A 54,763-nucleotide genomic window follows, 5' to 3' on the forward strand; every position below is an offset into this window, starting at 1 on the left:
TCCCATAGAAAAACACCTCCGTTGATTGTTTGGTATGCTTATACCCGTTTTTCAACGAAAGGTGTTTTTATTTGTCTCACTTTTCTAGGTCAGTGCGTATACCCGTTTTTCAACGAAAGGTGTTTTTATTTGTCTCACTTTTCTAGGTCAGTGCGTATAGTACCTGGGCTTTTTTGGTATAACAAAATTATTTACTTTGAGTCTTACTAATAAATAAAATCATTGCATAACACATGACGTTTCCACTCTCTGTCGCTAAGACTTGTTGGACAGCTGTAATTACCATTAAAACCATGGCTAGTTTTTGGATAGCCCTTTAAAAACTTTTTTGCTACCACCGTTCTTTACTACGAAAGCAACCATGATTCCCCAGACAAGATGAGTTTTTCAAACTAAAATATTGAACAAAAACTAAATTTATATGGATAATTATTGTATTAATTCAAAATAACAGTTAATATTACGTTATACGTTATATCGCAAAACGTAATATTTTTAAAGGAGGTATTGTATGAAGAAGGATAGATTTTCAGAGCCTTCATTGTTTATTTTAATTAGCCTAGCTGAAAAAGATTGTCATGGCTATGCAATTATGGAGGATATCGAGAAAAACTATGGTATTAAGTTAGGCGCTGGAACTTTGTATGGAGCAATCTCCCGTTTAGAGAAAGCAGGTTATATTCAAGTACTTGAATCAGATGATCGTAAAAAACCATATAGGCTAACGGATACAGGACGTGAATATTTAAGTAATCAAATTAAAGAAATCCAAGCAATAACTACACTCGGAGCAAAAAGGCTAGGGCTTATATGAAGTGGTTAATATATTTGTACCCAAGAAGTTGGAGAATACGCTATGGTGATGAAATTATTGATCTATTAGAACAAAAAGATTGGTCATTCTTTCTTATTATCGATTTACTATGGGGAATAATTGATGCCTGGCATTCTGAAATAAATGAACGACAAGTTTTTGGTATTCGTTTGAGCTATGTATTATTGCTTTTAGGTTTAATTAATATCCTAGTTATTTTACAATACAGAACAACACAGGGGGTTTTTCTATTGGAACAAATTGCTTTAATATTTGCTATGGCATCGTTTTTAATAGCAGTATCTATTTTCGCTGTAAATCTTTTTAAAGAAGGTTTTCAAAATGCTTTTTCAATCAAAACTAAATTATCAAAAATGGGTCTTGGATTTATGGGCTTGTATGTATTGAATTTTATCGTATTTTTAGTAATAGCTAATTAATTCCACTAAGTAATTAATTAATTAATGTAAAAATCCAGGCTCAATTTTATTGGAGTGCCTGTGCAGAAACATGAAAACTTTCTAATTAATTGAACAATAATGGATGAAATTGTGTAGTTAACACACCACTTTTGTCATAAATATAAACTTCTTTTAATCAAACAGCAGCTCAACATGGTTTAGACGCTGCGTCGTTTTATGCTTACCCACTAATTTGAATAATATTATTGTTAACACATTTTAACGCTTTACTCACCGCTCCTAACATATACAAAAAAACCAGGTACTCATAAATGAGCGCCTGGTTATTTCTTACCCTATAAAGGTATTGAAGTCTGCAAATATTAAAGTTTTACGATGTTTGCAGCTTGTGGTCCACGTTGACCATCTTCAATAGTGAATTCTACTTTTTGGCCTTCTTCAAGTGATTTGAAACCTTCACCTTGGATAGCTGAGAAGTGAGCGAAAACGTCTTGTCCGCCTTCTACTTCGATGAAACCAAAACCTTTTTCTGAGTTAAACCATTTTACTGTACCTTGTGTCATTTGAATGACCTCCATTAATTGTATTAAATAAAACCTTACATCTCTAAAGAAAAATTCACATATTACAAAAAGTATCAAAAAAACACGATTACTCTTTGTAATATGTGAATTCATTGCTTCTTTACGACTGATTTTATTAACTTAATTATATTATACAAAATCATATTTGTCTAGTACAAAGTGAAATTTTTTACTATCAACATTTTTTCTAGTTAACATGTCTTAAATTCCAATTTCATTTTTCTGTTCTTTTTCATTAGTGAAAGCCCGTTTATAGGTTTAAATCTTTGCAGCTGGCCCAGTACTTATATATTCAACACTATGTGATTATTATTAAATTATACAATAAAAAACCAGGCACCAAAGAATTGATTACCTGGTTAAATTTTAAAAATCCAATAACTATAAATAATTTTTTCTTTTCCATCCTATTCATAAAAAAACAACACTAAACCCTTAGCGATCCACGAAAACCTCTAGCAGCATAGTAAGAGTCTGCCCCATTGTGATACACGAAGATTGTGTCGTAGCGACGGTCACAGAAGATGGCACCGCCAAGTTTTCGGATTTTTTCAGGGGTTTGGATCCAGCTTGATGTTTTTAAATCGAAATTCCCTAGTTCCTGCAATTCTCGATATTGTGTTTCCGTTAAAAGCTCAATGCCCATGTTTGTGGCCATGTCCATCGCTGTAGTTTCTGGTTTGTGATTTTTTCTTGCTTCCCATGCTTCTCGGTCGTAACATACACTTCTGCGACCTTTTGGACTTTCCACTGAACAATCATAGAACATATATTCATCTGTCTTTGAATCATAATGAACCACGTCTGGTTCTCCTCCTGTTGTTTCCATTTCATGGAGCGACCACAGTTTTTCCGTATTAGCTTCCAGTTTAGTTTGTACTTTCGTCCACTCAAGGTCTTGGTGGCGATTCATATTTTTCTCAAAGCGAGCTTGCAATGTCTGTAATAGTTCCTCGCGTTGTTCTACGGATAATTCTTTATTTGTCATATATGTTTTCTCCCTCACTATAAAATCTTTTATTCTTTAAATGATAACCCGACTTCTTCCAATGAAGATCTCATACTTGGTATGGAGGCTGGTCCAATTCCATGAATTTTTAATATGTCTTTTTCGGTATAGTTGGCTAGTTCTTGCAAGGTATCAATCCCCTCACGAACTAAGGCATTTCTTGCGGGGGAACTGAGTGTTGAAAGGAAACCACTAGTCGGTTTATTTTCCTTATCACAGATAGGGCAACTTGGACAGTCCGTGCTTTTGTAAAATTTATGTCCTTTTTCACAAAACCTTAAACTTTTTTCTGCTTTCAATATCATCCCTCCAACATAAATGCTAATGTTAATATTTTATCATATTTCATTCCTCACTCTATGTACTTCGATTCATAATTTTTCATAGTGCCTGAAGAATCGATAGACCTAGGCTATTTCCTATTGTAATAAAGTAAAATGCGAATTCCCGTATCACTTCCATAAATCGTTTAAAAATCGAAGATCAGCAAGGATGTAAAAATGATGAAGTAATCATCATTGGTTCTTCTTGAGAAATATTAACACATAGAATATTACCCAATACCTTACATCGTTCACAATCTACATAATAATCTGGACGTAAAACTGTTTCTAAAAACATTGCCCATTTTTTGTCTAAGAATTAATCAGGACCCTGTTTGATCACATCAATCAATTTTCCAAGTACTTCCCCATCGTCGACTCGATTGTCGTTTACTAGTTCTTTCCCAGATGTTTGACTTAAAATTCTTTGCGTGACTTTTCCTGTTTCATAAAAACCCTCTTTTCCCCCTTAGACATTCGACAAATAATGGAATTTCCCTCTATTTATGATATTCTTGAAAATAAATCGACTAGTATAGGGTAAATAACATTTCTCTCTCTGCCATTCCAACATATTATAGGGTGTAGAAAGGAGGGATTTTCAATGGGATACGGATACGGAAATGTAGGAAATGTAGGTAATATGAACAACGGCTGTTATTATGGCGGCGACTATGGCAATAACTATAACGGTTCAACTTTCGTGTTAATCGTTGTTCTTTTCATTCTTTTGATTATCGTTGGCGCTACTTTTATGAGTAGAGGATACTAATTTATCCCATTAGCACCTTGATAAAAAATATCCCTTCAAAATAAAATAATGAAAGGGTCACTTATACCAGCCTGGTGACCCTTTTGCTCTTCTGAAAGGAGCGATTCGGCTTTGCAACGTTTTAAATCCAATTTCTTAATGAGAATTATAAAGGGAGTCATTGGAGCCGCTTTACTAACAATTGGTCTCATATTAATCGTTATTACAGTTGACGACACGCTATTCCTCAAAAATGTTTTATTAAGAATTATAGGTGTCAGCAGCATTTTCATGGGTACCCACTTATTACATAGACAATTTCATCCTCGTTCATACAAAAAACTAGGTACTCATAAATAATGAGTACCTAGTTTATTGATTGTTCATTAACATTCTAGCTACTTTATATTCTCCTGCTATCTCTACAGCCATAACACTATCAATATCATTTGTTATGTCCTTGTTTTTTATTTTGTATATAGACGTTCCCCGTTGAAGTTTATAGCCTTCTTGGTGGTTAGAAGGTAGCTCATTTTTTTGGACCTCAATTTTCCCAATTTCTTCGGCAATGTCAAACGGATTTAACGGTTCATTTGTCACAATATAATTGTATCCTTCCCAGTTCAGCACAGGTTCAGCTATACCATTTTTTTCCTGGTTTTGACAAGCTGCTAATAGAATCAGCACCATTACTATCAACCATTTTTTCAAAGATACCCCTCCTTTTAAAAAGATCCAAGTTTTTATTGTGAAACCATTACGATGGTCTATAAAACTAAGTTACCCTATCATATAAATAGTAATGTTAAGCGAAATTCGTTTAACAAGGCATCTCCTGATTTGTTACTGCGAGGCACTTTCATCGAGTGCCTCTTCCATTTTTCGGACATTGAATCACCCACCCCTATTAATTAGTATAGGAGTATTCAAATAAAAGGTGTGAGTCCATGTTAGACTTTATTTTAGAAATTTTATCAGATGCATTTAATGGTCGAACCACTTTACATACAAGCAAAATCGATCACAATATTGAAAGGTTGCGGCAGTATGACTGGTTTGAACAGATCTACCGACATGATCGGTACCGCAGATTATTTTTTGCAAATCGCCACGTCAGAAAATATCTTCAAAGTGATTGGCGTGTGCATCGAATTATAAAGAAAAAACAAGCGCGAGCAAAGTTTATCGATTTTTTAACTAAACAATTGAAAAATCGTCCTTTGAATTAGTAGAAATAACTTCCGACCGAACATTATTACCATCTGGCGATTAAAAATAAAGGGAATCTCCCTGATTATGAATCGCCATTTGAAAATCAGCCATACGCCACACTAGAACCAGAATTATTATTAGCAGAGCCTTTTAGACAAGAATTTATCGAAACAATTCAATCATTCGCTAATGAGGATTTAACAAATATACAAATTGACCGATCAGATGTAGAATACATAAGGAAATTAGGTGATATGTTGCTGAGGATTGCCTATCATGAGTCAGTTCATACTGGCCAATTACTCGATTATTTACGATCTGCGAAAGTAACGATATCGAATATTTGGGATTAATGTTTGAAGGTGTATCACTTAGGTGATACACCTTTTTTCTAAATGAGGGTCAAAATATCCGTCGGTTCCTGTAATACATAATCCGCCTCTTCAAAGCCCTTAGTCGTTTTGGCACCCCATAGGGCAAGGGCAAATTTCGCTCCTGCTTGTTTTGCACATTGCAGATCATATATAGAATCTCCAATATAAATCGCATCTTCTGGGGCAACCTGCAATAATTCCAGACATGCTAACAGAGGCTCTGGGTGAGGTTTATGTTTCTTAGTATCACTGGCACTAATAATCTGCTTGAAATAATCACTGATCCCAAAAGGATCAAACTCATCTGTTACTTCTTGACTTGTTTTCGATGTGACAATGCCCAGCTTTAATGGTTTTCTTGCTAAAGTTTGAATAACCGCTTCAAGATTGGCAAAGATTGAAACTTCATGTGAAAAATCAAGAACGGCTGCAGACCATTTTTGATGAACAGTCTCAATATCGTCGACGTTTAGTCGTTGTAATGTGTCTTTCCCCGGAATTCCGAGGGCAAATCGCAATTCCTCAAAAGGATAGTCTTTTTGGGTTTCTTCACGTAAAGTTCTTTGCAGTGACTGTAAAATCGCCTGTTCTGTATCTAAAATCGTCCCGTCTACATCAAAAATAATTGCCTGTGGCATGAAAATTCCACCTTTCCTATCTTATTAATGATTACTATTCACAAACTTACATAATTGATGATACAAGTCCTCTTCATAATCTTTCTGACCACGTATAAATTTCTCCTTTAAATTATAAAAACAAATGTCAAGATATTCGCCGTTATGATGATGTTTGAAGGGTGACCTTCCTTGGACTGGCCCTAAATCTTCAAAGTATTTATTCATTTTTTCATATGCTCTAATTTGATAGCCACGCTTCTTCATTTCCCCAATGACCTTTTCCGTATAAATAAACAAGTCGTCTTTAGGATACTCGTATATATAATTAATGAGTATATGCTTATCTTCCTTGGCAAATATGCTGTTTAACTCTCGCCATTGTGAAAGTAGTTGTCCTTTTGGTAAAAACGCTATTAAATCCACATGCCATAATCTCATGGCCTCTCCCCTTTCTATTATTCATCCAATAATGTAAAATATTACATAGCGCTAAAACATACTGGAGGTATACTACTATGGAAATAAAAATCGCCACACTCGATGCCATTCCGCAAATCGAGGTGCTATACCAAGAGCTTTTTTCAGATATGTCCATTCTACAACCTAAATATATCAGACCTGCTAAACAAGATGTAAATTTTATTCGCTATACAATCATTGAAGAGGATTCTGATATTTTAATCGCTGAAATAGATCATAAAATTGTTGGCTTTTTACTTTTAAAGGAAATGGCGACTCCTCCCTATACTTGCTTGGTTGAACACAAATATGCTTTTCTGATTGATGTGATAGTTGGAAAGCGATACCAAAGCCAAGGGATTGGATCTGCCTTACTGTTAGAAGCGAAGAAGTGGGCTGATTATCGCAACTTAGATTACTTGGAGCTAAACGTTTTGTCTGGAAATAAAGGTGCCATCGCTTTATATGAAAAACATGGGTTTAAGGATATGAACCATACCATGCGCTTTGAATTATAGAGAAAAAGAGCTATTCAATTCAGCTCCTCCCAAGCTTTGTTGGGCTAACAATTTTTCACAAAAGCTTGTGCACCATCCTTCAGATGAATATAATCAAAAAGTCGCCTATATGATGAGGCGACTTTTTTGGTGTTTATTTCGTTTTATGGCATCGGTTCATAAATATCTTCGCTGAAAGAACCTATTACCCATTGATTATTTCTCTTCGTTATTAAAATTTGCTGAGAAATGTAATTAGATTGATCAGGTATACGCTCGCTACGATAGATATACATATTTGTCTCTTTTGGATAAGAATAATTATAACTTGTTGTATATTGAGACAAATCCGTATAGGTTACGTTTCTCATAATAATTAAATTAATCATTTCATCAGTAAAGTACGGCTTTAAGTATTGTCTTTTTTGAGCAACATTGGATAAATTTTTTACTTTGTTAATCGCTTCATCTAGTAGCTTATAGCCATCCCGATAAAAAAGAGGTTGTGCATAAACAACGAACCGATTTTGCTCTGAATAGGAACTAGCCATCCGAGCATTTTTATTCCAATAAGTACTATGCCCTAATGCATCACCGATAAATCTAATTGGTAAAAAAATGCTTCCATTTTCTAAAAGTAACGAGACATCCATTTGGATTTGATCATTATTGACCTTTAATACCTTTGAGCCAAGTGTCATTTTCATCACAGTCTTGTCCGTGATGACAGTAGCCGTTTTTGTAGCATTATCCCAATTTACCTGTGCCTTTATCTTGTCACCTACAGCTCGTATAGGTGCATGAAGTCTAGCATTCACGACTTTACCATTGTAGATTTCATAATCTTTTTCACTGGCATAGGCAGTACTATTGACAGAACCTACCTGTTATACTACTACCAGCGCTAGTAAACAAATAACTAGTTTTTTCATATTTCCCACTCTTCCATCTAATAATTTTTTAATTATTCGCGTCCAATATATCATATTTTTACTAAAACTAATAGTTTTATTTAATCCCGTTAATTCTTTCTAGGATTGAGATATATGTGCGTTCATAAAAAATAGACAAAGTCCAATTCAAGACTTTGTCTATTGAGTGAGCTGATTTCAACCATTATCACATGTCTATATTAATTTACTTTCTTTCAGCAAATCGTAAATGACCGTATCTTTTGTTTTGTGAATACCTAATTTACCAATTTGTTTTAAGATAAATGGCGCATCGATATCTGTTAACTTTTTGCCATCTAGTAAGCGTGCAGTTGAAGCCAATAAAGTGCGAACATCAAAGGCAGATGCAAATACTTCTGGTACTCCTCGATCAATATTTAATAATTGATACACGGCCTCCATCGCTGTTCTCACGGAATATTCCGTAGTAAAAACTGTATCTCTTGCTGTTTCACTAAAGTTTCCAATGAAGGCTAAATTAGTAGATCCATCTGGCACAACTAATGGACGATCCCCCATTGCTCTTGGCATGAAGTAAGAAGTGATATAAGGCATATAACATGGAATGGTATTACAAGAATTTTGCGCGATATCTGGAATTTCATCAACCGGTACACCCATATGGTACAACCACTCTTGTGCTATCTCAATACCCGTGCATTCCGTGATACTTTTTTTAATAAAATCACCTGGTTTATTTGATAGTAAGCCATAAATCCAAACAACTAATTGGTCTTTTGGCTGATTTTTAAAGTGAGGTTGTCGATTTAACGTATAGCTTAGCATCCAACTAGAATCTGTAGCTGTGACAATCCCTCCTGTCACGACCTTGCCGGCATATGGATCCCTTTTACTAATTTTTTCAATATAAGGAGCCACACGATCGTCTAATGTCGTAAGAGTTGCTGAAACAAACCAGCTTTCTTCTGGAAGATTATCACAGAATTTTTCTGGTCGTCCAAAGTCAGTATCTTGGGCAGCGATGTTTTTCCACAGTGACCAGCTTCCTCCTAAATCATTGCTAATAGGAGCTGGCGTATTATTATCACCGTATGTTGTACTCTCCGTGATACTACCATTTGTCACAAACACTAATTCATTTTCTGTTAGCTCAATATTCTTTTTCATACCATTTTTTCTTAAAACTAACGTATGAGCTACTTTTTTGTCTCCCACATTATCCACCAAAACATTCTCCACAACCGTATTAAATTGAAAATCAACTTGATGACTTTCTAAATATTTAATCATAGGTAGCACTAACGATTCATACTGGTTATACTTTGTAAATTTCAATGCAGATAGATCTGGTAACCCACCAATATGGTGAATGAAACGCATAATATAACGACGCATTTCCATAGCAGAATGCCATTTTTCAAATGCAAACATAGTGGACCAATAGAGCCAAAAATTCGATTCAAAAAATTCTTCCGAGAAAACATCTGTGATTTTTTTATCCTCTAATTTTTCCTCAGGCGTGAAGAATAATCTAATCATTTCTTCTGATGATTGATCTGATAATGTGAATTGCCCATCATCTTGAAGTCTTTGACCTCTATCTTTTATTAATCGACATTTTGAATAATTAGGGTCCTCTTTATTTAACCAATAAAATTCATCTAAAACAGAAGCATCTTCTATTTCTAATGAAGGAATGGAACGGAATAAATCCCATAAGCATTCAAAATGATCTTCCATTTCTCGACCACCACGAATAATAAATCCTCTTGTCGGATTAAGTATGCCATCAAGACTACCTCCTGAAATATCTAACTCTTCAAGAATATGAATGTTCTCACCTTTCATTTGGCCATCACGAATTAAAAAACATGCCGCTGAAAGCGAGGCTAGACCCGAACCAATAAGATAAGCAGATTTTCCATCTACTCCTTCAGGTTTTTTAGGACGTGCGAAAGCTTCATAGTTACCATTGCTGTAATACATAATACCGCCTCCATATTTATTATTCCAATATATAATAACATGAATTACCACAAGAATGGTAAAACGAGCTAATAATTAACAAAAAATTCAAATTCGAAAATTCGCTTTCAATTTAAAGTCCCTTATAATTGGACATAACAACTGATTGTATTTTTATAAATGGATGTCTAAGTATGAAAAATCCTGATTACCCTCTTCGTTTCTACCTTAAAAAGGAAAAAACAATATAACTTTTCGATACTAGATTTGCATAATTATTATATCGAAAAAATCATTTACATCATTCATTTATCTTAATGCCATGTAATATGTTTACCCAATTTTTCGGTACCTCGTTTAAAATTACCCGTAATTTCCGCTAACAAAACAGGACTTCCATTATCTGATCCATGACTTTAATAACGACAGTCCACTTTTATCTGCTTCTTCGCTTAGTCTATTTCGTTTATCCCTTCCGCTCATTACATCAACTCCCAGCTCCATTAGTTTCAACCTTGATTAGTTATTCTATCCCCAATTATGTTAGGTATTGTTAAATTCAGAACCCTATTAAGAAAACTCGTATTGCATTTAGAAAATCTTTAATCATAACACCCATTATCGTGAAACTTTATTATTTTTTTCCCTCAGGCTAATCAGTATAACTTACAGCGTTTAAAAATAGAGATTATGTAGATATTAATTAATAAAATGAAAGGGAAAGTAATGATTTTACATCTACTTTTTTGGATGATCTGTATCATGCATCTTTACAAAAAAGATAAAATGTTATTTTTTTTGTTCGCTCCTTTTTTTAGCGTCGTTGCCTCTCTCATAAATAAACTCGGATTTTATTTTGACTTTTGGGAGGTGCTACCGTTTCCTACTCAAAGAAGTTTCGCTTCAATACCTTTTGATGTAGGAATTTATCCTGTGCTAGCTTGTTACTGTGTTTTTTTCATAAAAAAAACGAACAAACCTTATTTCGTTCTAGTTTTAATGACCTTGCTCACCACTTTTTTAGAATTAGTATTTGTTTTTTTGAAAGAGTAACGTACCGAAACGGGTGGAATATTTATCTTACCTTTCTCTCCTATTTACTTCCTTATTCATTTTTGTATTGGTATTACAGATTTTTACTGAAAATAAGTATCCTAAAATAACCTTCAACTTTCCTTTATGCTAAAAATAAGATTTTATTAAATAAACCCTAATAAACTCTCATAACGCTTCTGCTCAGGGTCACTTCAACCTCCTTGCTTTTACCATATAGTTTTTTAAAATTTCTAATAATGAAGAGGCAATCAACTAGCTATACTAAGTGAACTCAACATATATATAGTAGTGTTAAGCTAAACTAGTTTAACAACCTCCTGATTTGTTACTTAGGGTCACTCCTCACCAAAGTGACCCTTCATATGTTTTACATGACTTACATAAGTTATTTGGAAGGTTCAGTAAAATAAAATTTACAATATATTGAAACATTCCCCATACTACTTTCGTTCTTAAGTTAAAAAGGGGGAGATGTTCAATGGTTGGTATGCTCAATGTTGGAAGCCTTGTCCTAGGATTATTAGCAATATCATTACCAATTGTTAGTCTTGCAAGTAATTCAAAACAAATCCAAAATCATAGATTAATGATTAGCACGCTAAGTCTAAGTGCTTGTGCTATTTCGATAAGTTTCCAGTTATTTTATAATTTTCATCTCGTTAAGATTGAGGATTGGAGTGCTCTTATGGATATCACAAGTAGTTCCGTACTTGCGGTCCAAATATTATTAGTTAGTACGATTCTATTAAATATCCTCGTTGTTATTTTTAAACGAAAAGAAGTAGTAAAAAATTAAGACAGAATCAATGAGTCAAGAAGTACCTCTGTTATTTTTGGAGCTACTTCGTGTTTCACATTGCTCCCCCTCTCGATAGCAACGCCATAAATTCAAATAGTTTGTTTATATGTAGGATTCCATCTAGCATAGAAATAATGAAGGAGGTATATGCATGTCAAAAATTTCGATATATTTAAAGTTGATGATTGGGATTGGAATGATTATTATCCTTACTTCGCTGTTCTTTTTAAAAGACCATCCCTATTATCTATGGATAAGATGGACGGGCAATATGTTGTTTATCGTGGGAATTGTATGGATTCCATTTGCTAATGAAGCTGATAAAAGACATGTAAATACTCGATAAATTCCCTGGCTCTTTCTCCTTTAGAAAATCGACTTGCAAAAATTCTTTCAATAAAAAAATCCTTTTATTTTTTATTCATTTCCTTTAGTATCAATAAGGGCACCCCAAAAAGAGATAGAGGTGCTTAAATGTTTGGTATTATTAATTATGAAATGTTTTTATTAACTGGGATTTTACTGAATCTAATTCCAGGTGCGGACACCATGTATATTATTGGTAGAAGCATTGCTCAAGGAAAAAGAGCTGGTGTATATTCTGTGTTTGGTATTATCACTGGTTCTTTAGTGCATACGTTATTGGTTTCTTTTGGATTATCACTAATCCTGACAAAATCTATTCTATTATTTACGGCCATTAAGATAATCGGTGTGATTTACCTCGCTTATCTAGGAATAAAGATGATACTTGATCAGTCAAATGTCGATTTAGAGGCATCTTCGGGGCCATTAAACTTAAGAAGAATTTATATACAGGGACTTTTCACAAGTCTGACGAACCCAAAGGTTTCTTTATTTTTTATTGCGTTTCTTCCGCAATTCATAGATGTTCACGTATCAGGACCCATTCCGTTCCTCATTTTAGGCCTTACTTTTACAGCAACAGGACTGGTATGGTGTTTATTTGTTGCTTACTTCTCCTCGTATGTGACGTCAAAATTACGGGGCAATCAAAAGTTTGGACGCCTTCTGAATAAGGTAACAGGAATGTTATTTATTTATATGGGGCTGAAATTGCTTCAAACAAAAGCTCCACATTAATACGAAATTTTACAACAATGCCCCCCACGAGCAGCCCTTTCAATTTTGAAGGGCTGTTTTCTTTCATAATCTGCTATAATCTAGAAAAAAGTATTATTGAAATGAAGTGAAAACATGTTACTGTATATGTCCTGGAGCTATGTCATGAAGATCATAAAATAAGACAAGGAAAGGAGCGTGATAAAAAATAAAGGAGCTATGATAATTATGCAAATGAGACAAGCCACTAGTCATGACTATGAAGATATTTTAAACCTTTGGGAACAATCCGTATTAGCAACACATGATTTTTTAAAGTTAGAAGATTTACAGGCCATAAAAAAGGAAATCCCTGCGTATTTCCCCCATCTGGATGTACAACTTTGGTATTTGGATACAGCTTTTATTGGGTTCTCAGCTTACCATAATCATCACTTAGAAATGTTATTTTTAGATCCTCGTGAAATTGGAAAAGGATACGGCAAGCAAATTATTCAACAACTAATCCAAAATTTTGATATCCAATCTGTTGATGTCAATAAAGACAATGAACAGGCAAAAATATTTTACTTAAAAAATGGATTCTCCATTGTCAGTGAATCTCCAACAGATGGTCAAGGTCGCCTCTATCCCATTCTCCATTTACAACGTTAGTCATCAAGCAGAAGTGAACCTTCTGCTTTTTTGTTGTAAATACGCCTATTATGCGGCAGCTACTATTATAATAAAGTTATAAAATCAGATAAAAAAGAAGGTCTTTTCATGTTAGAAAAATTAAATGTATTTCTCCAAAAATACATTGCGATCTTGACACCATTAAGTTTAGTTTTAGGTGTATTATTAGAAAGCATTGGACAAAATTTATTATTCCTCGTATCATGGCTATTTGCATTCATGACATTTTCAGGAAGCTTAAATATGAAATTTAAAGATGTAAAAATCTTTGTGAAGCATCCAGGGCTTATTATCTTCTCCATTATTTTTCTTCACCTATTAATGCCTTTATGGGCTTACTTCTTATCCACTGTTATTTTTGACGACCATTTGTTAACTGTTGGCTTTGTTCTAGCGGTGGCACTTCCAACAGGCGTTACAAGTGTTATTTGGATAAATATTTGCAAAGGAAACTTACCGTTAGGCTTGTCGATTATTTTAATTGATACGCTACTATCTCCATTCATCTTACCTTTAATACTCTTCATCGTATCAGGTGAAAAAATTGAATTAGATGTTGCATCACTTATACTTAATTTAATCTTAATGATTGTCTTACCTACTATTTTAGGTATATTGGTGAATGAACTTTCAAAAGGTGAAGTACCCAAGAAAATCGGCAAGAAGCTTGCGCCATTTTCAAAGCTGTGTTTATTTGCAGTTATTATGATTAATAGTAGTGCAATCTCTCCATACTTAAAAGATTTCAATTTACATCTACTGTTCGTTATACTGTTAGTGTTTCTGATTGCTGTATCAGGCTATGTTTTCGCCTTTTTCATAGGACGCTATTTGCTAAAAGATTATTCATATATGGCTACCTTTGTCTATACTGGAGGCATGAGAAATATTGCCGTTGGCGTTATTGTTGCCACAACATATTTCCCAGGCAAAGTAGCGATGCCTGTCGTTTTCGGTATGTTGTTTCAACAAGTGCTAGCTTCTATTTTTAGTAAAATGGTATTGAAAAGGGCGCCTTTGATTGATTAAAATCAGTCAAACAAAATTCATTTTCTAAGCATATGGAAAGTTTACTTAAGGTGGTGTTTTCTTGAAAAATGACATGATCAAAGTAATTTCTGTTTTTGGCGTAGGCTCCATTTTCGTTTTATTGGTTCCCTTACTCTTTTATTATTTTTTATAGGTTGTCTATCCCCTATCAGAACAAACAAGAAGCCTTTTTTCCAAAGGCTTCTATTTTTATAAATGAGGCACAAAATGCGGAATCTATTTAGCATGAAGACCTCTTTTCCGAATATTAAGTTGCCAACAATTCATAGTATGTTACCATTTAAATAATCCATATTTCAGGGGTGATTTTTATGACTATTAGAACATTGATTAGCTTAGTTAGTGCTTTGGTATTATTTTTATTTGGAGCTTATAGAATCTTTACCAACAACCTAGAATCTATGTCCCTACTAGTAGCCTATATTTTCTTCATTTGCGGATTGACAGGTTTTATTTTTAGTGTTGTAGCATTGTTTAGAACGGCTCGAATTTAGCGTTGCTATTGCATACGGATTTTTACCTATAGCTCACTTGAATAGCCTCTATGAAAGCAATGACTTTTCTTTTATACTGATAAAAAATATCAATAGGATGGTGTGATAAAAATGATGTTTGCTCCATTATTTGAACAGGACGTTCCAACACTTCTTCTTCCTTAACGGTAGAAGCGCTTTTCTCCGTTAAGGACATAGGTGACTATGAAAACGGAGGAAAAAATATGAGAAATAAAGTATTCGGCGCCATCTTTTTATCGCTTGCTGCGAGTATTTGGGGCGCTATGTATGTAGTTGTCAAAGTAGTGGTGGAGGTCGTTCCACCATTGGAGCTTGTTTGGATTCGTTATATGATTGCAGTCTTAGCACTTGGCTTGATTGGCATCGCCATGAAGCAATCTTGGAAAATTGCCAAAAAAGATTGGCTGTTTATTTTTCTTATTGGACTCATTGGGAATACCCTTTCGATTGTTACACAGGAAATGGGCACAATGCTTTCCACTGCTCAGATGGGGGCGATTATTACAGCCACGACACCTGCATTTATGGTTGTCTTTGCCCGTTTGATATTGAAAGAAAACATTACGATGAAAAAATGCTTGTCCATTGTTCTTGCAACGATTGGCGTTTGTGTCATAGTAGGCAATGGTCGAATCGATGTGACCCAACAATTAGGCGGCATCTACTTATTGGTTGCTGCCTTAACATGGGCATTAATGTCTGTGTTCGTGAAAAAAGTACCAAGTCATTACTCACAAATTGTTGTGACAACCTATTCATCTATGATTGCCGTTATACTATTGACACCTTTCGTCATTCCAAGGTTAAAAGATTTGGATCTAACAAGTATTTTACAGCCAACTATTTCGGGTGGCTTGCTATATTTAGGAATTATTTCAACAGCTGTTGGGTTTCTATTGTGGAATAAAGGGCTTCAACTAATGAACGCTTCCAGCGGGGGCTTATTCTTCTTTTTTCAGCCCATTGTTGGCACATTTTTAGGCTGGCTGCTTTTAGATGAGACAATTGGTCTTTCGTTTTGGCTAGGCTCCCTATTCATTTTTAGTGGTGTATTTATGGTCATTCGAGAAGACTAAAAGTAAGTGCGTTTCTATCTTGTATAGAGGCGCACTTTTCTTGCTTCAGACTCTGGCGAATGTCACGAATTTTTCTTGTCATGTCAATACAGCTTGGCTCATATATTGCTACAGCCTGAAGGAGCTGATGATTTGATAACCTTTTTAGGGTCCTTAAAGGAACTATCATTTTTATTGATTCTTATTTCTGCTATGGTGTATCGGAGACAGCTTAAATTAACGAGGTGGAAAAGAAAACTAACGATTGGGGAATGGACTATGTATATCGTTACTTCCATCGCACTTACTATTTATTGCGTACTTTATTTTGTTTTTCTTTTGGGAACATAATTTATAAAATAATAATCCTATAAGCATAAAAATGTATATAATTGGATGAAAGACTTTATTTTTGGGAGGGTTTTTATGTTTCAAACAGTAGAGCATTTTTTACAATCTTGGACATTTGAAGCTACTGCTACGCAGAAATTACTCAATCAACTTACGGATGAATCGCTTCATCAGGAAGTAACTACTGAAAATTGGACTTTAGGACGCATAGCTTGGCATACTGTCACGGCCATTCGAATTATTTCGGCTAATACCAACTTAACGTTCGAAGCGCCAGCAGAAGATTTTCCTGTTCCCACTTCTGCTCAATTTATCGCGGATAGCTATCGTCAAGCGAGCCAGACATTTGTAGAAGCATTAAAAACACAATGGACTGACCAGACGATGCATGAAACGATTGAATTTATTGGTCAATCCATCCCAAACGGCTCCCTCTTATTATTTTTATTGCAGCACCAAAGCCATCATCGTGGACAAATGACTGTTCTAATGCGTCAAGCTGGGTTAACTGTTCCAGGCATTTACGGTCCAGCCAAAGAAGAGTGGGCACAGTTTGGGTTGAAAGCCCCGCAAATGTAAACAAATCTATAAGGCACTATTTATTGACTTTTTTGATAAAATTTGAGGGAAACCTAATTTTTGCGGGTTTCCTTATTCATATTAAGTAACAAATCTTACAATTTAACCCCATTACTTATAGACTGGATTAAGATAGTTGTTATTTGATTCCCACTTATAGTGTCCTACATGAAATTCGTTCAGGTTTATTAAATCCTTGAAATACTCTGGGACAGGACTATCCCAGTTTATATTTTCTATTTTCAGTGGAAAGTTGTCCTCATTAGGATTGGGCGTATGAATATAAACGGAATCGAAACTAGCGTCTTCATCAACTAACTCAATCCACAATTGATATGGTTTTTCGATTGTTCTGAGCTTCTCTAAGAAACTGTTATATAAAGCTATATGTGCTTTTATATGCTCTCTTCGTATTTTCAAACTATTATTCCCATGACCGTAAAAATCAAGATGGGTGTGCCACAAATCAAACCAACCCTCTTTGCCAAAGTCTAAATCATATTGCTCTGCTATTACTTCTCCCCATAAGTTACGGAAATAACGCTTTTTTCCACGAAACTTTTTCAAAATTATTGTTCCCCCATTTATACAAGTTTTTTGTTCTCTAATCGTCTGTTACAAGAGGATTGTTTAGGAGCCAATGATTTTTTCAACTCTAGTTTTCACAACAAAACTTGTTCACATCGAGGTCACTAAAATCATTTTAAAACTGGTTTCTTGCAATTCATTAATTAGTTGGCCACTAACAGAAGATGATGTGTCAGCATAGCGTCAACCTATTTGTAGACTTGGTTTTTTTGTGTGGCAATTTACCTTCAACAAAAATTACCGAATAATTGTTCTTATATTAACTATATCAAGAATTAGGGCAAGCACCAAATATAACATTTACCTTTAACAACAGATGAAAAGAGGTTGTCCATTGTGAGACAACCTCTTTTCTGAAGTATTAAATTATAAAGTGGCTAACCAGTTATTAGTATCAGCAATCGTTGGATTTGCCAAATAATGTCCACCTTCAATTTGCAGTGTTTGACCAGTCATAAATTTCGCTTCATCAGAGGCTAAAAATACTACTGCGTAACCAATATCATCTGCTTCTCCATGGTATGGTAGAGCATTAAATTTAGAATAGATCGCAAGCATTTCATCTGGCATATTGTTTTTCGCTGCAGGCGTTAAAATGAGACCTGGTGCGACAGCATTACAGCGAATGTTATCTTTCCCATATTGTGTGGCGATGTTTTTAGTCATATTCACCACACCTGCTTTTGTGGCACCATAAGCTGTACGTATTTGATCACTAGCGAATGCAGCCATGGAAGCTGTGTTAATGATGGAGCCCCCACCTGCTTTTTGCATGTGTGGAATCGCAAAACGACTTCCAAGTAATATTGATTTTAAGTTCACATTGACTAAACGATCCCATTCATCTAAGTCAATATTCACTACATCCAAATCCTTCTGTAAGTTAGTTAGACCAACATTGTTAAACAATACAGTTAATGTGCCGTATTGATCCACCGTGAAGTTTACCGCTGCTTCAATAGAAGAAGCATCTCCTGCATCCAGGAAAATCGCTGCAGCCTCGTACCCTTCTTGGACCAAAGTGTCTGCTGCTTCTTTAGCACCCTCTATATTGAAATCAGCAATAACCACTTTTGCGCCTTCTTTTGCTAATAATGTTGCTGCTGATAAACCAATCCCTGATGCGCCACCAGTTACTAACGCTACTTTATTTTTTACTCGATTCATTTTCAATTCCTCCTCATTACAAAAAAGAACAACTAACTCTTTCTTCTCTGTAAAATAGTTTAACATTAAACTATTTATTTTTAAACTAAAAAGACTAGTGAATTGAATGCAAAATATAGCTTTTCTATGTTAACATTTACATATATTACATAACGAGGTGATTATATGGAAAACAATAAATTGATTTGCCAAGCTTGTGGAAATGATACTTTTTCTTCCGGACAAATTGGCAGTCTAACGAGTGAAGGAAATGTACGACCTATCGGTTCAATCATGGCTACTGGATCTCCGCTTATTTTAACGTTTTGTAAAAAATGTGGTGAAGCTACATCCATCAAAGTAGCCCAACCAGAGAAATTTAAATAAGTATTAGAGGATATTTTAAAGAGAAGATAAAGATTTGAGTGGATTTGGTAGTATGATTTCATCCTTTTTGTCTGTTCAAACTTAAACAGTGGAGGTTTTTGTATGATGATTTTCGATACAGTCACACATATTGTTAAACATTATCAACCGACAGTAGACTTCTTGAAAAATTATTATGCTAACCATGAACAACATTATGAGGAGTACTTTCGATATCACTGCCATCATGTTGAGTAGAAAATGCAGGCTGCAATATCAAGAGATCATGAAGAAGCAGTTACAAAGATTGATTTAATTGTTGCAATACGAACATCTCATCCTTCCCCATCTATACAAAGTATAAGTAGTTATGCTATAATACTTAGGAAAACCTCAGAGGGTCAACCAATTCAAGGCTGTAGCGAATCTTCGCTTCAGCTTTTTTTATGCTTTAAATTACAGAGAAAAAGGATGCTGAGAAAGACCATTTTCTAATATTGGATCACCTTAACAATAAAAATGACACAAATGGTATGTTGCTCAAGTAATTGAAATGATTCTGGACAAAACTGCTGCAAATAAGACAGAGATTGCTACACTGTTAAATGTTCATGTTCCTTTAGCCGATTTGCGTGTAGAATTAGAGACGATTTTATACCAAGCCTGTTTTTCTTATTTGAACGAAAAACTAAGCGAGCCGAATGTCTCTATTGATTATCTGGCTCAACTGTATACTGCAAATGCGATGGTACATATAAACTGGACTTTAAAAAGCGATAAGGATAAAAGTGCGATTGAACTTGCTCATAAAATACAACAGTATATATTTGAACAGGTGCAAAAATAAATGATTAATCGCACAAACTACTATTTGTAAATCAAAAAGAGAGCATAATTCCAATTGAATAGGAAATTGGAATTATGCTCTCTTTTTATTATTCTTCCCCCATTGATACGGCTTTTTTGCCCAATTCCACAACAAAATAAAGAGATAGATAATGACGATCGTTATCATCATCATCGTTGCATTTTCTCCCCATGTAATAGATTCTTGTTTTCTCCATTGATTAATCGTTCTTACAATGAAATAGACAAAAGGATAAATAAAAAAACTTAATTGATTTCGCCTCATCTCAGCACCTCATGAATCAATCATTGTGGCAAGCTTCATCATTGTTTTCCAATTGCGAACTGTTGCTGGCACCTCAAGCTTGGGCAATTGTTGGTTGAGCTTAGCATTACGGATGCTATCGGAGAATAAAAGATAAACTTCTCTACCAATAATGACACAACGCTCTTTATCATTTGCATATGATAATAACTTATCCCCATTTTTTTCAGTAGGAGCGGCTGATAGGAATGCCACATGGAGGCTTTCCCCTATTGCAGTGGCACTTGCATCAGCAATGTCTTGCTGAGAAAATGGACAGTTGTTCACGATATGCTGAAGTTCTTCGGCGGATCTCATCATCACTGTACTCGTTATACCAAATACGGTTTGGATCGTTTCTTGAATTTGCTTGTGCAAGAATTCTTCTGATTCACTCGATTCAAACAGAATATTTCCACTTTGTATATATGTGCGAATGTTTTGTAGTCCTAGTGGTATAAGAGCTTCCCTTAAGTCAGCCGTTTTTATTTTATTATGTCCACCTACATTAATGCCTCTGAGTAGTGCTACATATTTGATCATTCAATCCCACCTTTCTTCTCAATCTCATTATAACCATCTAAAGGGAATAATAGGAAAAAACTGCACCTAGTAAGCCCAAGTGCAGTTTCATTACTATGCTAATTGATGGATATCCTGTATTAAACGCTCAACATTTTCTTTTTTTGTAGCCCAGCTTGTGCAAAAACGAACAACCGTATGCGTATCATCAAATAATTCCCAAACGGAAAATGAGTATTTTTCGCCCAAAGTAGGGAGTAAATCGTTCGGCAAAATTGGAAATTGCTGATTCGTTTTTGAATCGTAGCGTAATGCAAAGCCTTTATCGATAAATGCCTGCTGAATCAGCATAGCCATGTCTACGGCATGATGAGCAATGTCCAGATAAAGGTTATTTTCAAATAATGTTTCAAATTGAAGGCCTAGTAATCTACCTTTGGCAAGTAGCCCTCCTCTTTGTTTGATCATATAGCGGAAATCCCGTTGGTATGCAGGATTCACGATCACAACCGCTTCACCAAAAAGTGCACCTATTTTTGTACCACCAATATAAAATACATCGCATAGTTGAGCGATATCTGCTAAGGATAAATCGTTATCTTGGGCCACTAGACCATAGCCTAAACGTGCACCATCTAGAAACAACGGCAAACCACAGTCCCGACAAACTTTACTTAATGCAGTTAATTCTGCCTTACTATAGGTTGTTCCATTTTCAGTTGGATGAGATATGTACACTAAACCTGGCTGTACCATATGTTCATGTGTGCTATCTTGCCAGTGACCATCATAGCAGGCTTTAACCTGTGCAGCTGTTATTTTACCATCATCACTAGGCAGAGTAAGTACCTTATGACCAGTCGCTTCAATTGCTCCTGTTTCATGGACGGCAATATGCCCAGTAGTCGCAGCAATGACTCCCTGATGTGGACGCAAGATGGAGGCAATAACGGTTGTATTCGTTTGTGTACCTCCCACTAAAAAATGAACATCTGCCTGCTCAGCAGCTATAGCCTTTTTGATATAGGCTCTAGCACTTTCCGAATGCTCATCCATACCATAACCTGGTGATTGCTCCTCATTCGTTGCCACTAATTTTTTCAAAATTTGAGGATGGGCACCTTCCGCATAATCATTTTCAAATCGTATCATATCTATTCCCTCCAAATACGCTCATTATCTAATACTTATTTTACACCCTTATGAAGGTAATAATCTATGATTTGTTTGTCAGGTGGGCTCATTCTCTTTGGCAGCTGATCTAAGGAAAAGAAACTTATAGCTGTTGCCTCCTCTTGATCATAGTTTAATTCACCAGTAAAGCTGCGACATTCATAGGCTGCAATAACATTATAAACTTCGTCTCCATGCTGTTGCTTTGAAATAAAGTTTGATCAAAAAAATCCCACAAACCAGCATTTTACATAAATATAAAGAATCCAGTTTGAAAAAAATTGATCAAAATGGATTCTTTATCAGCAGATATTATTTCGTTTTTAAAAAATTTGATCATTTCGTAATTGTGTTGCTCAACAATCACTCCCTTTAACGGAATAACACATGAGCTTCTATTTGCTAGTTTTTTAATAAGAGGCTCTACTACTTGGTAGAAGGTGACTGACAGCCATAAGAGTATGCAAGACATAAAAAACCACACTTTTCTAGGATAGGTCTACTCATTGGACTGGCGTCAACAGTAAGGAAAGGATGCCCATTTTCATATGCTTTTTTTGCTCGAGTAGCTAAAAGTGCTGTATAATAACCTTTTCCTCGGAACAACGGTAGCGTTGAACCTCCCCATAAGCTAGCAAAGGAGGAGTTTTTCTCTAAGTACATCCAAGCAGCACTTACAAGCTGACCATCTTCATAAATTCCATAAAGGTATAGGGATTCAGGATTATTCTGTTTATCTCTCCAAAGTCTTTCTCCCAGCTCAGCATGCGGTACATTCCAGATGGCATCTTCTAGAACAATAATGTCTTGAATGCCTTGTTCATCAGTTATTTCCTTTAAATTGAAGTGTTGATCATTATTAAGCAAGGGGTGCTGATTATCTAACTTCATGACCATTAGTGCTTCAGGATCATCTATTGTGAATCCTTCTTGTTTAAGAATATCTTTCAAACTATCAGGCTTGTCGTAGTTATACACCTTCCACTCAAAATCCTGCTCAAGGTTACTAAAATAGTTTAACTCGTTCTTAATAATTTCTCTTACATCGCCTTCGTTTACATTAGATGAGACAATGAACCCTTTTTCACCAAAATGTGAAATGTGGCGCACCACATGCTCTGTTTCCTCTCTTATGTAACCTTTTACTTGAGCCTCTTGTCGAAGTTCTTTGTGGAATAGTGAGATTAATTCATTTTTATCCATGGGCGACCCTCCTATATTTTTTACGGATTAAGGCTTTCGCTTTTGTATTACGAATTGCACTTTCAGTTAATTGAGGTTCTTCTTTGTACATCCTTCGCCTTCCCTTTAATAAACTTTCTTCTGGGTTGAAATATGTCCAAATTAAGACCCCATATACAATAAGGATTGGCAGTATTAACTCCCACATTCTCAACACCTCCCGAAAGTAATTAGTAACCAATATACGATTGAATTTCTTATTAGTTTCAAAATTTACCCAATACTACTTAGAGCCTACAATAACCGTAAGATCATTTAAGCCCTCGTTTGATAACTTTACTTAAAAAGTATTATTCAGCATTATGGCCCTTAGATGAAGAAGGACGCATTCCTTATTAAAGTAATGCACCCTTTTCTAGAAGATAACTATTTAAACTTCTCCTTTTTTGCTATAAATTTCATAAGCAAAATATCCAAATAATAAACCTATTCCGGATCCCAAACCTATTGTAGACAGTAAGGGGATTGGGAAAAACATGCTGAGAAGTACAGCAACAGCACAACCAATCATCATTCCAAGTGGTATTAAACTATCTAAGAAATTTTGAGCGCCTTTGGATTCTTTTTTACCCAGGGTGCCTTTTTTATATTTATGTTTCATTCTCATAACTACAAATATTGCAATCCCACCCACTATTACAACAGGTAGTAAAATACGTGCAATCTCCAAAGCTAAGCCCATATTACTCCCACCTTCGCTTTTTAATTGATTCAATTTTAACATGATTTATTCCCTTAAGTGGCCCTTTAATGAAAACGAGCGTTGATTCTTGCTACAGAATCGCGCCCGTTCGTATTATAAGGTCAGCCAGAAAATATTTCTGGTTGACCATTTTTTATATCGATATATGATAACGGTAGCCGGGGTAGAACGTTCGCGCCCGTGGGGCTAAGACCCCGTCCGCAAAACAGTTCGCCCCCTACTTGTAGAAACATGTTTGAGGCTGGTTGGGACAATGATCTCGTATAACAAGCGAAGCTATGACACTACAAAGAGGATTTAGGGGTTACCGGCAATTATCATTTTGAAGGCTGGTTTTGTTGATTAATTTTATCTACTATATGAAGTCCAAAATCTATATATTTCTTTACCGTCTACCTCAATCTTATCTCTGTGCATTGTAACATGTACATTCGTGTATTCCGCCCATTGTGGTATTAGTTCCGTTAAACAATCAATTACCTTTACATCAGGAGTTGCATAACCGATATTTTCTTTTCTTAAAAAGCCATTTGAGAAATCTTGATATAATGAGTCAGTCCATTCATAAACTTCGAACTGAGAATCAAAAATCCGCTCATCTTCTTGATATTGTCCGTTTACCCAGTATATTTCCATAACAATGCCTCCTCCTTATGAATGCAGCGTTCAATATCACCGTGTCCAAATAAAGACAAAGCCCCTTTCCTAGTTTTCCGGGAAAGCGCCCGTTTGTTTAAGAGAATGTTATTTTATATTTTTTCCTTTCCTAACGAAAAACCTTCAAACAGTCGACCGCCAAATGGTTCTAAAACAATTTCAGTTAGTTGAATAACCTTTCCTTTCTCACCTGTTTTATAAAAGTCATCGAAGGCCTCTATGAATTCTTCCGTAAATTTTACATCATAATGCTTCAGGGCACGTATAATCCATTTCGAAGAACCTATCCAATATCCATTAGTTCTTAAAACGAACTCATGAACAAGATCAGCTAATGAGTTGGCTATAAATATTTCCTCAGCACGATTATTACAACCTATAAAATCATCCAGAGCATCAGTTATAAAATACCGTTTTATCATAACCTCTTCTTCCGTCCATTCTTCAGGACCCTTTTTTAAAATCTCTTTGGCCTCTTTTTTTATAGAATCTATTATTCCTTCATCTTTTAATATAATCCCTTCAGATATCATTCTTTGCATAGAAGGTTTGGCATCTTTATAATCCATTTCGAAAAAATGTTTATAGGAAGTTAAATTGTGAACGAAAATCTCTATTGGCCATCCGAAATCAATGAATGACTCCCTATAAGATGCCATTATATTTTTTTCAAAAATAACAATATCAAGATCTGAGGAATCAGTTTCTTCACCTCTAACAACACTTCCAGCCAATACAGCTCCCTGACAATAAGGAAAGTGCAGATTAATAAATCGCTCTGCTGCTTTAATAGCCTTTAACTTCACTATAACCACCCCTATTTTCACATCATTAAACTCTATCTCCCATTGTACCATCTACTTCAACAATCTGGCCCTTTAAAAGAAAAAGACGCGTTCCTAAATAAAAGCGCCCTTTAATGGAATAACTAAAATATGGGCTTATTTCTAAAATCACTTATAGCTCTGAATACGCTATGTAAGGTACTCATTGGTATGTTTTGTATGGAAATAATGTTGTACGTCTTGTTGGTAATAAAGCTATTATGATAAATACAGGAACTGCTCAAGTTAAAGCTTTTAAATCTAACAGAGCACAACTTGGTACTTATTATTTTGAGGTAAAAAGATAGTTTGAAGTACTAGAAAGTAAAGAAAGTGAGCTTTGCCTCACTTTCTTTACTTTTTTATTCTTTTGAGTTAATTGGTATTGTTATTTCTAGCTCTGGAATGTATTGAATCTTCGGGTCTCCGTTTTCATCCAGTTGGTATGATCCCTCATCGTCATAAAGATGAATATACGGTTTGATTGTAATAGCTTTTGGTAAGGTTTCAAATGGATGAACCCGTAAATCCATGATCAAATCGCTAGTTCCTTTATTCGTCTCATGGCGGCCATTGCCATGAACTAGTCTTGGTTCATGCCCTTGTTCATCAAAAACTGCGATCTGAATTCCTTCCCGGAAATCTACAGAAGTTGATTTATCAAGCAAGACTATTCTTGTCGTAATACTAGTTGTAATGGGCGTTAGTATAATTTGTTCAATAGTAAGCTGATTATTTTTGTATTTTCTACTTACATTAGGTTGTAGGTTTACATAGTTACCAATATCACTCACTGGAATATCCATTTTAAAAGGTTCAGAAACGCCATTTATTGTAATTGATAATGTCAAATTAAACTCCTTCGGGAAAGGATTTCCACCTCGGTTTTTTAAATCTGAAAATTCAATAGTTTCCGAATCATTATCCTTGCTCGGCTGTCTAAAAACACCACTAAAATTAGGGTAATCCAATGGTTCACCATTTAGTAAAAACTCAATCTTACTTATCTGATCTGATAAACTTTCTTTTGAATATTCACCTTCTTTATGATGGCGTTCAATCCCAATTGCAACACGTGTACCATCATACACTACTTCTGTTACATTTAATGTATAGCCTTCATGCGTAACGCTTGTATTCAATTTTGTTGAGAGTCCCTTTTCATCTGCGGCGTGTAAACCAAGATCCCTTGTAAATTTAAAAACAGATGATAATAAAGGCACTTCTTTCATCGTCGCAGCCATCGTTGGCGAAATTAAACCCGTAACAATAATCAAACTAAAAATCATTGCTACAGCTGCTGTAACTCCTAAATATTTCTTTACGTGAGATGACTTTTCTTTACTTATTTTCTTTAATATACGCTTTTCCCATTTCTTTTTCTCGAAGTTTGTAAGGTTTTGTTCTTCATACTGTTCCAAATCAATATTCATATCATTTAAATCTTTATAAATAGACATATTCTCACTCCTCACACTTCATTTTTTTGAACTAAAAAACTTTTAAGCTTTTTACGTCCTCTGGAAAGCTTGTTATAAACCCAAGACTCTTGCGCATCAAATTCTTTTGCTATTTCACTTGAAGGGGTTCCTTCTAAATAGTATTTTTCAAAGATTTTCCGTTCACTAGCTGACAATTGCTCAAGGAGTTCCTCAACGTAGTTTTCTTCTGATGGTTGTTTTGCCTTTACCATGGATTCATCAATTTCTGAAACTGAAAATTGCTGATTTTGTATGGTAATTTGTCTTCTTTGATAATCAATTGCTTTATACTTTGCAATCGCTGCAATCCATTGTTTGAATGAATTTTTATTAGGATCAAAGGAATGAATATTATTCCATATCGATAATAAAACATCATCAAGGCATTCTTCATAATCTTGCTGCTGGTAATTTAAATGACGTTTAATGATCGCTGTAAGTAAACCACCATATTGATTAATAATAAAAGGAATTGCTTTTTCATTTTTTTTCTGTATGTGTTGTACAACATTGTTCTCTGTAATTTTCAATTGTTCACCCCGCTCAATGATTATTGGTACCTACTATGTAATACGAAATGAATACGATAAATCTATCACAAAAGAAAAAAAGAATAACAGAAATGTTAATCTTTAAAAAATTTCCTTTATATAATTTAAAAACCTACAATCCTTCACAATCTTATCTATACTCTCACATAAAAATCCAATTTTCTTTAAAGGTGTTGTTCAACAATATGGCCCTTTTCATGAAGAAAGACGCTTTCCTAATTTTGATCTGCACCCCAAATGTTAGACACGACTCTAACATTTGGGGTGCAGATCAATTACGGAAAAGCGCCCGATTGTGGAATATCGTTATTCAAATACCTCCTCGTTAGAGCTTAATAAGTTTTGCAAACTACAAATGACTTCATTATTTTCTTTCTAAAATAATCTCCTCTTCATTATCATTCCAACTAATTGTGAAAACTGGTTTATCCTTTTCGGTTAAAACCCCTTTTTTTATTGTAGAATTAGAGCTTGTATAAAGTCCGTTTTCATCCAACTCAATTATACCTTGACCCCATTTACCAAGTTTCGTTTGTACAGCAAATTGAAATTCTCCAACACTGCCTACATCTGACCTCTGATATTTTAAGTCAATAGAACTTTGTACGTTTTCCTTACCTGCATTATTGAATGTATATTCAACTTTCCAATTATCACTTTCCCCTTCATAAATGAGCTTTTCATCACTCCCACTTTGTCCAAATAGGAAATAAACCCCGATGCCTAAAATTCCAACTATAATTATTACAACTATAATTTTTTTCATTTATTTAACCCCCTCCCCCTCACTCCAACCATATACTTATTTTTAATAAGTAAAAGCATTTATTTAAGATGAATTCTAATCAAAGTCTCCGCTTGTTTAATGCTTTTCTTTAAATAAATTGGTGAATTTGGGTGGCTTAATACTTCCTCAGTAGTTAACCATAATACCTTTTCTACTTCATCAGTACTTTTAGGAAATGCTTCCCCTGATTCATATTCACAAAGAAAAACAATATCCACTACATTTTCCCCTTTATCTGTTACGAACGATGTGCTATGTACATAATTTAGCCTGTCTTTTACATTCACTCCGACTTCTTCTAAAATTTCTCGCTTCACTGTTCTCTCTAATATGTCCGACGAATTTCCTTCTTTCTCTACCTTACCTCCAACTAGAGAAAGTAGACCACCAGCTTGTTCCTCTTTTTTGCTTCTTTCAATAATAAGCCACTTATCATTTTTCCTTACAGCACCTTCAACATTTACGATAAACATTTTGAAATACCCCCAATAAATTATCCTAATTATTTCTTCAAAGTTTGTAATTTTCCCTTCCTTTATATAAATCCTGGTAGGAATCTTATTCCGCAATCTGACCACCTCTTCAAGTGAATCTCCTAATTCTACCGAGCCGCATTGTCGTAAATCCAATAAATAGCCCATGTTGGTTCCCCTTCCTTATTATCATGAATTGTTTTATTGTATATGAAACGATTTTATTCCTTTTGCACTATCTGTCAATAATGTACATACTTTTCCTTTTTATGTATAAATTGTATACTATTAAGAATGGTAAAAGGAGGCGTAGTATGAACAATAAAAAAAATGGCAAAAATATTCTCGTGACGATAGGCTGGCTTTCGGTAGTGTTGTCAATTGTCTTCCCAATCTATTTAGCCATTATTGAGATTTGTATGGGGGTCGTCCTAAAAAGAGACTACGATGCCCCGAAACACGGGCGTATATTAATCGTCGCTGGCATTATTGGCTTTATCGCAGCATGTGCTGTCAATTATATGCTCCTACAACATGTTGGAGACTTACTATGAAGAAATATCGTTATCTACTAGCTGGTATACTGATGTTGGCGATCATCCTTGGCTTTACGCAAAGTAATCGTTACTTTTTTAGCCGCGATCTAGCCATTAACGACTACATTACTCAACACTTCAATAATGATTCAGCGCAATTAATTGAGGTCGTAGAAACGGATATCAAAGATGTCTATTATTTACTTCTCAGAACGAAAGGTTCCTCTGTGATCAATACAACTTCTTGTGTAAGTATGAAAAAGACTATTTTCGGATGGCAAATTAGCGTTAGTCCCATCGCCCCCAATGTAGATTTTGGAAAATATTTAATTGATGCCGAAACAAAATCTTTAAAATAAATACTATACATATGAAAAATGCACGAATCTGTTCATCAGGTTCGTGCATTTCCTCTACTTTTAAACAATATGGGATGTCTATCTTCAATCTCCAGATGGACCGCATGACGAATCACTAACTGTTGAGCTGTTATCAGCACAATGATTGTTCCCCTGTGAGATAGTGTGTGAATCATTACCATTTAAATCGTTTGTTGAATGCAGATAGTGAATGTGCTCGTTAGATTTGTTAGTTTTGTTGTTCAAATTACTGATAATCCCAACGACTATGATGATGCCAATAAACATAATAAAAAAAGCCATTTTTTCCAACTCCCCTCATTCATTATATAGATTGTAACATTTATTCATTTGATGGTTCTCTGGATACCTTGTTTTTACTAGTGCTTGTGCTATTTTATGTAGAATTGTCGATTGTTTCGATGGCATCCGTTCATCAGGGTGGATGGTCGTTTTGGGAAACGTTTCAAAAGGTTTGGTATCAGTCCATTATATTTTATGCCATAATCTCACCCTTCCTCTTTGGCTTTGGTCTACTTGTAGTGAAATTTCAGACAAAAATAATACCACAATCGAAAATGATTGTGGTGAGTGATTTATGATTGAGATTTACGTGATACTGATTGGTTCGCACGATTATTTTCGTTCGAATTTTTCTTTTGTTCTTGTGTTAAAGCATTATCTTCACGCACATCTAAATCATCTGGACTTAAATCTGTCGCTAATTCCGCCAACTCTGATTGACGTTTATATTGCTTGCCCTTTGTCAAAATGATCACCTCCAAGTAGTATTACATTGCCCTAATTGGTTAGATCTCATTCTTAGAAAGGTATGAAATAATCATTTCCAGCTATGCTAATTGAGATACATACTGGTTCAAAAGATGGTGATAGGCTTGTAAATCTTGCTCATATAATTTTTTATAAGTCCCTAGGCTATGTTGCTTTATATAGTGAAAGTCCTCTTCAGGTACTAGGTTGTGTATGCCATTGAGCTCCCATGCATTGTCCCATGCTGTTTGCTCAAATCGAATATTCATTTCATGTTCTTCCAACAACATCGATAAAAGATGTTCTTGAAGATAAATTTCTTTTAAAGGGTGTTGTTTTTTCATCGTAAAAATTTCAATCGTACGCGGAAGAGATGCATGCAATGCTTCACGATCAACCGCATGACCAAGTTCGTGTAAGGTCATTGTTTTTACATATACTTCCAGTGACGGCGGAAGCGGAAGTTCATGCCTAGCCCCGATTAATCGCTCGGCATCAAAACCTACATAATCCCCAATGAAGTTATAACTCATATTAATCCCTGAATGATCTTGCTTTATAGTTATCGTCATGCCAACAACCTGCATGACGGAGTTGATGATATCATATAGTTCTTTTTCTTTCAGTTGTTTTATCATGAACAATCCTCATTTCCTCTAAAAACAATCTAATGAAACGATAATAGAAGCGGATTAAATATATACTACAACTAGTATAAATTCAATAAATTCATCTTGTAGATTTTGAGGAAATGCTCAACAAAAAAAGGCACTTGTAGTAAAAACCTACAAGCGCCCAGTGTGTGAAGGGTCCTATCTTATTTAAAATTGATTAATTATTATCGTTATTTCGGCGACTTTGGTTACCGTTGGTGTTATTACTACGCTGTTTGCTTCGAGCTTCTCCACCTTTACGGCCTATTTCTTCATAAAATTCTTCGCCGTGGTTGTCAGCCGTAGCTTCTCCACCTTTTTGGCCAATTTCTTGATAAAATTCATGTCCATGATTTTTAGACGTAGCCTCGCCGCCTTTACGTCCTATTTCTTCATAAAAATCACGATCATGATTTCTGGAGGTAGCTTCTCCGCCTTTACGTCCCGCTTCTTCGACAGTCATGTTTTCATTGTTGTTTCTGTTGCGATTGTTTTGCTTGTTAGCCATTTCTATTCCTCCTAAATTTTTTTTGAGCTTTGACTAGCTCGCTATTTATATTCCCAGCCAAATCATATCTAAACATCACTTTTTCAAAAAACTGATTTTTCTATAGTAGTAGTATCTCTTTTCTTATCCATAACCCCGGCTCTCGTCAGGCTTCTTGCAATCATATAAATTTCCCCATTTCAATATAATACTAATCTATAACAAGTAACTTTTTCGAAAGAAGGGTGATGTAAAAATGACGATTATTACAAAGCCATCTATTGGCTTAACACAATTTACGGACTTCACGATGAAGGGAAGTGCCGCCAAGACGAAGTTTGTGAAAGACATTAAATATCAGGGTGACTATCATCCAATTAAGGATTATTGGAAAGGATTACGAGAAGGTTTAAAAAAATACCATGGATATGAACAGCATTTTAATGATAGCTATCTACTCGACATTGTAGATAATGCCCTTCCTGCACGTCAGAAAAATTACCAAGAAGCCGTAAAAGCCTATTTAAAATTTTTAAAAAATAAAAAGGTACAGTGGTTTGAACCTGGGAAATCTAATTGGTATTGTGATGATTTAACCGTACGTTCAAACCCCGAGCTTGGTTTAATCATCGACGATACCCCCTACCTCATAAAGCTATATTTCAAAGGAAAAAATGAACGAATCGATAAACATAAATGTCGATCTGCCCTGACGTTACTAAAGGATTCTCACTATTCAATTGAACATCCCGATTCTGTAAAACATGCTATTTTAAATGTTCAAAAAGGTCGCTTGATTACAGAAGATGAATCGACTGATTATCACCAACTAGCCCTCGAATCGGATGCAGCACAATTTATGTTTATTTGGAATAGACTTTAAACGATTAAAGATAAGTACTTCCTATTTCTTTAGTAGGATAAATGCTAGAGCAAACTATATTTTCCATACAAAACTAGATCAACCATGACAAAATGGCACCCCTTATAGGATAATAGGAATGACGTATAAATCAGATAAAAAAGGAAGTGCTTCGATGAATGCAGAATTGGTAATGCAGGAGCTGGAGGCTCTGGGCAAAGAACGAACAAAGAAAATGTATATGTCGAATGGAGCGCATGAGCCACTTTTTGGCGTGGCAACTGGTGCCATGAAACCTATTGCAAAAAAAATAAAAATCGATCAAGCTTTAGCGGAAGAGCTTTATGCTACCGGTAACTATGATGCCATGTACTTTGCGGGAATTATTGCAGATCCAAAGGCAATGACTGTGACTGATTTTGATCGATGGATAGATTCGGCTTATTTTTATATGCTGTCTGATTATGTAGTGGCAGTCACTTTAGCGGAAGCACCTATTGCGCAAGAGGTGGCCGATGCCTGGATTGCAAGCGGTGAAGAGCTGAAAATGTCAGCAGGCTGGAGCTGCTATTGTTGGCTTTTAGGAAATCGCAAAGATAGCGAATTTTCTGAGAGCAAGTTAGCCAACATGCTGGAAGTGGTGAAGAATACGATTCACGCGGCGCCAGAACGAACAAAATCTGCGATGAATAATTTCCTATACACAGTCGCTATTTCCTATGTACCACTGCACGAAAAAGCAGTCGAAATAGCACAGACAGTTGGTCCAGTGGAAATGAAGCGAGACAACAAAAAAAGCACAACACTGAATGCAGCTGAAAATATTCAAAAGGAAATCGATCGTGGTAAGCTTGGTTTTAAACGCAAATATGTAAGATGTTAAAAGGATTTCAATTATTTCTTGCCCAACTGCTTATTGCCCTCAGATCAGTTGCGTTTACCTTTAACTTTCGGCATTGATTTAATGAATTGTTTATAAAAAAATATAAGAGCCTTTCTACTATAAAATTTAGAAAGGCTCTTTAAAGTTGTAAATTTTTCACTAAAGCTACTACTCATAAATAAATTGTTCATTAAAACGTTGGTTAAACACTCCTGAATCTATACTTGAAGCGATTTTTTTCTTTTGACACTTCAAGTATAGACCATACAAGTTCGGAATTCGGCACTAACCAGTTTCTCTGTTAGTGCCTTTTATATTTCAAGAAGATTTACTGTATACGTTTCTTTTACTACTAATTTACTATAAAAATATATCATATTTCATTTTTTAATAGTATAATAATTACATATTTTGATAATAGGAGGATATACATGAAAAAATTGGTCTTATCTTTAGCGATGCTTACATTATTTTTCGCTACTACTTCTATTGCTGATGCGCATCCAGGGCGTTTAGATAGCAATGGTGGTCATAATTGTTCGGAGAAATCAAAGGCAAAAGGTCTTTGTACAGGCTACCATTATCATAATGGTAATGGCAGCAATCAAGGTGGTGGTTCCACAGGTGGTCAAAGCCACTATACACAGACACCTAAAGCCATACAAGCACCCGCATTGACTAAAGTAGCAGTCTATTTAAATAATGTGAAACAAAGTTATACGCCAAGCGCATATATGAAAAATGGCACAACCTTAGTACCGATGAAAGCAATTTTTGAGGCACTTGGTGCAACGGTTTCCTATGATAGTGCCACTAAAAAAGTAACTGCGACGAAGGACAGTAAAAAAATAGTCATTGGCGTTGGCAACAAAACGGCATATGTTGATGCAAATGGGACGACATCTACAATTGCTCTTAGCCACCCTGCTGAAATTTATCAAGGAACGACAATGGTGCCTTTACGTTTTGTTAGTCAGGCACTTGGCGCGGATGTAACATTTGATGAAGCCGCATTAACTGTCTATATTACAATGAAATAATGAACAAGCAAAAAGCAGCTTCCCTTTAAGGATGCTGCTTTTTTAGTGTTGTTTTAACTCGAACTGATATCTTTTATTAATTTTATTAGCAATTTTCTCTAAAAATGTAGCAACTGTCATATTTTCAACTTCATTTGTATACCATGCCAGTTTGGCTCCATAATTTTTCTTATTATAATTTACTTCTAATGGCCAGAAATTTTTAGTCTTATAGGTATAATCAAATTTTACATATAATTGTTTTCCCTCTGGGCACTCCATGACCACGTTATATAATGGATTTTTTCTTTCTTGCTCAAATTTCACTTTTCTTATTTTAGTTAAAATCTTGACCCCCGCCCCTCTTTTATTCGTTTCGACAAAGTTCTTTAAGATCTTGATTAAAAGAAAAAGGATAAAGCACGCTATTCCAACGAACTTTATCCTTCTACTATTATAGCATAATTAATTTTTTTCGACAAATTTATCGTAATAACGTTTGAGCATTGTAGCCATTTGCTCTCGTGTGAGAACACCTGACGGATTCATATTCTTACTGCCATCTCCTCGGATAATACCTTCCTTAACGGCCCATGCCCATGCTTCTTTATGAGATGCGCCTACTTCTTTGTCGGATTGTAAATTAGCTTTAGCGGCTAATAAGGTTTTTAAAACTTCTATTTCCTGTTTCAGCTCATTATATTGTGACATTGTTAATTCCTCCTCAAGGCCATTTTTTATGTCTTGTTGGAACTGTGCTTCGGTAATGCCCATACTCATTAAATAGGCAAAAGGATCTTTGTGTGTGGTGCCGCCCAAATTATCGGCTATCCACCGATGGGATTTGATGCCGTTGCCGATACCATCTAAAACAGTAGAAATACCTGCTTCTATGGCCATTTTACGCAATAACCAAATATAAGCCGCATAATCCTTTTTAAATTGTTCCTTATCGGAAGTCCGTGCTAACTCTACTTGGGCATAGCTATACGGATTCCCATTTGGACCACAACCATATTGGACACGATTAACAGGTGCTATTTGTACAATCCGTCCACCTCCTCCTACCCAGTGAGAAACGAAGGCATTGGCTTTATTTTTATTCATATAGGCAATTTCATTTTCTAATGCGTTTGGACCTGTGTTGGTGCTGTTACCTGATTCATGTGCGACCACGTATTTTATGGCAATGAGTGGCTGATTAGGTAAACCTGACATCATCTGTTTTTCAATAACATAACTCATTATGCACCATCCTTTCCTATCATTTTTTTGCGAATGACAGCCATGTTATTCATGATTAGTTGTGTCAATTGTAAGGGAGAATCAACTTTCTATCTGGGGCATTTTATCTTGCTGACATGGTTGTACTGACGGGGCTGAATGGATTATTGCTCTATGTCACCTCTCTTTCCGTTAAACAAGTAAAGCTACTGATAGTGAATGTTTTTGAGAGTATGACATTCACTTATACTTAGTAAATGCAAGTTAACAAGTGATTTCTAGTTAGTTGTGCTCACATTTGCTATTTTTATAGATGAAGGAATGACCACTTCTCTCCAATTCAGGCACATTGACAAAGCATGGCTCCTTATAGTATTTTTGTATCTTCTAAACGATTGAAAGTGAGGAAAAAAAGTGATTGGAGAAGACGTCATCAGCCGATTAGCTTGTTTACACGGTTATACTGCTATCCAAAAAGTCGACAAAGGTTTTTCACCTGATGCCAAATATATCGTAACAGTTGATGACACACCCTATTTTGTACGACTATCAGATCTAGCACATCATGACAAAAGACTGCAAGAATTTACTTTACTGCAAGAGTTAAGCCTACAGGGTGTTCAAACACATCAAGCTATTGATTATAGGGTCCTCCGTGACGATAATCTTTCAGCGATGGTAGTAAGCTTTTTAATAGGCACTCCCGCTGACGAGGTCATCCAGCAACTTTCGGACACTGAACAATTTCATCTCGGATTGGCTGCTGGAAAAGAATTAAGAAAAATTCATCAAGTGTTACCACCACAAACAGTACATTGGGAAGCGTTTCAAAAAAGGAAATTCACCAATTATTTACAAGCCTATCAACAGGATTCTTATCAAATTCCGCAAGAAGCTAAGTTATTAAGCTTTATTGAGGAACAATGGAAGCTATTAAAGCAACGCCCTATCACTCTTCTTCACGATGATTACCACCTTGGTCACATCATTTGCCACCATAATACTTTCAATGGGGTTATAGATTTCAATGGCTATGATGTGGGTGATCCCTATCATGACTTTTATAACTTGGCCTTGTTTAGTAGACGGCATAGTATCCCCTATTGTATCGGGCAAATAGATGGGTATTTCGCGCATCCTCCTGACGATCTATTTTGGCGTCTTTATGCCTTGTATGCCGCGATGAATGTCATTTCAACCATTGCTTGGACACGCCAATATGATCCCCAATCCTTTGACGATGCTTTAGCAAGAATTCATTTGATTTTACAGGATCATGACTACTTTTCATTGACGAAGCCTTTATGGTATTCCGACAAATAGGCCTTTAAATACTTTCAAGCAGTGCTAATATTTTTTGGCGTTCCTCTTCAAAATTAATGGTTGGCTGCTGTTCAAAGGGCCGTTCCTCTTCATGACGATGATGAAACCACTTTGGAATAATCTCTTGACGTCTACTTGCTAGACTTTGCGTCACTTTTTGCTTCTGAGCTTTAAAATGCAATTGATCTGACGCAATATCTGCCATGTTCTTTAGCTTTTTACGGTGCCAATTGAGCAAAATTTTTTCGACATACCGCCAGCGTAGCACATTGTGTTCCACAGCTAGCTTCATCGCATGGAGCACCATTTCCTCCGAAAAGATGCCGAGCCAGGAACGGATTTTTGCAGTAATATAGGCTGATTGTGAGCCAAAGCCTTGTTGTTCGTAAAAGTGATAGGCCGTAAGTGGCTTATTATCATCATCTCTATTTTTTAGTAATTGGTTATTTAGTAATTGATTATTTAGTAGTGTGGGCTTTTCCGTTTGTGGTGTTGCCGTTGACGGAAAACCCGTTGACGGCAGGACAGCACGTTTTGAGGCTTCAAATACGAAAAACTCTACCTTACCGAATTTTCCATCCTTCGTTCTCTCCTGTACCTTTTGAAGATAGCCTGCCTGAATCAGCTCATCCACAACTTTTGAAGTCGCTTCTCGTCCACATTTACTACGTGTCGTTAAATCTGCGAGACAAAAATCCCAATCATCTGGTAATGACAACATATAGGCAAGTAGCCCCTTCGCTTTCCAGCTTAATTGATCATCATTTAAAAAGGCCTTGTCCAACACAACAAAATTTTCATGCTTCGTTACTCTATAGATCATTGCTACCCCTCTTTCCGTTAACCTCTATACTATTTATATACAAGTTAATGTGGTAAAAAGGGACAATTCTTTCTTCTTTTTTTAAAGAAATTTACTAAGATGTTCTGTAATCTAGAAAGAAGGACCATCTGAATAAACTTTTAATACCTTTCCCTTTGCACATAATTGCGATAGCTGGTGTATTAAAACGTTCATTTTTATGCAGAAAATCCTAGCGATATTTTTAGCATGTTAGAAAAAGGAACGAAAAAAGACACCTACCATTTAGTAAGTGCCTCTGCTATAAGACAAACAATTTCAAGTTTGCCTAGTTTATTCATATAGTTCTTTATAAATAATAACTTTTAATGCAGCTATTTCTTCATCTGATAATTTTCCTTCTACCGTTTGTAAGGCCTCTTCCTTTGTCATCGAGCCGTCTTGTAATTTCACACGAATATCGTTTAGCTCTGTAATGCCTACTTTTTGAATGACTACCTTGGTAGCGTCTTCTTTCGTTGTAAACGGTAATGTACTGCTATCCACTGTTTTCGCTTCTTCCATATAGGCTTTTAACTCGGGGTCGTTTTCAATCGTATTTTTTATTTCTTCCATTTGTCCACTATTCTCTAATTCTGTCGATAGCGTATCTACAATTTTTTCGGAAGCAAATTTCGTGCCAAAATGTAATACACCATATCCAACGATACCAATGAAAATAATAAAAACAACGAGCCATTTAATGAATCTCAAATAGTTTCACTCCTTTATCCACGTTCATCATACTATAAGTAGTGGGTCATTGAGAAACAATTCTCCCTAGAAATTATGTAAAAAAACCCCATCCATTGATGAGGTTTATTTGACGTATTTCAAATGCTTGTGAACAAATTCTACAATATACAGGACTTCTTCATCAGTCATACTTAAAAGATTACAAACACGCTGCAGTCTTGCTGGTGAAGTTAATTGTTGGCGCACTTGATGGATATACATGTATTTGCATTTACGGGGATTGACCTTATCCCGTATTTGCTTGTATCGAAGGTATGCATAGCGAGCAAAGGCATTGAGCATCTCCCGCTCCTGCTGATCCCGTTCTTTCTTTTGGGCAGCTTCATCAATTATGTCCGTTTCAAATGTCCGTGTGCCATCTGTTAATTGCATAGTACCACCTCTCTATTGCAAATGTACTCATAACTATTAAATGCAACAAAAAAAGCCACACCTAGGGTAGATGTGACACGTTTTTTGATTATATATGTAACGATTATTGAGAGCGCTTTCTTCTTTGATCTCTTTTCTTCAACATATAGCGAGTAATCCCAAGTGTGATAACAATTTCATTTATTAATATGAATTGAAATCCGCTGCTATTTGTATTTCGCCAATCATAGATGCCCCAAATAATTAGTGTTAAGAGCACAACAGCAAGTGTATATCTAGAAGCTTCTGGATAATAATCTTTTTCTTCATCCATGGTAGGCAACATCCTTTCGATTGAGTTAGAGTGCACCCAAAATGTGACGGATTGAATGGGTAAACTGACAGATAGACCTATTATTGTCACCGAAAGAGCGAATCAGGCGCAGTGCTTAACATATAATACGCAAAAATTGCCACAATAATATTTGGTAATGCTAGCAATAAAGCGTTGTTCATTATATGATTGCGTTCGTTTCTATCTTCTTTCGTTTCCGATGCGAAATTGGCACGCATTCTATCCCCACTCGCCATTGCACCAGACATTAACAAAGCAGAGATGATGAATAATCCTCCTAGCATCCCAGAAAGCAAATGTGCTTTTTCTGTACCCCATATTAGGATTGAAAGGACAACACCAAGAATTGACAAAATGGTTCCATAGCCGACATATTTCATTTTATCCCCCCTTACTCTAGTATACAGTTAACAGCTCCATTTCGTTTCAATAATACCAAAATTTTCATATACATTTTTCTAAAGATTAACTAAAATAAGTAGAGGAAAGCTACGTGAATGGAATATCATTTGTAAATTGGAATGAACATTTCGTAACATTCATTATGGTTATTTACTAAATAAGTTTTGCAAAAAACAAGAAAGGTGCAGATCAAGATTGAAAAAAGAAATTGGTGCGATGCTATTGTTGAGTGCGGTTATATTTACAGGATGCAACCCAGATCCTAGTGAGGATCACACACAAGAACAAGTTTCGAATGAAACCTCCCATCCAACACAAGAGGATGCAACTTTAATTGGCACTTCAGAAAATAAAGAAATAAAACTATATAAGGTAGCAAATGGCGTGAAACTGGATTTTAATGGTAAAGATAAAAAATTTAATTGGTACAACCCTGGTGATACTGGAACCGATCCACAAGTGTTTTATATAGATATTACGGAAGATGGCGATGAGGAAGCTGTCATTATCATTCAAACTGGCAGAGGAACTGAGCTAGATAATTATGATATTCATGTAGTAGATAAGGATTTACAAGAAATAAAGGTTCCTAATTATGAAGACATTGTTGCACACCATATTGAGTCAAAAATTATGAAAAAGGATGATGGTACATTAAGTATTTCCGGTAAAGCACTGGGCAAGGAATTTCACTTTGAGTATGATGTCGATCCAGAACTAGAATTACAGCAGAATGAACTAGGCTTTGGTGGGATAACTATTTACTATTTAGAAAATCAAAAGATAAAATTGACGCTTGCGGCTAGCGTATTCCCTATGTATGTAGCTGATTTCCATATTACATATAAATTTGATCCTACCAAGAAAGAATTTATTGTAGCTCAAATAGAAGTACGACCTATTCAAGAATAAATAGTGTACGAATATGTTCACCCTACTATTTATTCGTATAGGATGAGCTCCAAAGGTTCATAGTAAGTATGGTGTGAAACTCATACCGAATCATACGACGGAGGGATCAATTTTATGAATAATATTCGTGAAGGTTTAATCCCAACTATTCTCGGGTCGGCTGTCACAGCGGCAGGATATGCCATGAAGCAAAAGCATGGTTCAAATAAAATGGTAGCCAATACCATTTTCGGCTTTGGTTTAGCTCACATTGTGTTAGGAGCTATTGACCTGGTAGAGCATCGTCGATAAGAAGAGAAGGGCACTAAATAGTGCTCTTCTTTTTAATTTTCCACACAATGATAACATCGTCATAGAAATGGAATGAAGGAGAGTTATAGAATGGGCCCGTAGCGGGAGATGTAATCTTATTAATGCCAGATCAGCAGGTGCCAAATGGAACGAAAATACATGAATGAGCCTCGCATTATGCTAGAGGCTCATTTTTTTGAATAGGTATCCATATTTCACTTGTAAAGGTTGGTGAGGAGAAATCGGTGCTAGCATGGTGCACAATTTCAGGACCAGCTACTTGTTCATAGCCAGTTGACGGGAACCATTCAGCATAAATACGCCCCCATGTTTCCTGAAGTGTTTGTGGGAATGGGCCTACCACTTTAAAGACAGCCCACGTATTGGCAGGAACAGCGAGCAGCGAAAAATGCCCAGGATTGGTTCCTGTAGTAGCCACACCAATGTAATGATCAAGTTCCCCCTTCTGCTCCATTCTCCCCTCCGAAAAGTTGGTAGATGCTTGGATGATGCCCTTTGGTTCTACATTGGACAGCTTTTTAAGTTGCTCAATGTCTGCCCTTGTTAAGGATTGTGCCATTTCCACAATGTCCGGATTTTCTCCCTGAAAAACAATCGGTACTCTTTTCATCATACCTACGATGTGAAATGCTTCTTTTTGCTCGAGTCGGTAATTCATCTCATTTCCTCCTTGGATGGTAAGTTGGAAGGTCATCCGTGGGAAGGCTTTGAAAGTTTGACCACTTAGCCTCGCCTCAGAAGGTGTAATCCCATGCATGTGCTGAAAGGCTCTTGTAAAAGCGTCTGCTGAGCTATAGCCATACATTACTGCTATATCGAGAATTCGCATGGAGGCATTTGACAATTCAAGAGCAGCCAGTGTCAAACGCCTCTGACGAATGTATTCGGATAGCGAAATTCCTGCTAAAAATGAAAACATTCTTTTAAAATGATATTCAGAACAATAGGCTATTCTTGCCACTTCCTTCAGGTCAATATCGTTTGTCAAATTGGCTTCAATATAGCCAATCGCCTTATTTAATCTTGTTAATGAATCCACTTGAATAACCTCCCTTTCCACAACAATAACAGGAATAGAATCGTGTCATCCGACATTTCGTGCCCTATTTAGTCGCCTTTCAAAAAATAATCTATCGAACAGGCAGAAAACTAACTTTCGAAGCTACTTTCACATACATATACTAGTGTAAAGCTAATTTTAGCCTTACACCTCCTGACTTGATACTTAGGGTCACTGCTCACACAGTGGCCCTCATAGCTTATCATACATTTTTTAGTATTCTAGATTTGCCACCTATCTCATTTATTTAAAAAGCTCTATTATTGGGACAACCTCTTTGTATGTACTGTGGATTTACAAAATGAAACAGAAATGACCAAGAACCTGGGTTCTCGGTCATTTTTATGTTAGCGGTAGTTATGATGGGTAGGTGCAAATAAGGTTTCGTCTGAACGACGCACAAGCGAGAAATGGTCAACATTATAATGGCCATGTAATAAATCATTATGATGAGCGATCATCGCTTCTGGTGTGAGGTGCTCGGAACCGTTTGTGGAATGTCCATCCCCCACAACTGTGACATCGAAGCCGTGAACAGTGGCAGTTCTCACTGCTGTATCCACACAGTGCTCTGTTTTACAGCCCATCATCACCAAATGCTGCACTTCATGTTCCCTTAAATAGTCAAGCAAACCTGTTTTGTAGAATGCATTGGTAGCGAGTTTATCAAAAAAGACAGCTGACGTTGGAACTTGGATTGTTTTATGTACCTGAAAGCCATCTCCTTCCCCACCAGCCACATCTTGATCACGAACAAAAATAATGGAGGCATTCGCTTCGATTGCCTTATTTATAACCTTATTGATGGTCTCTAGTAATGCATCTTTGCGATAAACTGCTTGCTCCTCCTGATTACCTTCTATCAGTTCTTGCTGTGCATCAATCACGACTAACGCTTGTTTCAAAAGCATCTCTCCCTTTTTGTTTTCTACCCATACTTTACCATAAAAGAGGACTCATTTTTATCATTTTTTTACTTTTGAAACAGTTATTCCATCTCCAATTGGCAAAAGGATGGACTCAAGTTGTGGGTGATTTGCCACCAGAACATTAAATTTCTTCATGATGGCCGTGTAACGTTTTGGTGTCGCTTCTGGGTCAGCAACACTGCCCGCTGCTAGCACATTATCCGTGACAATTAGAGCACCAGCATTCGCTAGCTCTATACAATACGCAAGATAATGTTCGTAATTATCCTTGTCTGCATCAATAAAGAAAAAATCAAAACGTTTTCCAGCAGCTACAAGCTTTTCAAGACTCTCTAGGGCAGGGCCAGTGAGATGTGTCACCTGTTCAATAAAACCTGCTTTGGCAAGATTTTGTGCAGCTAGCTGTGCATATTTTTCCTCTAACTCTAGTGAGGTTAATGTGCCCTCACCTTCAATTCCTCTTGCCAGACAGATGCCACTATACCCACCTAATGCTCCGATTTCTAAAATATCCTTAGCCCCCGCAATCGACACAAGCATCGTCAAGAGCTTTCCTGAGGATGGGGAAACAGAAATAGCTGGCATGCCCTGATCCATAATGGAGGATATGACACCCTCTAGAATCGGATCTTGCTGTGAAAATACCGTATCAATATAGTTATTTATGATTTTCATGTCCGTTGCCTCCCTCTTCCGTCTGTGAATTGTCTTCTGTTTCTATTGTTTCACTTTCATGAATGTCAAAAAGCTGGCTAAATTCTTGAATAACCATATCAATAGCCTTTAATTCACCTACTAAAATTTGCTGAATGGATTGAAATTCGGGCTGCTCTAATTGCTGTTTAATCGTTGCACGCTTAATAGTCAATGATTCTAAAAAGGCAATCGCCTTACCTCTTCGGAACGTTTTCGCTCCACGCGGTGACGCACCCTCCATTCCTCTATGACGCCCGCCACGATGATGTCCTTCTCTCTTATGTTCTCTAAAACCTGAATCTCTCATTAATTAGACACTCCTTCTGTATACAAATGTATACTTAAATTTAAAGTAATTGTATACAAACGTATACAACATGTCAACGAACATATTATTTTCATCACTCAACATATACTAGTGATAGGAATTATTTTTTGAAATGGAGGTACGTGTATTGAAAAGGGTCGTAAAATATGTTTTGGCGATCGGCACTTTATTCATTCTGTCAGGCATATTTTTAATTGGTGCACAATCCCACTATAATCAGAAGGAAATTAAAATTGCGAGTAAACTTTGTCTTGAAAATGGTGGACAGCCTAAAATCATACGCGATTATTTGGCTCTCAACTATTCCTTTTCATGTCAAAAAGATTGAGGTTGTACATAAGATAGATAGTCACGTCATTTTATCTATCATTCGGACAAATGGCTAGCTGACAAATCTATTTCCACATATGTATAGTAATGTGAAGCAAATCTAGCCTTCCCAGAAACGCTCCTTTTTTGAGGCCACTTCCCCATTGAAGTGGCCTTTTTGATAAAAAAAAAGACGTCAGATAGACGCCTTTAATGTTTGATCGATATCCTCTATCAACCTATCCACTTGTTCCTTTGTTATCTTAATGACATATAACTCTGTCTTTTCGATTCCATCTTGATTTGTTAGGTGTTTAGGATATTGACAGTTGTTTGATATCTCTTTGTCCATACAATCACCTCTTTAATGATATATATTCGACATAAAGTATAGCAAACCTTCAATAAAAAGGAAAATATCCATATACTTTCTCACCCACAGAAAGATAAGTATCCGCTATTCTCATTAAAACCCTGTTAATAGTGGAAATATTTAGCTACCATTGCTATTGCTTATCAAATTTCGCAATTTTTTTAGATAGCCGACCCCAATAAACATAAGAATGTGCCATAAACATTTACCATAATATTTCTACCAAATGCATTCATTGTTGTACTGATCAAGGCAAGCCCAATAGTTATGATGAGCATGCCCATAATAGTGTGAATGATTTTCATTTTTAATCCCCTTTTAATAGGCGATTCCTACTCGCATCTTCATGAATTCCTCACTAAAGATTTGTTTATAGGCAAAGTCGGCTGTATCGCCTACTGATATTCGAGCGCCTCCCTCTGGCAAAAAGTTACGTTCCACTCGATAAGTTCCTGTAAATGCGCCATCCGGTAAATAGGTTGGACAAACAATTGTCCAATCAACGTTGGATACCTGTAATTGTTCAAACAAACGCTGATGCTCCTGTGCGGCAAAAGTAGATTTTTGTTTGGATTCAGTCGATTGATAACGAAGAATCGTTGGTGTCACACGACTTTGTAAAATACCCGCTGTCCCAATTGTAATAATTCTTTTAATCTTTTGTTGCTCCATAGCCTCAAGTATGAACGAAATACTAGTTGATAGTGTGTCATTACCATCTGTATTTAACGCACTCACTACTACATCCACATTGACCATAGCCTGCTCGAGATCTTTTTTGTTTAAGACATTTCCTTGAAAGATATGTAAATGCTTATTGTCTAGCTGTAATTTAAGGGGATCACGGACGAATGTCGTCACTTCGTGATGATCTTTTAACGCCATCTCAACAATTTGACTTCCCACACGACCTGTAGCACCCAAAACTAAAATTTTCATAGATCTCACCTCCCTTTACATTATAGCATGCACCATATATGTAAAAGAGACACATAAAATATGTGTCCCCCGCTTACCTTATTTTGCTTCTAGTAGCTCAACATTCACAATAAATGCATCCATTTTATTTTCTTTGGCTAACTCATCGATAATGGTTTGAATCTCACTTTCTGTGCTTTTTTCAATTTCCTTACCATTGTGTAACTGAATGGTGATGACTTGATGGTTTGGAGAATCTACTAAATAGCCAATCGTACTGTCTGGGGAATATCCAGCCTGCCGTATAGCTTGTATGACCTTCTGTGTAAAATTAGTCGCTTGTAATTTTTCACTCAACTCTTCCGCATAGGTTGGCGCATTAGAAAAACTTACGGGTATGGGTGAAGCTTGCTTTTGGACAATCAGCCATGCAATCACCACAATAACGCACATTAGTAGAAAGAAGCCTTGAAGTATTCCCTTCATTCACTCGCTCCATTTCACCATCATATTTACAGGCGGAAATCTACTATTTCAACCTTAAAAACTGTTATGTATGTATGGCTAAGTTTTCATTTTTCTATTTAAAGGGCAAATTACCAAGAAGTCTATTTGAAGCATTCATAGATTATAAGTGTAAGGGTTGCGCGACCAATACTAAAAAACTAACAATAAGGGAGATTAGAAAATGCAAGATTGTAGATTTAATCATTATATGAACTGGGGTCAACAAAAATACAAGTCGGAAGAATGCTGCGAAAAGAAATGTGAGCATAAATGTGATAAGTGCAAATGCGAACATAAGAAAGAGAAATGCCCTTGCAAAAAAGAAGAAAAATGCTATGAAGAAGACTACTGTTCCAAAAACAAATGTAAAGGCTGTATCTGCCATCAATTAAGATGCTTACCTGTTGGCACACTTGTAGACGTAGTATTAACGAGTGGTTTTAGCTTAGCTGACGTCTTTTTCATAAGTTTAGATCCTAAAACTTGCTGTGCAACATTCTTGGAAGTAACTCGTGGCGGTGCTTCTCAAATTATCTTAGATTGCCAACAAATTATTGTGATTAGAAGAGCCAATCCTGCCTAAAGATTGCTAAATCCGTTCAATTGACACCAACTAACTTTTTATCTTCTGCCAGGTTGTAGCCTGGCAGAATTTATATGCTTATTCATTGATAATCACTTTCACAATGGGCTCTAGTTTTCCTCTATAGACATCGCCCAAATAATCGACTTCCACTACGACTGCTCTCGGTTCAAAACGCTGGATACATTCAATTAAGCGCTTTGTGTTCATTTTCTTCATCCGGTGAAAGAGCTTACGAATATCAGATTTAATAGTCCATTCCCGTTGTGGGCAAGGTACCGTAAACGTCGATAAAATAAATGCTACATTTTGTAAAATACCTTCCACCCCTGTAGCTTTCCCATTCACATTACTTAAAGCTGTTACTTGATGTGTCATGCTATCAACCTTTCTTCTACGCTCATACAGATAAGTTTGTTCTCTTGAAAAAGAGCACTTTGTTATTTATGCTTGCTAGGCAATATTTATGAACGTTACTTTTGTTTGTACCCCATATTCTTTTGGTTTAAACAAATACTTAGTTGATAGGTATGCTTTAATACTTAACGAGTAACCGCATAATAGAGAACATATAACCAGCTAAAACAGCCGTGGATGATGGCCCATATGATGGAATGGTGGACACTCCATGAAATCGTAATCGCTAATACAGAACCAAAGCCAATGCCATTCTTGACGACCGTTTTATGCTCCATTTTTTTCACCTTCTTTGTTCTTTTCACCTCTCCACCTTGCCATCTCATCTTATTCCCCTCCTATGTGATCTTTGTTTATGCACCAACTAACAAGGGCATCCTAAGAGAAAGGATGTGATTTGATGAAAATAATCATATTGGTTGCCATCATTGTGATACCTAGCCTCATGGTCTATCTTCAGCAAAAAAGTGATAAAATGCGGCTTTTTTTCAATGCTTTGGGTGTCGTGTCCGCCATTCTTTTTGGCTATATTGCCGCTACTTCCATAATGCAGATTATTCTTGAGGATGCTGTCTTTATGACAACGATTCACGCCGTTTTCTTAAGTCCCACTTTTCTAATAACAGGCGCGTATTTAGGTTTATTTTTGATTCAGCGCATAATCGATAGCACCATAGGTCAAAGAGCAAAACCATAACGAGTCTTAATAAAAATCACAATAGACGCGCCATGTCTGTTCTGTTGGATTATAGAAGAAATAAAAATTGCCATTATCAACAATATTCAGTTGGGCCTTGGCATCTGAGGTAATTTGGAAGACAAATGGCGTATGTTCCCCAAAATCATAACCACTTTGACAATAGGTTGGGTAGCCACCAATTTTATGAAGCGGATAAAGGTCTTCTAAGATATCGTCAAAATAATCAAGTTCCTCTTCTTGCTCCAACCTTAATATTTCCTCTTCTATTTGTGCAGGAATGCCTCCCCCATCCCATACTGGGTAATCATTACTAATAAGCTCTGGTTGCAGTGGGAAGGCTCGTATATGGTCGTGCTGCCATTCCCGCTTGACTAAGTTTCCTAATGCCGTGTAGGTCCTTATTTCGAAAAAGGGGCTCAGATCATCCTCCATTAAATGATCCAAAATACTCTCATGGACAAATAGCGTTATCAATTGAAAAGGTTTTAGTGCTGTAGGTACATATGGCAAATTTTTCAAAAACAATGTAGCGAGCGGTTGAAAGCCAGAAGGTCGATGCTCCTCTGGTAAGGACCACCCCACAAAGCCAATCCAGCTTTCTAATAGTTCATGGGTTGGTCGAATGCCGCCAGTCTGAAAAATTGTAGCTTGCTTGGCTAGCTGAGCTTGAATATGTTTAATGGTCATGGGCAAGCTCCTGCTGTCGACAGCAGCAATCCGTTGTATGATCATTTACCATGCCGACTGCCTGCATAAATGAATAACAAATAGTACTGCCGACGAATTTAAAGCCGTCCTTCTTCAATTGCTTGCTCATGCGATCACTAATATCTGTAGTCACTGGTACCTCTGCAATAGATGCCCATTCATTGATCAGTGGTTGATGATCGACAAATCCCCAAATATATTCAGAGAACGAGCCATATTTTTCTTTTATTTGTAAAAAGGCTTTAGCATTTGTTACAACACTTGCTATTTTTAATTTATTGCGCACGATTCGTGTGTCTTGCTGTAATGCCAAAAGCTTGTCCTCTGTATAGTAGATAATCTTTTCAACATCGAAACGATCAAATGCCTCTCGATAGCCCTCACGCTTTTGTAAAATCGTCCACCAGCTAAGTCCTGCCTGTGCCCCCTCCAAACAAAGCATCTCAAATAGATGCTGATCATCATAGACGGGTACCCCCCATTCTTTGTCATGGTAATCTACATACAAAGGTTGGTCTAACTTGACCCAAGCACATCTTTTCATCGTAATACCTCCAATTTTTATGTATTATTTAATGGCTGTGATACATAGCCATCCTTTACTTGTTTTTTCACTTATATATACAGTTTGAAAACCGGTCTGTTCTAATAACTCCTTCATAGCTGCTGGTGTTTGATAAGTTTCCATATGATAATTCATTTTGTATAGCTCGGCAATGACAATAAATTTCCCACCGCTTTTCAATACCCTCCACACTTCCCCAACATCATGTTCCAATGAAGGCCAAAAATAATGGGTTTGAAAAGCTGTAATGGCATCAAAAAATTGGTCCTCATAAGGAATATGAGACACACTTGCCTCCCTGACAATAATACTGCCATCAGCGACATGGGCTCCATTCATTTTGATAGATTCCTTTATTGCCTGTGCAGAAATATCTATCCCATAAATTATACCACTGGGATTCAATTTCGATAAAATTTGGAGTGTTTTTCCCCCGCCACATCCTATGTCTAACACACGATCTCCATCATTGATGGCCCCTTGCCGAATAAACCACCTATTCATGCCACTATGAGCGATATTCATGATACGTAGCATCCATGAGCCAATCCATCCATTTGGTTTTTTTGCCTGTTCAATTAACGATTGTAATAATGACATATAGGTTCCCCTCTCTTCACAGCTGATGTGGATTTTTCACTTTTTTTACATGTATACCCACTATATAATAATAGAAAGCACATCAACTACCGAAGCTCTTATAAGTTTGTACGTGTAAAATAGATTTTTGTTTCATTTTTTACCAAATCAATATGAGGGAGGAATCTTTGATGATTCAACAAGCACAGCAACAGGATGCCCTAGCAGCAGCAACATTAGCTTTATTGCTCTGGCCCAATCATACTGTAGAAGAATTTTATGAAAACATGACACAACTACTTCAGGATGAAAGTGCCGCGATTTTCCTTGCCTATGATCGTGACAAAGCGATTGGCTTTGCCCAATGTCAGTTGCGAACAGATTATGTAGAAGGTACTCATTCCAGTCCAGTTGGTTATTTAGAAGGTTTATTCGTGATGCAAAGGTATCGACAGCAGGGCTTTGCTAGAGAGCTTGTGGCACATTGTGAACAGTGGGCCAAGACAATGGGCTGCTCAGAATTTGCAAGTGACTGTGAATGGGACAATAACGAAAGTCTACAAGTACATCTACAACTCGGGTTTACAGAAGCAAATCGTATCATTTGTTTTACAAAAAAAATATAAGAACACCAATAAAAAAATCACAAGTGTTTCGAATCGTTCACTTGTGATTTTTTGCATCTATATTTTATTTAATTTAAATATGTATTGTTAGAAATAGTTCGTTCGCGCTCATCGATAATTAAATGGATCAATAATGCCAGCTGTTGTTCTATTCGCATATTGTTCAGATGTAAGATATCAGCAATTACATTTTTTTGCTTCTCTGCTAATTCTATTTCCTCTAACATTAATAGAATTTCTTCTTTTGTCAGCCCAAACATCTTTTATCACCTCCATTCCTTTTTGTTATTGTAAAAAAATTACACACATTTCACAATTAACATATAATCATCTTGTGTTATGAATCATTTTTACTAATTATAGGCTAAATCATGGAAACTAATCAATCTATTATCCATTATTCCTTAATGTTTTTTTTACAACAATTTGAAACTTTATTATTTTCTTAATAACATTTACAGGGGTTAAACTGCTTTTTCACCCAAATATTTCGGAATATTGCAGAAATTGAAGAGAAGATGTCTATACCATTATAAAAATAATCAGTCATTTTGTCGAATTATAGTGTTTTTTTAGCTTATCATCTAAGCATTTTTTTGCCCAAATATATTACTTTACCCGTATAAGAAAAGTTGAAACCTACAGGATTCGAATCATAAAAAAAGTAATTTCAAAATTGAAACTACTTATCTTAGTTGTATAATCGGTTATTAAATTATTTTTTTAATATCATTTTTTTGCATTTCTATAGGCTTCTCATAATTTGTTCGAACGACCTCTATTTGTGACACTTTAGAAGTCGTGTCCTTATGCCATGTTGTTGTCTGAACATGTCTTTGAACAAACAATTGACTGTTTTCCTGTATCACTGCAGGAGCCTTAACTGCACTTAAATCTGTATCACGTATCTCTAATAAAGATTTATTGGACAATGCTAAAAAAGGTCGTGCCGCTTCGTCTACTTTACAATGCTCGATACGTCCCATCGACCGATCTGACCACATAATAGCATATGGACTATCCTGACAATCTTTGAAATAGCTGTTGGCTACCTCAAAAATAGCATCAATACAAGTTATCCCATTCCCTCTCATTTGTTCAAACGTACAATGCTGTGTAAATAAACGAGCATTGTTGATGTAAACATGATGGCTTTCCAGTTCTCGAATGTTTGTATGTTGAAGCATGATCTTGGCATGATCATTGCCATAAATGCCACCTGATTGCCCAAATTGAATGGTAGATTGGCGGAGCTGCAGCCCACTTGCATCCACAATGAAATGAAATTGCTGGTGGTTTTGAATTTGACATTGGGTCATGGAAACATCTGCTTCATCCACTATGGAAATACCAACGGCCATTCCATTACGTACGTGACATTTGCGAAACTCAGCCTTACTATTTTCTATTAACACTTGAGCTTTCACATGACGATTAAACTGACAATCATATAACTTAGCTTCTGTTTTTTCACCAAGATAAAGCCCGTGTCCTTGCCCATCTGAAAAAATAGAATCAGATAACATGCACTCACTACGATGCACGATCATATTGGTGTCATGATGATTCTTAATTTCACAGCCATCCATTCGTAAAACAGTACCGTCAAATAATTGAACCCCAACCCCTTGCCCTTGATGAATCAGGCAATTGGTCATCGCTAGCTCACTATTCGCCGCTACAATTTGTTCTTTATCATGACCATGAATTTCACAATCCTCCATCACCATCTTCACATGACGTATCGCGAAAATACCATGTTTCTTCCCTTCCAGCAGCAGACAATTGCTTAAAGTCATTTCACAGTTTTGCGCAATAATTTGAGCCTTCGCATGGCGCTCCAGCGTTGTATCAACGAGAATAACACTGGAACCATTCGCAACACGCAGACCAAAATGATTCAGTGGAGTAGCAAGGACAGCACAATTTTGCATCAGCAAACTACCATAGCTCACCATAATCTGTGTACGAATCAATTGCTCCTCGATAATACAATTTTCTAACTGTAAATCGCCTTTCACATAGAGTCCTTGCCCTTGGCGAAAACGTAAATTACGCATATCCACATGGGTTTGATAGCGAATAAAAACGCCACCTTTAATCGTTACATGACCAACCCCATACAATGTCAGTCGCTTTGAAATGTCCAAGCTCTCCTCATAAATGCCATCCCGAATTTCAATCATATCCCCAGGCGCAGCCTCTTCAATTGCCTGCCCAATGCTTTGATAACGATGCATAATACTTCTCTTCACTACAAGTGTTGCCATTTACACACTCCTCAGCCTAAAAATGATCATATCCTATTTATATACCGAACAGGCTTGTGGTTATTCAATTTTGTGTAAAATTACTGGATTATGCTGTGTTTAGAGGATGAAGATTGAAAATTTAATGACGGTTTGCAACCGTAAAGGAAAGCCACTATTTAAAATGCGTGCGGATCGTAAAAAACCAGCAATGATCGTATAACTAAGATCATTGCTGGTTCTTATCATCTCTATTATTTTTTTCGTTTTACAAAAACAAAGGCGAAAATAGCTGCGAGGACAACTAGGATGGCTATGATCCACACTGTGCTTGAGTTAGATGATGTCTTATCATCTGTAGCTGTTTTCTGCTCTTCTCTTGGTGTTGCATTCGATGACTGCACTTCTTTGGTGTCATCTGTAGCCACTTGCGCAGAACTGATTTGCACATATTGGAGTGTGGCCGCATTAGATGCTGGCGCATCATGGCTGTCTCCATGGCCTTCTTCATGCTCACCATGTCCTTCTTCTTGATCGCTATCATGACCATGATGGTGATTGCCTGCTGTCGTAAAAATAGAACGTTCTAGTTGTTGACCTACCCAGCTTTTTGCATCAGTTGAATCGGCAAAGATGCGAGGGTGTCCTGACAGCATATACGTTTCACCGTCAATGATGATTCCAGTTTCGTCACCTGTAACAACATCTTCAATCGTACCAGTTGGACCTTCAGAAAAGCCGCCCATTTGAGGAAGCATGTGGCCGCCCATGTCATAGGACAAGTGTTCCGTTAAGAAGGTAATATACTCTTCTTTCGTCATTGTTGCATCCGGGTTTTCTAATTCGAGTTTCTGATGAAAAAGTGCAGTATTAATTTCCTTGTACGTAATGTCTCCATCTAAGGAAGAAACGTAGTCCTCCTTTTGTGCTGCTTGAGCTAATTCATCTACTGTTGCTCCCTCAAGTCCAAAGAAGCCACCTACCCAGCTTGCAAAATCTTTGCGTGATAAGTTGTCAGTTGGGTTTAGGGCCATATCTTTGCCATTATACCCAAGAAGCCCAATACTATGTAACACCATAATGTCCTGAATATTTGAGGCTGTTTCAGGGACATCCGTAAACAGTGTACTTTTATCCATCGTATGGGCATAGGCAACAGGTGCCATGAATAAAGTACTCATTAGTAATAAAAGTAAATATTTTCTCAAAATGATTCCACCTTCCAATACAGAAGTATACAGGGTAAATGTGATGGAAGTTTGAAATTAATGAGGCAAAATACTACAGTTTAAATCGTCGAATCAAATCATTTAATTGTTCTGCCATTTTCGCTAAATGCTCGGCACTATGTTTAATTTCCTCCATTGAGCTTGCAGCCTGTTCAACAGTTGCGGATGTTTCCTGTATGCCTGCTGCTGACTGTTCAGAGATTGCAGCCATTTCATCTACTGACTGACTAATCGTGACAGTATTGTGAACGACCTCATTTAGCTCGGATGACACGCCTTCAATATTTGCAGCTATGGCATCGATTGCGTCTGCAATATGATGAAATGTTGAATTGGTCGTCGCAATTTGAACAGTCCCTTTTTCTACTTCGCCATATCCCTGTTCAAGAGAAGCCGTTACCCTATTAGAATCATCCTGAATTTTACTTACAATATTCGTAATATCATCAACAGAAAATGCCACTTGCTCGGCTAATTTTAGGACCTCATCGGCCACCACGGCAAATCCTTTCCCTTGTTGTCCAGCTCGGGCTGCTTCAATTGCTGCGTTCAATGCAAGTAAATTCGTTTGCGCTGCAATGTCTTGAATGACAGCAACAAGCTTAGAAATTTCTTGTGTTTGTTTGCTTAATCCATCTACCTGATCAACCGCATCTTTCACAATACGTTGAATAGCTCCCATCTGCTTAGTGGAGGCGGTCATAAAGTTTCGCCCTTCTTCGGTTAAAGCTTTGACATCCTGAGAATAGTGCTGAATGTCTTTATTGCTTTGATGAACAGCAGTTACTTTTCCAGCAAAGTTGTTCATGGAGGTAGCGACATCTGCCGTATGACTGGCCTGCACATCTGTACCACTCGCAATTTCTGTCATAGTAGTTACAATTTGCTCTGTGCCTGTCTTTACTTCTGATGTGGATTGCAATAGTTCCTCACTATGGGCCGCCACGTCATTCGATACCGTTTGAATATGCTTCAATAAGCGATTCAAAATGTCCGCCATTGTATTGGTCGCCTCCATCAGCTGGCCCACCTCATCTTTTGACTGAATCTGTAAAGGAGGATCGCTTAAATCACCGTTAGTCATACGTTGCATTCGCTCAGTCAATGTAATAATGGGTCTCGAAATACCGCGAGCACTTAATAGCTCAACAATTATAGCAATAACAAAAAT

The 54,763-nt window shown here is 36.4% G+C and carries 76 protein-coding genes and 1 pseudogene (1 of these 77 cut by a window edge); 28 read left to right on the plus strand and 49 right to left on the minus strand.

All coding sequences use genetic code 11. The features are described from left to right. Window positions 1-511 precede the first annotated feature (511 nt). Window positions 512-814, plus strand: coding sequence for a PadR family transcriptional regulator (locus AO843_RS17130; protein WP_054612306.1), 303 nt, complete (start codon window positions 512-514; stop codon window positions 812-814). After that, window positions 811-1,254, plus strand: coding sequence for a hypothetical protein (locus tag AO843_RS17135; RefSeq protein ID WP_054612307.1), 444 nt, complete (start codon window positions 811-813; stop codon window positions 1,252-1,254). The genes AO843_RS17130 and AO843_RS17135 overlap by 4 nt, the downstream gene beginning before the upstream one ends. Window positions 1,255-1,598: 344 nt before the next feature. Here the strand turns inward: AO843_RS17135 and AO843_RS17140 are convergent, their stop codons facing one another. The 3 genes from AO843_RS17140 to AO843_RS17150 all read right to left on the minus strand — a co-directional run bounded on the left by AO843_RS17140 (window position 1,599) and on the right by AO843_RS17150 (window position 3,128). Beyond that, window positions 1,599-1,799, minus strand: coding sequence for a cold-shock protein (locus AO843_RS17140; protein ID WP_008175097.1), 201 nt, complete (start codon window positions 1,797-1,799; stop codon window positions 1,599-1,601). Between the two features lie 448 nt (window positions 1,800-2,247). After that, window positions 2,248-2,808 carry a DUF4256 domain-containing protein gene (locus AO843_RS17145; protein WP_054612308.1) on the minus strand — a complete coding sequence of 187 codons (561 nt, stop codon included), beginning with the start codon at window positions 2,806-2,808 and terminating at the stop codon, window positions 2,248-2,250. A gap of 29 nt (window positions 2,809-2,837) precedes the next feature. Further along, window positions 2,838-3,128 (minus strand): RNA polymerase alpha subunit C-terminal domain-containing protein, encoded by a 291-nt coding sequence (locus tag AO843_RS17150; RefSeq protein ID WP_054612309.1) that lies wholly within the window; start codon window positions 3,126-3,128, stop codon window positions 2,838-2,840. 628 nt (window positions 3,129-3,756) lie between these two features. Here AO843_RS17150 and AO843_RS24110 point away from each other — a divergent pair. Next, on the plus strand, window positions 3,757-3,924 hold the full coding sequence (locus tag AO843_RS24110; RefSeq protein WP_082389509.1) for a YjcZ family sporulation protein: 168 nt from the start codon (window positions 3,757-3,759) through the stop codon (window positions 3,922-3,924). A gap of 351 nt (window positions 3,925-4,275) precedes the next feature. On the opposite strand, the gene AO843_RS17160 is transcribed toward AO843_RS24110, so the two are convergent. After that, a complete protein-coding gene (locus tag AO843_RS17160; RefSeq protein WP_054612311.1) occupies window positions 4,276-4,614 on the minus strand; it encodes a hypothetical protein in 339 nt (112 codons plus the stop codon). Between the two features lie 236 nt (window positions 4,615-4,850). On the opposite strand from AO843_RS17160, the gene AO843_RS24885 reads away from it, so the two are divergent. Both AO843_RS24885 and AO843_RS25205 read left to right on the plus strand, forming a co-directional pair. After that, window positions 4,851-5,132: a hypothetical protein gene (locus AO843_RS24885; RefSeq protein ID WP_054612312.1), complete on the plus strand. Its 282-nt coding sequence runs from the start codon at window positions 4,851-4,853 to the stop codon at window positions 5,130-5,132. Window positions 5,133-5,141: 9 nt separating this feature from the next. Further along, window positions 5,142-5,468, plus strand: a pseudogene (locus AO843_RS25205) (DinB family protein); the annotation flags it as partial. Between the two features lie 38 nt (window positions 5,469-5,506). Here the strand turns inward: AO843_RS25205 and AO843_RS17170 are convergent. Next, complete coding sequence (locus tag AO843_RS17170) at window positions 5,507-6,127, minus strand: HAD family hydrolase (protein ID WP_054612313.1); 621 nt, start codon at window positions 6,125-6,127, stop codon at window positions 5,507-5,509. 24 nt (window positions 6,128-6,151) lie between these two features. Then, entirely contained in the window at window positions 6,152-6,547 is a 396-nt protein-coding gene (locus tag AO843_RS17175) for a pyrimidine dimer DNA glycosylase/endonuclease V (RefSeq protein WP_054612314.1), read from the minus strand. A 77-nt stretch (window positions 6,548-6,624) separates the two neighbouring features. Between AO843_RS17175 and AO843_RS17180 the strand changes: the two genes are divergently transcribed. Next, complete coding sequence (locus AO843_RS17180; protein WP_054612315.1) at window positions 6,625-7,086, plus strand: GNAT family N-acetyltransferase; 462 nt, start codon at window positions 6,625-6,627, stop codon at window positions 7,084-7,086. Between the two features lie 143 nt (window positions 7,087-7,229). On the opposite strand, the gene AO843_RS17185 is transcribed toward AO843_RS17180, so the two are convergent. Further along, window positions 7,230-7,883, minus strand: a complete 654-nt coding sequence (locus AO843_RS17185; protein WP_054612316.1) for a copper amine oxidase N-terminal domain-containing protein — start codon at window positions 7,881-7,883, stop codon at window positions 7,230-7,232. A 309-nt stretch (window positions 7,884-8,192) separates the two neighbouring features. Further along, window positions 8,193-9,965, minus strand: a complete 1,773-nt coding sequence (locus AO843_RS17190; RefSeq protein ID WP_054612317.1) for an oleate hydratase — start codon at window positions 9,963-9,965, stop codon at window positions 8,193-8,195. 1,513 nt (window positions 9,966-11,478) lie between these two features. On the opposite strand from AO843_RS17190, the gene AO843_RS17200 reads away from it, so the two are divergent. The 7 genes from AO843_RS17200 to AO843_RS17235 all read left to right on the plus strand — a co-directional run bounded on the left by AO843_RS17200 (window position 11,479) and on the right by AO843_RS17235 (window position 17,107). After that, window positions 11,479-11,796 carry a hypothetical protein gene (locus AO843_RS17200; protein ID WP_054612319.1) on the plus strand — a complete coding sequence of 106 codons (318 nt, stop codon included), beginning with the start codon at window positions 11,479-11,481 and terminating at the stop codon, window positions 11,794-11,796. Window positions 11,797-11,950: 154 nt separating this feature from the next. Then, window positions 11,951-12,145 (plus strand): hypothetical protein, encoded by a 195-nt coding sequence (locus AO843_RS17205; protein WP_054612320.1) that lies wholly within the window; start codon window positions 11,951-11,953, stop codon window positions 12,143-12,145. A 128-nt stretch (window positions 12,146-12,273) separates the two neighbouring features. Beyond that, on the plus strand, window positions 12,274-12,903 hold the full coding sequence (locus AO843_RS17210) for a LysE family translocator (RefSeq protein ID WP_054612321.1): 630 nt from the start codon (window positions 12,274-12,276) through the stop codon (window positions 12,901-12,903). A 207-nt stretch (window positions 12,904-13,110) separates the two neighbouring features. Then, window positions 13,111-13,536: a GNAT family N-acetyltransferase gene (locus tag AO843_RS17215; protein WP_054612322.1), complete on the plus strand. Its 426-nt coding sequence runs from the start codon at window positions 13,111-13,113 to the stop codon at window positions 13,534-13,536. A 108-nt stretch (window positions 13,537-13,644) separates the two neighbouring features. Continuing rightward, complete coding sequence (locus tag AO843_RS17220) at window positions 13,645-14,586, plus strand: bile acid:sodium symporter family protein (protein WP_054612323.1); 942 nt, start codon at window positions 13,645-13,647, stop codon at window positions 14,584-14,586. Between the two features lie 739 nt (window positions 14,587-15,325). Further along, window positions 15,326-16,198, plus strand: a complete 873-nt coding sequence (locus AO843_RS17230; RefSeq protein WP_054612325.1) for a DMT family transporter — start codon at window positions 15,326-15,328, stop codon at window positions 16,196-16,198. 405 nt (window positions 16,199-16,603) lie between these two features. Continuing rightward, window positions 16,604-17,107: a DinB family protein gene (locus AO843_RS17235; protein ID WP_054612326.1), complete on the plus strand. Its 504-nt coding sequence runs from the start codon at window positions 16,604-16,606 to the stop codon at window positions 17,105-17,107. 111 nt (window positions 17,108-17,218) lie between these two features. On the opposite strand, the gene AO843_RS17240 is transcribed toward AO843_RS17235, so the two are convergent. Together AO843_RS17240 and AO843_RS17245 are read right to left on the minus strand one after the other, a co-directional pair. Further along, window positions 17,219-17,674 (minus strand): hypothetical protein, encoded by a 456-nt coding sequence (locus tag AO843_RS17240; RefSeq protein ID WP_054612327.1) that lies wholly within the window; start codon window positions 17,672-17,674, stop codon window positions 17,219-17,221. A 387-nt stretch (window positions 17,675-18,061) separates the two neighbouring features. Next, entirely contained in the window at window positions 18,062-18,862 is an 801-nt protein-coding gene (locus tag AO843_RS17245; protein WP_054612328.1) for an SDR family NAD(P)-dependent oxidoreductase, read from the minus strand. A 165-nt stretch (window positions 18,863-19,027) separates the two neighbouring features. On the opposite strand from AO843_RS17245, the gene AO843_RS17250 reads away from it, so the two are divergent. From AO843_RS17250 to AO843_RS17255, 3 genes are all read left to right on the plus strand, one after another. Further along, on the plus strand, window positions 19,028-19,228 hold the full coding sequence (locus AO843_RS17250) for a hypothetical protein (RefSeq protein WP_054612329.1): 201 nt from the start codon (window positions 19,028-19,030) through the stop codon (window positions 19,226-19,228). A gap of 102 nt (window positions 19,229-19,330) precedes the next feature. Beyond that, window positions 19,331-19,465, plus strand: a complete 135-nt coding sequence (locus AO843_RS25410; RefSeq protein WP_255350386.1) for a hypothetical protein — start codon at window positions 19,331-19,333, stop codon at window positions 19,463-19,465. Between the two features lie 295 nt (window positions 19,466-19,760). After that, window positions 19,761-20,054 (plus strand): hypothetical protein, encoded by a 294-nt coding sequence (locus AO843_RS17255; protein WP_231630189.1) that lies wholly within the window; start codon window positions 19,761-19,763, stop codon window positions 20,052-20,054. Window positions 20,055-20,126: 72 nt separating this feature from the next. Here AO843_RS17255 and AO843_RS17260 read toward each other — a convergent pair whose 3' ends face one another. From AO843_RS17260 to AO843_RS17315, 12 genes are all read right to left on the minus strand, one after another. After that, on the minus strand, window positions 20,127-20,339 hold the full coding sequence (locus AO843_RS17260) for a hypothetical protein (protein WP_054612330.1): 213 nt from the start codon (window positions 20,337-20,339) through the stop codon (window positions 20,127-20,129). Window positions 20,340-20,348: 9 nt separating this feature from the next. After that, a complete protein-coding gene (locus tag AO843_RS17265) occupies window positions 20,349-20,900 on the minus strand; it encodes a DUF1697 domain-containing protein (protein ID WP_054612331.1) in 552 nt (183 codons plus the stop codon). A 93-nt stretch (window positions 20,901-20,993) separates the two neighbouring features. Continuing rightward, window positions 20,994-22,031 carry a threonine aldolase family protein gene (locus AO843_RS17270; RefSeq protein ID WP_054612332.1) on the minus strand — a complete coding sequence of 346 codons (1,038 nt, stop codon included), beginning with the start codon at window positions 22,029-22,031 and terminating at the stop codon, window positions 20,994-20,996. A 447-nt stretch (window positions 22,032-22,478) separates the two neighbouring features. Continuing rightward, window positions 22,479-23,255, minus strand: a complete 777-nt coding sequence (locus tag AO843_RS17275) for a GNAT family N-acetyltransferase (RefSeq protein ID WP_054612333.1) — start codon at window positions 23,253-23,255, stop codon at window positions 22,479-22,481. Further along, window positions 23,248-23,442 carry a hypothetical protein gene (locus AO843_RS17280; protein ID WP_054612334.1) on the minus strand — a complete coding sequence of 65 codons (195 nt, stop codon included), beginning with the start codon at window positions 23,440-23,442 and terminating at the stop codon, window positions 23,248-23,250. The genes AO843_RS17275 and AO843_RS17280 overlap by 8 nt, the downstream gene beginning before the upstream one ends. Before the next feature lie 222 nt (window positions 23,443-23,664). Further along, window positions 23,665-23,976, minus strand: coding sequence for a hypothetical protein (locus tag AO843_RS17285; protein ID WP_054612393.1), 312 nt, complete (start codon window positions 23,974-23,976; stop codon window positions 23,665-23,667). 369 nt (window positions 23,977-24,345) lie between these two features. Then, window positions 24,346-24,633: a hypothetical protein gene (locus AO843_RS17290; protein WP_054612335.1), complete on the minus strand. Its 288-nt coding sequence runs from the start codon at window positions 24,631-24,633 to the stop codon at window positions 24,346-24,348. 113 nt (window positions 24,634-24,746) lie between these two features. Beyond that, window positions 24,747-25,511: a nucleotidyltransferase domain-containing protein gene (locus AO843_RS17295; protein WP_054612336.1), complete on the minus strand. Its 765-nt coding sequence runs from the start codon at window positions 25,509-25,511 to the stop codon at window positions 24,747-24,749. 329 nt (window positions 25,512-25,840) lie between these two features. Continuing rightward, the gene (locus AO843_RS17300) at window positions 25,841-26,938 is read right to left on the minus strand and encodes a DUF4179 domain-containing protein (protein WP_054612337.1); all 1,098 of its coding nucleotides are present in this window, start codon (window positions 26,936-26,938) and stop codon (window positions 25,841-25,843) included. An 11-nt stretch (window positions 26,939-26,949) separates the two neighbouring features. Beyond that, window positions 26,950-27,489 (minus strand): sigma-70 family RNA polymerase sigma factor, encoded by a 540-nt coding sequence (locus AO843_RS17305; RefSeq protein WP_054612338.1) that lies wholly within the window; start codon window positions 27,487-27,489, stop codon window positions 26,950-26,952. Window positions 27,490-27,874: 385 nt separating this feature from the next. Next, on the minus strand, window positions 27,875-28,276 hold the full coding sequence (locus AO843_RS17310) for a hypothetical protein (protein ID WP_054612339.1): 402 nt from the start codon (window positions 28,274-28,276) through the stop codon (window positions 27,875-27,877). Window positions 28,277-28,335: 59 nt separating this feature from the next. Continuing rightward, window positions 28,336-28,770, minus strand: coding sequence for an NUDIX domain-containing protein (locus tag AO843_RS17315; protein WP_054612394.1), 435 nt, complete (start codon window positions 28,768-28,770; stop codon window positions 28,336-28,338). Window positions 28,771-29,084: 314 nt separating this feature from the next. Here AO843_RS17315 and AO843_RS17320 point away from each other — a divergent pair, with 314 nt between their 5' ends. Together AO843_RS17320 and AO843_RS17325 are read left to right on the plus strand one after the other, a co-directional pair. After that, window positions 29,085-29,324 carry a hypothetical protein gene (locus AO843_RS17320; protein ID WP_054612340.1) on the plus strand — a complete coding sequence of 80 codons (240 nt, stop codon included), beginning with the start codon at window positions 29,085-29,087 and terminating at the stop codon, window positions 29,322-29,324. Next, complete coding sequence (locus AO843_RS17325) at window positions 29,321-29,665, plus strand: hypothetical protein (RefSeq protein WP_054612341.1); 345 nt, start codon at window positions 29,321-29,323, stop codon at window positions 29,663-29,665. Before AO843_RS17320 ends, AO843_RS17325 begins: the two co-directional genes overlap by 4 nt. A gap of 596 nt (window positions 29,666-30,261) precedes the next feature. Here AO843_RS17325 and AO843_RS24890 read toward each other — a convergent pair. The 3 genes from AO843_RS24890 to AO843_RS17340 all read right to left on the minus strand — a co-directional run bounded on the left by AO843_RS24890 (window position 30,262) and on the right by AO843_RS17340 (window position 31,552). Beyond that, window positions 30,262-30,444, minus strand: coding sequence for a hypothetical protein (locus tag AO843_RS24890; RefSeq protein ID WP_231630193.1), 183 nt, complete (start codon window positions 30,442-30,444; stop codon window positions 30,262-30,264). 72 nt (window positions 30,445-30,516) lie between these two features. Beyond that, the gene (locus AO843_RS17335; protein WP_054612343.1) at window positions 30,517-31,074 is read right to left on the minus strand and encodes a hypothetical protein; all 558 of its coding nucleotides are present in this window, start codon (window positions 31,072-31,074) and stop codon (window positions 30,517-30,519) included. 193 nt (window positions 31,075-31,267) lie between these two features. Beyond that, entirely contained in the window at window positions 31,268-31,552 is a 285-nt protein-coding gene (locus AO843_RS17340; protein ID WP_369814435.1) for a KGG domain-containing protein, read from the minus strand. A 289-nt stretch (window positions 31,553-31,841) separates the two neighbouring features. Here AO843_RS17340 and AO843_RS17345 point away from each other — a divergent pair, with 289 nt between their 5' ends. The 3 genes from AO843_RS17345 (at window position 31,842) to AO843_RS17355 (ending at window position 34,361) form a co-directional block, all read left to right on the plus strand. Next, window positions 31,842-32,459, plus strand: a complete 618-nt coding sequence (locus tag AO843_RS17345; RefSeq protein WP_054612395.1) for a hypothetical protein — start codon at window positions 31,842-31,844, stop codon at window positions 32,457-32,459. A gap of 154 nt (window positions 32,460-32,613) precedes the next feature. Beyond that, complete coding sequence (locus tag AO843_RS17350; protein ID WP_054612345.1) at window positions 32,614-33,321, plus strand: DNA alkylation repair protein; 708 nt, start codon at window positions 32,614-32,616, stop codon at window positions 33,319-33,321. A 431-nt stretch (window positions 33,322-33,752) separates the two neighbouring features. Continuing rightward, on the plus strand, window positions 33,753-34,361 hold the full coding sequence (locus AO843_RS17355; protein WP_054612346.1) for a copper amine oxidase N-terminal domain-containing protein: 609 nt from the start codon (window positions 33,753-33,755) through the stop codon (window positions 34,359-34,361). 42 nt (window positions 34,362-34,403) lie between these two features. On the opposite strand, the gene AO843_RS17360 is transcribed toward AO843_RS17355, so the two are convergent. Both AO843_RS17360 and AO843_RS17365 read right to left on the minus strand, forming a co-directional pair. Beyond that, a complete protein-coding gene (locus AO843_RS17360) occupies window positions 34,404-34,688 on the minus strand; it encodes a hypothetical protein (protein WP_054612347.1) in 285 nt (94 codons plus the stop codon). Window positions 34,689-34,805: 117 nt separating this feature from the next. Beyond that, window positions 34,806-35,585: an N-acetylmuramoyl-L-alanine amidase gene (locus AO843_RS17365; RefSeq protein ID WP_054612348.1), complete on the minus strand. Its 780-nt coding sequence runs from the start codon at window positions 35,583-35,585 to the stop codon at window positions 34,806-34,808. 393 nt (window positions 35,586-35,978) lie between these two features. Between AO843_RS17365 and AO843_RS17370 the strand changes: the two genes are divergently transcribed. Then, window positions 35,979-36,887, plus strand: a complete 909-nt coding sequence (locus AO843_RS17370) for an aminoglycoside phosphotransferase family protein (RefSeq protein ID WP_054612349.1) — start codon at window positions 35,979-35,981, stop codon at window positions 36,885-36,887. A 4-nt stretch (window positions 36,888-36,891) separates the two neighbouring features. On the opposite strand, the gene AO843_RS17375 is transcribed toward AO843_RS17370, so the two are convergent. The 5 genes from AO843_RS17375 to AO843_RS17395 all read right to left on the minus strand — a co-directional run bounded on the left by AO843_RS17375 (window position 36,892) and on the right by AO843_RS17395 (window position 39,570). Next, window positions 36,892-37,710, minus strand: a complete 819-nt coding sequence (locus AO843_RS17375; RefSeq protein WP_054612350.1) for a DnaD domain protein — start codon at window positions 37,708-37,710, stop codon at window positions 36,892-36,894. Window positions 37,711-38,022: 312 nt separating this feature from the next. Beyond that, window positions 38,023-38,442 carry a hypothetical protein gene (locus AO843_RS17380; RefSeq protein WP_054612351.1) on the minus strand — a complete coding sequence of 140 codons (420 nt, stop codon included), beginning with the start codon at window positions 38,440-38,442 and terminating at the stop codon, window positions 38,023-38,025. Window positions 38,443-38,547: 105 nt separating this feature from the next. Further along, a complete protein-coding gene (locus AO843_RS17385; RefSeq protein WP_054612352.1) occupies window positions 38,548-38,856 on the minus strand; it encodes a hypothetical protein in 309 nt (102 codons plus the stop codon). A gap of 103 nt (window positions 38,857-38,959) precedes the next feature. Next, window positions 38,960-39,169, minus strand: a complete 210-nt coding sequence (locus tag AO843_RS17390) for a hypothetical protein (RefSeq protein ID WP_231630190.1) — start codon at window positions 39,167-39,169, stop codon at window positions 38,960-38,962. An 86-nt stretch (window positions 39,170-39,255) separates the two neighbouring features. After that, window positions 39,256-39,570 (minus strand): DUF5316 domain-containing protein, encoded by a 315-nt coding sequence (locus AO843_RS17395; protein ID WP_054612354.1) that lies wholly within the window; start codon window positions 39,568-39,570, stop codon window positions 39,256-39,258. A gap of 217 nt (window positions 39,571-39,787) precedes the next feature. Here AO843_RS17395 and AO843_RS17400 point away from each other — a divergent pair, with 217 nt between their 5' ends. Next, window positions 39,788-40,504 carry a hypothetical protein gene (locus AO843_RS17400; RefSeq protein ID WP_054612355.1) on the plus strand — a complete coding sequence of 239 codons (717 nt, stop codon included), beginning with the start codon at window positions 39,788-39,790 and terminating at the stop codon, window positions 40,502-40,504. 114 nt (window positions 40,505-40,618) lie between these two features. Continuing rightward, complete coding sequence (locus AO843_RS17405; protein WP_054612356.1) at window positions 40,619-40,795, plus strand: hypothetical protein; 177 nt, start codon at window positions 40,619-40,621, stop codon at window positions 40,793-40,795. Between the two features lie 175 nt (window positions 40,796-40,970). Here the strand turns inward: AO843_RS17405 and AO843_RS17410 are convergent, their stop codons facing one another. From AO843_RS17410 to AO843_RS17425, 4 genes are all read right to left on the minus strand, one after another. Next, window positions 40,971-41,855: an AraC family transcriptional regulator gene (locus AO843_RS17410; protein ID WP_054612357.1), complete on the minus strand. Its 885-nt coding sequence runs from the start codon at window positions 41,853-41,855 to the stop codon at window positions 40,971-40,973. Window positions 41,856-42,223: 368 nt separating this feature from the next. After that, complete coding sequence (locus tag AO843_RS17415) at window positions 42,224-42,781, minus strand: isochorismatase family protein (protein WP_054612358.1); 558 nt, start codon at window positions 42,779-42,781, stop codon at window positions 42,224-42,226. Window positions 42,782-42,841: 60 nt separating this feature from the next. After that, window positions 42,842-43,480 carry an O-methyltransferase gene (locus tag AO843_RS17420; RefSeq protein ID WP_054612359.1) on the minus strand — a complete coding sequence of 213 codons (639 nt, stop codon included), beginning with the start codon at window positions 43,478-43,480 and terminating at the stop codon, window positions 42,842-42,844. Continuing rightward, the gene (locus tag AO843_RS17425; protein ID WP_054612360.1) at window positions 43,464-43,808 is read right to left on the minus strand and encodes a hypothetical protein; all 345 of its coding nucleotides are present in this window, start codon (window positions 43,806-43,808) and stop codon (window positions 43,464-43,466) included. Before AO843_RS17425 ends, AO843_RS17420 begins: the two co-directional genes overlap by 17 nt. 148 nt (window positions 43,809-43,956) lie before the next feature. Here AO843_RS17425 and AO843_RS17430 point away from each other — a divergent pair, with 148 nt between their 5' ends. Beyond that, on the plus strand, window positions 43,957-44,157 hold the full coding sequence (locus tag AO843_RS17430; protein WP_054612361.1) for a hypothetical protein: 201 nt from the start codon (window positions 43,957-43,959) through the stop codon (window positions 44,155-44,157). A 177-nt stretch (window positions 44,158-44,334) separates the two neighbouring features. On the opposite strand, the gene AO843_RS24895 is transcribed toward AO843_RS17430, so the two are convergent. The 4 genes from AO843_RS24895 to AO843_RS17440 form a co-directional block, all read right to left on the minus strand. After that, on the minus strand, window positions 44,335-44,490 hold the full coding sequence (locus AO843_RS24895) for a hypothetical protein (protein ID WP_197278950.1): 156 nt from the start codon (window positions 44,488-44,490) through the stop codon (window positions 44,335-44,337). Window positions 44,491-44,672: 182 nt separating this feature from the next. After that, window positions 44,673-44,816 carry a hypothetical protein gene (locus AO843_RS24595; RefSeq protein ID WP_231630191.1) on the minus strand — a complete coding sequence of 48 codons (144 nt, stop codon included), beginning with the start codon at window positions 44,814-44,816 and terminating at the stop codon, window positions 44,673-44,675. A 13-nt stretch (window positions 44,817-44,829) separates the two neighbouring features. After that, window positions 44,830-45,450, minus strand: a complete 621-nt coding sequence (locus tag AO843_RS17435) for an NAD(P)-dependent oxidoreductase (protein ID WP_054612362.1) — start codon at window positions 45,448-45,450, stop codon at window positions 44,830-44,832. 78 nt (window positions 45,451-45,528) lie between these two features. Then, window positions 45,529-45,915 (minus strand): hypothetical protein, encoded by a 387-nt coding sequence (locus AO843_RS17440; protein ID WP_054612363.1) that lies wholly within the window; start codon window positions 45,913-45,915, stop codon window positions 45,529-45,531. Window positions 45,916-46,117: 202 nt separating this feature from the next. On the opposite strand from AO843_RS17440, the gene AO843_RS17445 reads away from it, so the two are divergent. Beyond that, window positions 46,118-46,519 (plus strand): hypothetical protein, encoded by a 402-nt coding sequence (locus tag AO843_RS17445; RefSeq protein ID WP_054612364.1) that lies wholly within the window; start codon window positions 46,118-46,120, stop codon window positions 46,517-46,519. A 78-nt stretch (window positions 46,520-46,597) separates the two neighbouring features. Here the strand turns inward: AO843_RS17445 and AO843_RS17450 are convergent, their stop codons facing one another. Then, window positions 46,598-46,897, minus strand: a complete 300-nt coding sequence (locus AO843_RS17450) for a hypothetical protein (RefSeq protein WP_054612365.1) — start codon at window positions 46,895-46,897, stop codon at window positions 46,598-46,600. 164 nt (window positions 46,898-47,061) lie between these two features. After that, window positions 47,062-47,262 (minus strand): hypothetical protein, encoded by a 201-nt coding sequence (locus AO843_RS17455; protein WP_054612366.1) that lies wholly within the window; start codon window positions 47,260-47,262, stop codon window positions 47,062-47,064. 74 nt (window positions 47,263-47,336) lie between these two features. On the opposite strand from AO843_RS17455, the gene AO843_RS17460 reads away from it, so the two are divergent. Continuing rightward, on the plus strand, window positions 47,337-47,633 hold the full coding sequence (locus tag AO843_RS17460; RefSeq protein WP_054612367.1) for a hypothetical protein: 297 nt from the start codon (window positions 47,337-47,339) through the stop codon (window positions 47,631-47,633). Between the two features lie 6 nt (window positions 47,634-47,639). Here AO843_RS17460 and AO843_RS17465 read toward each other — a convergent pair whose 3' ends face one another. The 3 genes from AO843_RS17465 to AO843_RS17475 are packed head-to-tail and all read right to left on the minus strand — an operon-like array spanning window position 47,640 to window position 49,509. Further along, a complete protein-coding gene (locus AO843_RS17465) occupies window positions 47,640-48,323 on the minus strand; it encodes a DUF1963 domain-containing protein (RefSeq protein WP_054612368.1) in 684 nt (227 codons plus the stop codon). Continuing rightward, window positions 48,313-48,888, minus strand: coding sequence for a DNA-3-methyladenine glycosylase I (locus tag AO843_RS17470; RefSeq protein WP_054612369.1), 576 nt, complete (start codon window positions 48,886-48,888; stop codon window positions 48,313-48,315). The genes AO843_RS17465 and AO843_RS17470 overlap by 11 nt, the downstream gene beginning before the upstream one ends. A gap of 24 nt (window positions 48,889-48,912) precedes the next feature. Continuing rightward, window positions 48,913-49,509, minus strand: coding sequence for a class I SAM-dependent methyltransferase (locus AO843_RS17475; RefSeq protein ID WP_054612370.1), 597 nt, complete (start codon window positions 49,507-49,509; stop codon window positions 48,913-48,915). 170 nt (window positions 49,510-49,679) lie between these two features. On the opposite strand from AO843_RS17475, the gene aac(6') reads away from it, so the two are divergent. Further along, window positions 49,680-50,114: an aminoglycoside 6'-N-acetyltransferase gene (gene aac(6') / locus AO843_RS17480; protein ID WP_054612371.1), complete on the plus strand. Its 435-nt coding sequence runs from the start codon at window positions 49,680-49,682 to the stop codon at window positions 50,112-50,114. A 68-nt stretch (window positions 50,115-50,182) separates the two neighbouring features. Here the strand turns inward: aac(6') and AO843_RS17485 are convergent, their stop codons facing one another. From AO843_RS17485 to AO843_RS17500, 4 genes are all read right to left on the minus strand, one after another. Beyond that, complete coding sequence (locus AO843_RS17485; protein WP_054612372.1) at window positions 50,183-50,374, minus strand: hypothetical protein; 192 nt, start codon at window positions 50,372-50,374, stop codon at window positions 50,183-50,185. A gap of 450 nt (window positions 50,375-50,824) precedes the next feature. Then, entirely contained in the window at window positions 50,825-52,384 is a 1,560-nt protein-coding gene (locus AO843_RS17490) for a right-handed parallel beta-helix repeat-containing protein (protein ID WP_054612373.1), read from the minus strand. Between the two features lie 233 nt (window positions 52,385-52,617). Further along, window positions 52,618-53,571 carry an LPXTG cell wall anchor domain-containing protein gene (locus AO843_RS17495; protein WP_054612374.1) on the minus strand — a complete coding sequence of 318 codons (954 nt, stop codon included), beginning with the start codon at window positions 53,569-53,571 and terminating at the stop codon, window positions 52,618-52,620. Between the two features lie 73 nt (window positions 53,572-53,644). Beyond that, window positions 53,645-54,763, minus strand: the 3' portion of a protein-coding gene (locus AO843_RS17500) for a methyl-accepting chemotaxis protein (protein ID WP_054612375.1). It continues 564 nt past the right edge of the window; only the last 1,119 of its 1,683 coding nucleotides appear in the window; the start codon falls outside the window, past its right edge; the stop codon is at window positions 53,645-53,647.

The sequence above is a fragment of the Lysinibacillus sp. ZYM-1 genome (assembly GCF_001308875.1).
Taxonomy (GTDB): domain Bacteria; phylum Bacillota; class Bacilli; order Bacillales_A; family Planococcaceae; genus Lysinibacillus.

Coding starts and splice junctions, on each gene's coding strand:
- AO843_RS17490 (WP_054612373.1), bottom strand. CDS start 52,384: ATGGCAACACTTGTAGTGAAGAGAAGTATTATGCATCGTTATCAAAGC.
- AO843_RS17440 (WP_054612363.1), bottom strand. CDS start 45,915: ATGAAGGGAATACTTCAAGGCTTCTTTCTACTAATGTGCGTTATTGTG.
- AO843_RS17405 (WP_054612356.1), top strand. CDS start 40,619: ATGAATAATATTCGTGAAGGTTTAATCCCAACTATTCTCGGGTCGGCT.
- AO843_RS17180 (WP_054612315.1), top strand. CDS start 6,625: ATGGAAATAAAAATCGCCACACTCGATGCCATTCCGCAAATCGAGGTG.
- AO843_RS17350 (WP_054612345.1), top strand. CDS start 32,614: ATGAATGCAGAATTGGTAATGCAGGAGCTGGAGGCTCTGGGCAAAGAA.
- AO843_RS17175 (WP_054612314.1), bottom strand. CDS start 6,547: ATGAGATTATGGCATGTGGATTTAATAGCGTTTTTACCAAAAGGACAA.
- AO843_RS17215 (WP_054612322.1), top strand. CDS start 13,111: ATGCAAATGAGACAAGCCACTAGTCATGACTATGAAGATATTTTAAAC.
- AO843_RS17310 (WP_054612339.1), bottom strand. CDS start 28,276: ATGAAAAAAATTATAGTTGTAATAATTATAGTTGGAATTTTAGGCATC.
- AO843_RS17450 (WP_054612365.1), bottom strand. CDS start 46,897: ATGACACATCAAGTAACAGCTTTAAGTAATGTGAATGGGAAAGCTACA.
- AO843_RS17390 (WP_231630190.1), bottom strand. CDS start 39,169: ATGGATGAAGAAAAAGATTATTATCCAGAAGCTTCTAGATATACACTT.
- AO843_RS17365 (WP_054612348.1), bottom strand. CDS start 35,585: ATGAGTTATGTTATTGAAAAACAGATGATGTCAGGTTTACCTAATCAG.
- AO843_RS17135 (WP_054612307.1), top strand. CDS start 811: ATGAAGTGGTTAATATATTTGTACCCAAGAAGTTGGAGAATACGCTAT.
- AO843_RS17300 (WP_054612337.1), bottom strand. CDS start 26,938: ATGTCTATTTATAAAGATTTAAATGATATGAATATTGATTTGGAACAG.
- AO843_RS17425 (WP_054612360.1), bottom strand. CDS start 43,808: ATGAGAGATTCAGGTTTTAGAGAACATAAGAGAGAAGGACATCATCGT.
- AO843_RS17385 (WP_054612352.1), bottom strand. CDS start 38,856: ATGCAATTAACAGATGGCACACGGACATTTGAAACGGACATAATTGAT.
- AO843_RS17270 (WP_054612332.1), bottom strand. CDS start 22,031: ATGATACGATTTGAAAATGATTATGCGGAAGGTGCCCATCCTCAAATT.
- AO843_RS17355 (WP_054612346.1), top strand. CDS start 33,753: ATGAAAAAATTGGTCTTATCTTTAGCGATGCTTACATTATTTTTCGCT.
- AO843_RS17420 (WP_054612359.1), bottom strand. CDS start 43,480: ATGAAAATCATAAATAACTATATTGATACGGTATTTTCACAGCAAGAT.
- AO843_RS17445 (WP_054612364.1), top strand. CDS start 46,118: ATGCAAGATTGTAGATTTAATCATTATATGAACTGGGGTCAACAAAAA.
- AO843_RS24885 (WP_054612312.1), top strand. CDS start 4,851: ATGTTAGACTTTATTTTAGAAATTTTATCAGATGCATTTAATGGTCGA.
- AO843_RS17340 (WP_369814435.1), bottom strand. CDS start 31,552: ATGACTGTCGAAGAAGCGGGACGTAAAGGCGGAGAAGCTACCTCCAGA.
- AO843_RS17210 (WP_054612321.1), top strand. CDS start 12,274: ATGTTTGGTATTATTAATTATGAAATGTTTTTATTAACTGGGATTTTA.
- AO843_RS17250 (WP_054612329.1), top strand. CDS start 19,028: ATGGAAAACAATAAATTGATTTGCCAAGCTTGTGGAAATGATACTTTT.
- AO843_RS24110 (WP_082389509.1), top strand. CDS start 3,757: ATGGGATACGGATACGGAAATGTAGGAAATGTAGGTAATATGAACAAC.
- AO843_RS17335 (WP_054612343.1), bottom strand. CDS start 31,074: ATGATAAAACAACTGAAAGAAAAAGAACTATATGATATCATCAACTCC.
- AO843_RS17200 (WP_054612319.1), top strand. CDS start 11,479: ATGGTTGGTATGCTCAATGTTGGAAGCCTTGTCCTAGGATTATTAGCA.
- AO843_RS17170 (WP_054612313.1), bottom strand. CDS start 6,127: ATGCCACAGGCAATTATTTTTGATGTAGACGGGACGATTTTAGATACA.
- AO843_RS17460 (WP_054612367.1), top strand. CDS start 47,337: ATGAAAATAATCATATTGGTTGCCATCATTGTGATACCTAGCCTCATG.
- AO843_RS17375 (WP_054612350.1), bottom strand. CDS start 37,710: ATGATCTATAGAGTAACGAAGCATGAAAATTTTGTTGTGTTGGACAAG.
- AO843_RS17230 (WP_054612325.1), top strand. CDS start 15,326: ATGAGAAATAAAGTATTCGGCGCCATCTTTTTATCGCTTGCTGCGAGT.
- AO843_RS17220 (WP_054612323.1), top strand. CDS start 13,645: ATGTTAGAAAAATTAAATGTATTTCTCCAAAAATACATTGCGATCTTG.
- AO843_RS17315 (WP_054612394.1), bottom strand. CDS start 28,770: ATGTTTATCGTAAATGTTGAAGGTGCTGTAAGGAAAAATGATAAGTGG.
- AO843_RS17325 (WP_054612341.1), top strand. CDS start 29,321: ATGAAGAAATATCGTTATCTACTAGCTGGTATACTGATGTTGGCGATC.
- AO843_RS17485 (WP_054612372.1), bottom strand. CDS start 50,374: ATGTTTGGGCTGACAAAAGAAGAAATTCTATTAATGTTAGAGGAAATA.
- AO843_RS17145 (WP_054612308.1), bottom strand. CDS start 2,808: ATGACAAATAAAGAATTATCCGTAGAACAACGCGAGGAACTATTACAG.
- AO843_RS17455 (WP_054612366.1), bottom strand. CDS start 47,262: ATGAGATGGCAAGGTGGAGAGGTGAAAAGAACAAAGAAGGTGAAAAAA.
- AO843_RS17470 (WP_054612369.1), bottom strand. CDS start 48,888: ATGAAAAGATGTGCTTGGGTCAAGTTAGACCAACCTTTGTATGTAGAT.
- AO843_RS17475 (WP_054612370.1), bottom strand. CDS start 49,509: ATGTCATTATTACAATCGTTAATTGAACAGGCAAAAAAACCAAATGGA.
- AO843_RS17285 (WP_054612393.1), bottom strand. CDS start 23,976: ATGGGCTTAGCTTTGGAGATTGCACGTATTTTACTACCTGTTGTAATA.
- AO843_RS24595 (WP_231630191.1), bottom strand. CDS start 44,816: ATGAAAATCATTCACACTATTATGGGCATGCTCATCATAACTATTGGG.
- AO843_RS17290 (WP_054612335.1), bottom strand. CDS start 24,633: ATGGAAATATACTGGGTAAACGGACAATATCAAGAAGATGAGCGGATT.
- AO843_RS17395 (WP_054612354.1), bottom strand. CDS start 39,570: ATGAAATATGTCGGCTATGGAACCATTTTGTCAATTCTTGGTGTTGTC.
- AO843_RS25410 (WP_255350386.1), top strand. CDS start 19,331: ATGATGATTTTCGATACAGTCACACATATTGTTAAACATTATCAACCG.
- AO843_RS17235 (WP_054612326.1), top strand. CDS start 16,604: ATGTTTCAAACAGTAGAGCATTTTTTACAATCTTGGACATTTGAAGCT.
- AO843_RS24895 (WP_197278950.1), bottom strand. CDS start 44,490: ATGGACAAAGAGATATCAAACAACTGTCAATATCCTAAACACCTAACA.
- AO843_RS17265 (WP_054612331.1), bottom strand. CDS start 20,900: ATGATCAAATATGTAGCACTACTCAGAGGCATTAATGTAGGTGGACAT.
- AO843_RS17275 (WP_054612333.1), bottom strand. CDS start 23,255: ATGGATAAAAATGAATTAATCTCACTATTCCACAAAGAACTTCGACAA.
- AO843_RS17140 (WP_008175097.1), bottom strand. CDS start 1,799: ATGACACAAGGTACAGTAAAATGGTTTAACTCAGAAAAAGGTTTTGGT.
- AO843_RS17320 (WP_054612340.1), top strand. CDS start 29,085: ATGAACAATAAAAAAAATGGCAAAAATATTCTCGTGACGATAGGCTGG.
- AO843_RS17435 (WP_054612362.1), bottom strand. CDS start 45,450: ATGAAAATTTTAGTTTTGGGTGCTACAGGTCGTGTGGGAAGTCAAATT.
- AO843_RS17295 (WP_054612336.1), bottom strand. CDS start 25,511: ATGGTACAATGGGAGATAGAGTTTAATGATGTGAAAATAGGGGTGGTT.
- AO843_RS17130 (WP_054612306.1), top strand. CDS start 512: ATGAAGAAGGATAGATTTTCAGAGCCTTCATTGTTTATTTTAATTAGC.
- AO843_RS17280 (WP_054612334.1), bottom strand. CDS start 23,442: ATGTGGGAGTTAATACTGCCAATCCTTATTGTATATGGGGTCTTAATT.
- AO843_RS17255 (WP_231630189.1), top strand. CDS start 19,761: ATGATTCTGGACAAAACTGCTGCAAATAAGACAGAGATTGCTACACTG.
- AO843_RS17260 (WP_054612330.1), bottom strand. CDS start 20,339: ATGAGGCGAAATCAATTAAGTTTTTTTATTTATCCTTTTGTCTATTTC.
- AO843_RS17245 (WP_054612328.1), bottom strand. CDS start 18,862: ATGAATCGAGTAAAAAATAAAGTAGCGTTAGTAACTGGTGGCGCATCA.
- AO843_RS17190 (WP_054612317.1), bottom strand. CDS start 9,965: ATGTATTACAGCAATGGTAACTATGAAGCTTTCGCACGTCCTAAAAAA.
- AO843_RS17205 (WP_054612320.1), top strand. CDS start 11,951: ATGTCAAAAATTTCGATATATTTAAAGTTGATGATTGGGATTGGAATG.
- AO843_RS17465 (WP_054612368.1), bottom strand. CDS start 48,323: ATGACCATTAAACATATTCAAGCTCAGCTAGCCAAGCAAGCTACAATT.